At 66.5% G+C, this 56,608-nt stretch carries 54 protein-coding genes and 3 pseudogenes (2 of these 57 cut by a window edge); 32 read left to right on the top strand and 25 right to left on the bottom strand.

The window, feature by feature from the left end; genetic code table 11:
- From E3T42_RS01405 to E3T42_RS17135, 5 genes are all read left to right on the top strand, one after another.
- Nucleotides 1-1,220, top strand: partial view of an MFS transporter gene (locus tag E3T42_RS01405; protein WP_166787161.1) — the 3' portion only. 31 nt of this gene lie to the left of the window's left edge; 1,220 of the gene's 1,251 nt are visible here — the last part of the coding sequence; its start codon lies off the left edge, out of view; its stop codon occupies nt 1,218-1,220.
- A gap of 333 nt (nt 1,221-1,553) precedes the next feature.
- Nucleotides 1,554-2,399 (top strand): polyphosphate kinase 2, encoded by an 846-nt coding sequence (gene ppk2, locus E3T42_RS01395; protein WP_198416052.1) that lies wholly within the window; start codon nt 1,554-1,556, stop codon nt 2,397-2,399.
- An 83-nt stretch (nt 2,400-2,482) separates the two neighbouring features.
- Nucleotides 2,483-3,697, top strand: a complete 1,215-nt coding sequence (locus E3T42_RS17145) for an HAD-IC family P-type ATPase (RefSeq protein WP_241975754.1) — start codon at nt 2,483-2,485, stop codon at nt 3,695-3,697.
- 9 nt (nt 3,698-3,706) lie between these two features.
- A complete protein-coding gene (locus E3T42_RS17140) occupies nt 3,707-4,087 on the top strand; it encodes a hypothetical protein (RefSeq protein ID WP_241975753.1) in 381 nt (126 codons plus the stop codon).
- The gene (locus E3T42_RS17135) at nt 4,027-5,277 is read left to right on the top strand and encodes an HAD-IC family P-type ATPase (RefSeq protein ID WP_241975752.1); all 1,251 of its coding nucleotides are present in this window, start codon (nt 4,027-4,029) and stop codon (nt 5,275-5,277) included. The genes E3T42_RS17140 and E3T42_RS17135 overlap by 61 nt, the downstream gene beginning before the upstream one ends.
- A 19-nt stretch (nt 5,278-5,296) precedes the next feature.
- On the opposite strand, the gene E3T42_RS01385 is transcribed toward E3T42_RS17135, so the two are convergent.
- From E3T42_RS01385 to E3T42_RS01365, 5 genes are all read right to left on the bottom strand, one after another.
- Nucleotides 5,297-6,550 (bottom strand): MFS transporter, encoded by a 1,254-nt coding sequence (locus tag E3T42_RS01385; RefSeq protein WP_134368015.1) that lies wholly within the window; start codon nt 6,548-6,550, stop codon nt 5,297-5,299.
- Nucleotides 6,551-6,720: 170 nt separating this feature from the next.
- Nucleotides 6,721-8,094 (bottom strand): NAD-dependent succinate-semialdehyde dehydrogenase, encoded by a 1,374-nt coding sequence (locus E3T42_RS01380; protein WP_134368016.1) that lies wholly within the window; start codon nt 8,092-8,094, stop codon nt 6,721-6,723.
- Nucleotides 8,095-8,257: 163 nt separating this feature from the next.
- Nucleotides 8,258-9,643, bottom strand: coding sequence for a hypothetical protein (locus tag E3T42_RS01375; protein WP_160141111.1), 1,386 nt, complete (start codon nt 9,641-9,643; stop codon nt 8,258-8,260).
- A gap of 46 nt (nt 9,644-9,689) precedes the next feature.
- Nucleotides 9,690-10,370 carry a CoA pyrophosphatase gene (locus E3T42_RS01370; protein WP_134368098.1) on the bottom strand — a complete coding sequence of 227 codons (681 nt, stop codon included), beginning with the start codon at nt 10,368-10,370 and terminating at the stop codon, nt 9,690-9,692.
- Between the two features lie 130 nt (nt 10,371-10,500).
- Nucleotides 10,501-13,467, bottom strand: coding sequence for an aminotransferase (locus E3T42_RS01365; RefSeq protein ID WP_134368018.1), 2,967 nt, complete (start codon nt 13,465-13,467; stop codon nt 10,501-10,503).
- A 150-nt stretch (nt 13,468-13,617) separates the two neighbouring features.
- Here E3T42_RS01365 and E3T42_RS01360 point away from each other — a divergent pair, with 150 nt between their 5' ends.
- The gene (locus E3T42_RS01360; RefSeq protein WP_134402334.1) at nt 13,618-14,892 is read left to right on the top strand and encodes a saccharopine dehydrogenase family protein; all 1,275 of its coding nucleotides are present in this window, start codon (nt 13,618-13,620) and stop codon (nt 14,890-14,892) included.
- A gap of 10 nt (nt 14,893-14,902) precedes the next feature.
- On the opposite strand, the gene E3T42_RS01355 is transcribed toward E3T42_RS01360, so the two are convergent.
- A complete protein-coding gene (locus tag E3T42_RS01355; RefSeq protein ID WP_134402333.1) occupies nt 14,903-15,934 on the bottom strand; it encodes a LacI family DNA-binding transcriptional regulator in 1,032 nt (343 codons plus the stop codon).
- A gap of 134 nt (nt 15,935-16,068) precedes the next feature.
- Here E3T42_RS01355 and E3T42_RS01350 point away from each other — a divergent pair, with 134 nt between their 5' ends.
- From E3T42_RS01350 to E3T42_RS01315, 8 genes are all read left to right on the top strand, one after another.
- A complete protein-coding gene (locus E3T42_RS01350) occupies nt 16,069-17,703 on the top strand; it encodes an ABC transporter substrate-binding protein (protein ID WP_134402332.1) in 1,635 nt (544 codons plus the stop codon).
- Nucleotides 17,704-17,741: 38 nt separating this feature from the next.
- The gene (locus tag E3T42_RS01345; protein WP_241975751.1) at nt 17,742-18,674 is read left to right on the top strand and encodes an ABC transporter permease; all 933 of its coding nucleotides are present in this window, start codon (nt 17,742-17,744) and stop codon (nt 18,672-18,674) included.
- A complete protein-coding gene (locus E3T42_RS01340) occupies nt 18,671-19,498 on the top strand; it encodes an ABC transporter permease (RefSeq protein ID WP_134402331.1) in 828 nt (275 codons plus the stop codon). The genes E3T42_RS01345 and E3T42_RS01340 overlap by 4 nt, the downstream gene beginning before the upstream one ends.
- Nucleotides 19,498-20,304 (top strand): ABC transporter ATP-binding protein, encoded by an 807-nt coding sequence (locus tag E3T42_RS01335; RefSeq protein WP_134402330.1) that lies wholly within the window; start codon nt 19,498-19,500, stop codon nt 20,302-20,304. The genes E3T42_RS01340 and E3T42_RS01335 overlap by 1 nt, the downstream gene beginning before the upstream one ends.
- A complete protein-coding gene (locus tag E3T42_RS01330; protein WP_134368025.1) occupies nt 20,301-21,131 on the top strand; it encodes an ABC transporter ATP-binding protein in 831 nt (276 codons plus the stop codon). The genes E3T42_RS01335 and E3T42_RS01330 overlap by 4 nt, the downstream gene beginning before the upstream one ends.
- Entirely contained in the window at nt 21,059-22,222 is a 1,164-nt protein-coding gene (locus E3T42_RS01325) for a C45 family peptidase (protein WP_134368026.1), read from the top strand. Before E3T42_RS01330 ends, E3T42_RS01325 begins: the two co-directional genes overlap by 73 nt.
- 109 nt (nt 22,223-22,331) lie before the next feature.
- Nucleotides 22,332-23,177, top strand: coding sequence for a Cof-type HAD-IIB family hydrolase (locus tag E3T42_RS01320; protein ID WP_241975750.1), 846 nt, complete (start codon nt 22,332-22,334; stop codon nt 23,175-23,177).
- A gap of 164 nt (nt 23,178-23,341) precedes the next feature.
- Nucleotides 23,342-25,225 carry an FAD-binding monooxygenase gene (locus tag E3T42_RS01315; protein ID WP_134368028.1) on the top strand — a complete coding sequence of 628 codons (1,884 nt, stop codon included), beginning with the start codon at nt 23,342-23,344 and terminating at the stop codon, nt 25,223-25,225.
- Nucleotides 25,226-25,264: 39 nt separating this feature from the next.
- Here the strand turns inward: E3T42_RS01315 and arfB are convergent, their stop codons facing one another.
- Nucleotides 25,265-25,687, bottom strand: a complete 423-nt coding sequence (arfB, locus tag E3T42_RS01310) for an alternative ribosome rescue aminoacyl-tRNA hydrolase ArfB (protein WP_134368029.1) — start codon at nt 25,685-25,687, stop codon at nt 25,265-25,267.
- 140 nt (nt 25,688-25,827) lie between these two features.
- Between arfB and E3T42_RS01305 the strand changes: the two genes are divergently transcribed.
- Entirely contained in the window at nt 25,828-26,682 is an 855-nt protein-coding gene (locus tag E3T42_RS01305; RefSeq protein ID WP_134368030.1) for a hypothetical protein, read from the top strand.
- A 196-nt stretch (nt 26,683-26,878) separates the two neighbouring features.
- On the top strand, nt 26,879-27,364 hold the full coding sequence (locus E3T42_RS01300) for a class F sortase (protein ID WP_166789036.1): 486 nt from the start codon (nt 26,879-26,881) through the stop codon (nt 27,362-27,364).
- On the opposite strand, the gene E3T42_RS01295 is transcribed toward E3T42_RS01300, so the two are convergent.
- Nucleotides 27,365-28,321 carry a pseudouridine synthase gene (locus E3T42_RS01295; protein WP_134402327.1) on the bottom strand — a complete coding sequence of 319 codons (957 nt, stop codon included), beginning with the start codon at nt 28,319-28,321 and terminating at the stop codon, nt 27,365-27,367.
- A gap of 198 nt (nt 28,322-28,519) precedes the next feature.
- Between E3T42_RS01295 and nrdD the strand changes: the two genes are divergently transcribed.
- Entirely contained in the window at nt 28,520-30,757 is a 2,238-nt protein-coding gene (gene nrdD / locus E3T42_RS01290) for an anaerobic ribonucleoside-triphosphate reductase (RefSeq protein ID WP_134368033.1), read from the top strand.
- Nucleotides 30,750-31,352, top strand: coding sequence for an anaerobic ribonucleoside-triphosphate reductase activating protein (gene nrdG / locus E3T42_RS01285; protein ID WP_134368034.1), 603 nt, complete (start codon nt 30,750-30,752; stop codon nt 31,350-31,352). Before nrdD ends, nrdG begins: the two co-directional genes overlap by 8 nt.
- Nucleotides 31,353-31,364: 12 nt before the next feature.
- Here nrdG and E3T42_RS01280 read toward each other — a convergent pair whose 3' ends face one another.
- From E3T42_RS01280 to E3T42_RS01270, 3 genes are read right to left on the bottom strand one after another with little or no spacing between them, the layout of a single operon-like run.
- Entirely contained in the window at nt 31,365-32,129 is a 765-nt protein-coding gene (locus E3T42_RS01280) for an SCO1664 family protein (RefSeq protein WP_134368035.1), read from the bottom strand.
- A gap of 2 nt (nt 32,130-32,131) precedes the next feature.
- A complete protein-coding gene (locus E3T42_RS01275; RefSeq protein ID WP_134402326.1) occupies nt 32,132-32,686 on the bottom strand; it encodes a DUF3090 family protein in 555 nt (184 codons plus the stop codon).
- Between the two features lie 9 nt (nt 32,687-32,695).
- Nucleotides 32,696-33,457 (bottom strand): histidine phosphatase family protein, encoded by a 762-nt coding sequence (locus E3T42_RS01270; RefSeq protein WP_134368037.1) that lies wholly within the window; start codon nt 33,455-33,457, stop codon nt 32,696-32,698.
- 274 nt (nt 33,458-33,731) lie between these two features.
- Here E3T42_RS01270 and E3T42_RS17130 point away from each other — a divergent pair, with 274 nt between their 5' ends.
- The gene (locus E3T42_RS17130) at nt 33,732-35,195 is read left to right on the top strand and encodes a phosphatase PAP2 family protein (RefSeq protein WP_241975749.1); all 1,464 of its coding nucleotides are present in this window, start codon (nt 33,732-33,734) and stop codon (nt 35,193-35,195) included.
- Here E3T42_RS17130 and E3T42_RS01255 read toward each other — a convergent pair.
- The 3 genes from E3T42_RS01255 to E3T42_RS01245 all read right to left on the bottom strand — a co-directional run bounded on the left by E3T42_RS01255 (nt 35,192) and on the right by E3T42_RS01245 (nt 38,079).
- Entirely contained in the window at nt 35,192-36,001 is an 810-nt protein-coding gene (locus tag E3T42_RS01255) for a DUF1206 domain-containing protein (protein WP_134368038.1), read from the bottom strand. The genes E3T42_RS17130 and E3T42_RS01255 overlap by 4 nt on opposite strands.
- Nucleotides 36,002-36,060: 59 nt before the next feature.
- Nucleotides 36,061-36,273, bottom strand: a complete 213-nt coding sequence (locus E3T42_RS17125) for a three-helix bundle dimerization domain-containing protein (RefSeq protein ID WP_134368039.1) — start codon at nt 36,271-36,273, stop codon at nt 36,061-36,063.
- Between the two features lie 78 nt (nt 36,274-36,351).
- Nucleotides 36,352-38,079, bottom strand: a complete 1,728-nt coding sequence (locus E3T42_RS01245; protein ID WP_134368040.1) for a bifunctional diguanylate cyclase/phosphodiesterase — start codon at nt 38,077-38,079, stop codon at nt 36,352-36,354.
- A gap of 181 nt (nt 38,080-38,260) precedes the next feature.
- On the opposite strand from E3T42_RS01245, the gene E3T42_RS01240 reads away from it, so the two are divergent.
- The gene (locus E3T42_RS01240) at nt 38,261-38,626 is read left to right on the top strand and encodes a metalloregulator ArsR/SmtB family transcription factor (protein WP_166787164.1); all 366 of its coding nucleotides are present in this window, start codon (nt 38,261-38,263) and stop codon (nt 38,624-38,626) included.
- Here E3T42_RS01240 and E3T42_RS17120 read toward each other — a convergent pair.
- Complete coding sequence (locus E3T42_RS17120) at nt 38,596-38,760, bottom strand: hypothetical protein (RefSeq protein ID WP_241975748.1); 165 nt, start codon at nt 38,758-38,760, stop codon at nt 38,596-38,598. The genes E3T42_RS01240 and E3T42_RS17120 overlap by 31 nt on opposite strands.
- A 36-nt stretch (nt 38,761-38,796) precedes the next feature.
- Between E3T42_RS17120 and E3T42_RS01235 the strand changes: the two genes are divergently transcribed.
- On the top strand, nt 38,797-39,714 hold the full coding sequence (locus E3T42_RS01235; protein WP_241975747.1) for a cation diffusion facilitator family transporter: 918 nt from the start codon (nt 38,797-38,799) through the stop codon (nt 39,712-39,714).
- Between the two features lie 59 nt (nt 39,715-39,773).
- Here the strand turns inward: E3T42_RS01235 and E3T42_RS01230 are convergent, their stop codons facing one another.
- From E3T42_RS01230 to E3T42_RS01220, 3 genes are all read right to left on the bottom strand, one after another.
- Nucleotides 39,774-40,157: a hypothetical protein gene (locus E3T42_RS01230; RefSeq protein WP_134368042.1), complete on the bottom strand. Its 384-nt coding sequence runs from the start codon at nt 40,155-40,157 to the stop codon at nt 39,774-39,776.
- Nucleotides 40,158-40,247: 90 nt separating this feature from the next.
- Nucleotides 40,248-41,966 (bottom strand): AarF/ABC1/UbiB kinase family protein, encoded by a 1,719-nt coding sequence (locus E3T42_RS01225; protein WP_134368043.1) that lies wholly within the window; start codon nt 41,964-41,966, stop codon nt 40,248-40,250.
- 37 nt (nt 41,967-42,003) lie between these two features.
- Nucleotides 42,004-42,570, bottom strand: a complete 567-nt coding sequence (locus E3T42_RS01220; protein WP_134368044.1) for a PadR family transcriptional regulator — start codon at nt 42,568-42,570, stop codon at nt 42,004-42,006.
- Nucleotides 42,571-42,791: 221 nt separating this feature from the next.
- Between E3T42_RS01220 and E3T42_RS01215 the strand changes: the two are divergent.
- The 3 genes and pseudogenes from E3T42_RS01215 to E3T42_RS01205 all read left to right on the top strand — a co-directional run bounded on the left by E3T42_RS01215 (nt 42,792) and on the right by E3T42_RS01205 (nt 45,141).
- A pseudogene (locus tag E3T42_RS01215) lies at nt 42,792-43,487 on the top strand (DNA alkylation repair protein).
- A 31-nt stretch (nt 43,488-43,518) separates the two neighbouring features.
- Nucleotides 43,519-44,142, top strand: coding sequence for a LysE family transporter (locus tag E3T42_RS01210; RefSeq protein WP_134368045.1), 624 nt, complete (start codon nt 43,519-43,521; stop codon nt 44,140-44,142).
- Between the two features lie 69 nt (nt 44,143-44,211).
- Nucleotides 44,212-45,141 (top strand): DMT family transporter, encoded by a 930-nt coding sequence (locus tag E3T42_RS01205; protein ID WP_134402324.1) that lies wholly within the window; start codon nt 44,212-44,214, stop codon nt 45,139-45,141.
- Here E3T42_RS01205 and E3T42_RS01200 read toward each other — a convergent pair.
- The 4 genes and pseudogenes from E3T42_RS01200 to E3T42_RS01185 form a co-directional block, all read right to left on the bottom strand.
- Nucleotides 45,118-45,834, bottom strand: coding sequence for a hypothetical protein (locus E3T42_RS01200; RefSeq protein ID WP_134368047.1), 717 nt, complete (start codon nt 45,832-45,834; stop codon nt 45,118-45,120). The genes E3T42_RS01205 and E3T42_RS01200 overlap by 24 nt on opposite strands.
- A gap of 60 nt (nt 45,835-45,894) precedes the next feature.
- Nucleotides 45,895-46,926, bottom strand: coding sequence for a glycine betaine ABC transporter substrate-binding protein (locus tag E3T42_RS01195; protein WP_241975746.1), 1,032 nt, complete (start codon nt 46,924-46,926; stop codon nt 45,895-45,897).
- Nucleotides 46,927-46,933: 7 nt separating this feature from the next.
- A pseudogene (locus tag E3T42_RS01190) lies at nt 46,934-47,653 on the bottom strand (ABC transporter permease); the annotation flags it as partial.
- A 104-nt stretch (nt 47,654-47,757) separates the two neighbouring features.
- Nucleotides 47,758-48,684 (bottom strand): annotated as a pseudogene (locus E3T42_RS01185) (ATP-binding cassette domain-containing protein); the annotation flags it as partial.
- 67 nt (nt 48,685-48,751) lie between these two features.
- Between E3T42_RS01185 and E3T42_RS16585 the strand changes: the two are divergent.
- The gene (locus tag E3T42_RS16585; RefSeq protein ID WP_166805293.1) at nt 48,752-49,411 is read left to right on the top strand and encodes a DUF4190 domain-containing protein; all 660 of its coding nucleotides are present in this window, start codon (nt 48,752-48,754) and stop codon (nt 49,409-49,411) included.
- Between the two features lie 113 nt (nt 49,412-49,524).
- Here the strand turns inward: E3T42_RS16585 and E3T42_RS01170 are convergent, their stop codons facing one another.
- A complete protein-coding gene (locus E3T42_RS01170; RefSeq protein ID WP_198416902.1) occupies nt 49,525-50,004 on the bottom strand; it encodes a hypothetical protein in 480 nt (159 codons plus the stop codon).
- Nucleotides 50,005-50,238: 234 nt separating this feature from the next.
- Here E3T42_RS01170 and E3T42_RS01165 point away from each other — a divergent pair, with 234 nt between their 5' ends.
- Nucleotides 50,239-50,766, top strand: a complete 528-nt coding sequence (locus tag E3T42_RS01165; RefSeq protein ID WP_134402321.1) for a hypothetical protein — start codon at nt 50,239-50,241, stop codon at nt 50,764-50,766.
- 29 nt (nt 50,767-50,795) lie between these two features.
- Nucleotides 50,796-51,485: a DUF4386 domain-containing protein gene (locus tag E3T42_RS01160; protein ID WP_160141108.1), complete on the top strand. Its 690-nt coding sequence runs from the start codon at nt 50,796-50,798 to the stop codon at nt 51,483-51,485.
- Nucleotides 51,486-51,791: 306 nt separating this feature from the next.
- Here E3T42_RS01160 and E3T42_RS01155 read toward each other — a convergent pair whose 3' ends face one another.
- Complete coding sequence (locus E3T42_RS01155; protein WP_134368053.1) at nt 51,792-52,196, bottom strand: hypothetical protein; 405 nt, start codon at nt 52,194-52,196, stop codon at nt 51,792-51,794.
- 245 nt (nt 52,197-52,441) lie between these two features.
- On the opposite strand from E3T42_RS01155, the gene E3T42_RS01150 reads away from it, so the two are divergent.
- The 5 genes from E3T42_RS01150 to E3T42_RS01130 all read left to right on the top strand — a co-directional run bounded on the left by E3T42_RS01150 (nt 52,442) and on the right by E3T42_RS01130 (nt 56,572).
- Complete coding sequence (locus tag E3T42_RS01150) at nt 52,442-53,815, top strand: serine hydrolase (RefSeq protein ID WP_134368054.1); 1,374 nt, start codon at nt 52,442-52,444, stop codon at nt 53,813-53,815.
- A gap of 244 nt (nt 53,816-54,059) precedes the next feature.
- Nucleotides 54,060-54,812, top strand: coding sequence for a hypothetical protein (locus E3T42_RS16580; RefSeq protein ID WP_160141107.1), 753 nt, complete (start codon nt 54,060-54,062; stop codon nt 54,810-54,812).
- Entirely contained in the window at nt 54,809-55,225 is a 417-nt protein-coding gene (locus E3T42_RS01140; protein ID WP_134402319.1) for a phage holin family protein, read from the top strand. Before E3T42_RS16580 ends, E3T42_RS01140 begins: the two co-directional genes overlap by 4 nt.
- On the top strand, nt 55,222-55,818 hold the full coding sequence (locus E3T42_RS01135; RefSeq protein ID WP_134402318.1) for a DUF3618 domain-containing protein: 597 nt from the start codon (nt 55,222-55,224) through the stop codon (nt 55,816-55,818). Before E3T42_RS01140 ends, E3T42_RS01135 begins: the two co-directional genes overlap by 4 nt.
- A gap of 103 nt (nt 55,819-55,921) precedes the next feature.
- Nucleotides 55,922-56,572 carry a hypothetical protein gene (locus E3T42_RS01130; RefSeq protein ID WP_134368057.1) on the top strand — a complete coding sequence of 217 codons (651 nt, stop codon included), beginning with the start codon at nt 55,922-55,924 and terminating at the stop codon, nt 56,570-56,572.
- Here E3T42_RS01130 and E3T42_RS01125 read toward each other — a convergent pair.
- Nucleotides 56,544-56,608 carry the 3' end of an aldo/keto reductase family oxidoreductase gene (locus E3T42_RS01125; protein WP_134402317.1) on the bottom strand. The gene runs 862 nt beyond the window's last position, so the window shows 65 of its 927 coding nt (coding positions 863-927); its start codon lies off the right edge, out of view; the stop codon is at nt 56,544-56,546. The two genes, E3T42_RS01130 and E3T42_RS01125, sit on opposite strands and share 29 nt — an antisense overlap.

Raw genomic sequence — 56,608 nt, 5'->3', positions numbered from 1 at the left:
AGAACCTGCCCCAATTCATGCTGCTGGTGGCCGTCAACGCCCTCGTCGGCGGCACCCTCGGCCAGGAACGCACGGTCCTGCCGCTCCTGGCGGACCAGGTCTTCCACCTCGACCGCTACACGAGCGCGCTGACCTACATCGTCGCGTTCGGCCTGGCCAAGGCCGGCACCAACTACTTCGCCGGCACCCTCTCCGACCGGTTCGGGCGCAAGCCCGTGCTCGTCGCCGGCTGGTTGATTGCGCTGCCCGTGCCGTTGCTGCTGATCTTCGGCCCGACCTGGGGCTGGATCGTGGCCGCCAACGTCATCCTCGGCATCAGCCAGGGACTGACCTGGTCCACCACGGTGATGATGAAGATGGACCTCGTCGGCCCGAACCGGCGAGGCCTGGCCATGGGGTTCAACGAGGCGGCCGGCTACCTGGGCCTGGCCAGCACGGCCCTGGCCACCGGGTACATCGCCGCCGAGTACGGGCTGCGTCCCGGCCCCTTCCTGCTCGGCGCCGTCTACATCGCCCTGGGCACCGGGCTCTCGGTGGTCTTCGTGCGCGAAACACACCAGCACGCGAAAGCGGAGGCGGCCGGCCATGTGTCCGTGCACGCCCATGCCGGCGGCGACCTGAGCAACCGGCAGGTGTTCACCCTCACCAGTTTCCGGGACCGGTCGCTGTCCTCGGTCAGCCAGGCCGGCCTGGTCAACAATCTCAACGACGGCCTGGCCTGGGGGTTGTTCCCGATCCTGTTCGCCGCAGGCGGCCTGAGCATCGCGCGCATCGGCATCCTGGCGGCCGTCTACCCGGCCGTCTGGGGAGCCGGCCAGCTCATCACCGGCGGCCTGTCCGACCGGATCGGCCGCAAGTGGTTGATCGTCGGCGGGATGATCGTGCAGGCACTCGCCCTCGGCCTGGTCGCCGGCGGCCACAGCTTCGAGATCTGGCTGGTCGCCGCCGTGCTGCTCGGCGCCGGAACGGCCATGGTCTACCCGACCCTGCTGGCCGCGATCGGGGACGTCGCCCACCCGGAGTGGCGAGCCCGATCCGTGGGCATCTACCGCCTGTGGCGTGACGGCGGATTCGCCGTGGGCGCGCTGCTCTCCGGCCTGCTGGCCGACGCCTTCGGAATCCCCGCCGCGGTCGCCGTCGTCGCGGTCCTCACCGCCGCCTCTGGGCTGATCGTCGCCGTCCGAATGCGCGGCAGCGACCACGTCCCACGGACCGCCTGAATAGGTGACCGTATACCCCATGGGGTATCTTGGTTTTAACGAGTTCAACGAACAGGAGAAACATATGTGCCGAGCGGTTACGTGCAAGAAGTGCGGGAAAACGACATGGGCGGGGTGCGGTCAGCACGTCGACCAGGTGATGCGCGGCGTCCCCGGCGCCGAGCGGTGCCGCGGACACGAGAATGACGCCCCGACCAAGGGCTTCTTCGCCCGGCTGTTCTCCGGCAGCTGATCAGTTCAAAGAAAGACAGAAGTCGCCCCTGAGTATCCTCAGGGGCGATTTTTTTGATTGCCCTGTCGCCGACCCCGGGCAACACTGGGGAACGCGGTCTGTTGCTCTTCACTTCCGACAAGGAGGCCGGTTATGGGCAAGAAGAAGAAGAAAAATTCCGACCGCAGGACGGGGCGAAGCTCCGCCGCAAGCAGTACGAGGCAGAACTGGCCCCGCTGCAGGGCGAGTTGGTCGCCATGCAGGAGTGGGTGAAATCCACCGGGGCCAAGATCTGCATCGTCTTCGAGGGACGCGACACGGCCGGCAAGGGCGGCACGATCAAGCGCATCGTCGAGCGGGTCAGCCCCCGGGTGTTCCGGGTGGTGGCGCTCCCCACCCCGACCGAGCGGGAAAAGTCCCAGATGCACATCCAGCGCTACATGGAGCACTTCCCGGCCGCGGGCGAGGTGGTCATCTTCGACCGCAGCTGGTACAACCGCGCGGGCGTCGAGCCCGTGATGGGCTTCTGCACGCCGGAACAGACCGAGCATTTCCTGAGCATGACGCCGCTGGTCGAGAAGGCGATGGAAGACTCCGGGATCATCCTGCTCACGTACTGGCTGGAGGTCAGCGCGGACGAGCAGACCCGGCGACTCGAGAGCCGCATCAACGATCCCCGCAAGACCTGGAAACTCTCGCCGATGGACCTCAAGTCCTACGGCCGCTGGTACGACTACTCGCGCGCCAGGGACGCCATGTTCGAGGCGACCGACACCGCCTGGGCGCCCTGGTACGTCGCACACACCGACGACAAGAAGCGCGGCCGGCCCAATATTATCAGCCACCTGCTCAGCCAGGTGCCGTACGAACCGTTCCCCGGGCTCGACGTCGAGCTGCCGAAACGGCAGAAGGCCGGCCACTACCGCGAACCGACACTGATGATGCGGCAGATCCCAACCCCGTACTGAGCGATGCCCCGCGTTGGACAGCGGTGCCCGAAGAAGTCACTGCTGGGAGAAAACACGGGGGAACAGGTGATCAGGAGAAGCTCATGAAGCACAGTTACGAAGTCCCCGCAGGGCCCGCGGCTGCCGCCTCGGCGGCGAGCTGGTACGCACTCACACCCGAGGAGGTGGCGAGCCGGCTGGGGGTGGACCCGGCCACGGGGCTGAGCGCCGACACGGCCCGGCAGCGGATGCAGGAGAAGGGCCCGAACGCGCTGGTCGCCGCCAAGCCGGAGCCGGTCTGGAAGCGGTTCTTCAAGCACTATCGCGACTACATGCAGATCGTGCTCGTCGCCGCCGTGCTGGTCAGCCTGCTGATCAATGAGTACGGGACCGCTGTGGGGCTGGCCGTGCTGACGCTGTTCAACGCCTGGCTGGGATACCACCAGGAGGGCAAGGCTGAAGCGGCCGCGGCCTCCCTGGGGAAGATGATGAAGTCGGTGGCCAAGGTGCGCCGCGACGGCGACATCGCCGAGATCCCCGCCGACCAGATCGTGCCGGGCGACATCGTGGTCGTCGATGCGGGCGACCGCGTGCCCGCCGACGGCCGCGTGATCCTGGCGGCGACCCTGCAGGTGGAGGAAGGCGCCCTGACCGGCGAGAGCGTGGCGGTCGAGAAGAACACCGAGGCCATCGGGCGTTCCGACGTGCCGCTCGGCGACCGCCTCAACATGGCGTTCATGAACACCAACGTGACCCGCGGCCACGGTGAAATCCTCGTCACCACGACGGGCATGGGCTCAGAGGTCGGCCACATCGCCAACATGCTGGCCAGCCAGAAGGTGGAGAAGAGCCCGCTCACCAGGCAGGTGGACCGGCTCACCATCTTCATCATCATCGCGGCACTCTTCGCCTTCGTGGCGATCGTGGTGATGGGCCTGATCCAGGGCGAATCCTTCACGGTGCTCTTCGGCATCGGCGTGGCCCTGGCCGTCGGCTCCATCCCCGACGCGCTGCCTGCCGTCGTGACGACGATCCTGTCCGTGGGCTCGGTCAACATGGCCCGGAAGAACGCCATCATGAAGGTCCTGCCCGCGGCCCCGACGCTGGGCTCCACGTCGGCCATCAACTCCGACAAGGCCGGAACCCTGACACTGAACCAGATGACGGCGCGAGAGATCACAACCGTGCAGCACCACTACACCGTGAGTGGGGAGGGCTACAGCTTCGACGGTCAGGTGCAGCGCACGACCGGCGACGCCGAGCGCAACCTGGACTACGTGATGTTCTCGTGCGCACTGTGCAACGACTCCGACATCTAGGACGGCCAGGTGGTCGGTGACCCCACCGAGGGTGCCCTGTACGTGCTCGCCCAGAAGGGCGGCATGGACGTGCGGGAGTTCCGCCGGAGTCATCCGCGCGTGGCGTCGGTGCCGTTCGACTCCGACTACAAGTTCATGGCCACCTTCCACCTGATGACCGGGGCCGACGGCCGGCCGGTGATCCGGGCCTATGTGAAGGGCGCCCCCGACGTGCTCCTCTCCCGGTCTTCGTCGGGACGGATGCCGGGCGGCCGAGCGGAACCCCTCAGCGCGGAGACGCGCAAGAAGGTGCTGGCCGAGAACGACCGGATCGCGGCCAGGGTCGACGGGTGCTCGCCCTGGCCCAGCGCGAGTTCGACCCGTCGACGTTCGACCCGGCCGGCGGCCTGATGGCGTTGATGCAGGATCTGGAACTGTCGGCGCTGATCGGCGAGGTCGACCCGCCGCGCGCCGAGGCGGTGGCCGCGATCGCCACGGCGAAGCGGGCCGGCATCCGGGTGCGGATGATCACCGGCGACCAAGCCGTCACCGCGGCCGCGATTGCGGCGGAGCTGGGCATCGAGGGCCGCGCGGTGACCGGTGCGGAGTTCGCAGCCATGAGCGACGCGGAGGCCGACAGCCAGGTGGACGAGATCGGCGTGATCGCCCGGGTAGCCCCGGAGCACAAGGTCAGGCTCGTGCAGGTGCTCAAACGCAAGGGCCACATCGTCGCGATGACCGGCGACGGCGTGAACGACGCGCCGGCCATCGCTGCGACCGACATCGGGATCGCGATGGGCATCACGGGCACCGACGTCGCCAAGCAAGCGGCCAAGATGATCCTGGCCGACGACAACTTCGCCACCATCGTGGCCGCGGTCGAGCAGGGCCGGCTGGTCTATGACAACCTGCAGAAGTTCATTCGCGTCCAGGTTGCCAACCTGTTCATGTTCATCCTGGCGTTCCTCGGCTCGTCGGCCTTCGCCATCGCGGGGACGGCGCTGCTCGACCCGGCCCAGGTGCTCTGGATCCACATGGCGATCGTCGCACCCATCGGCGCCGTGATGGGCCTGGACCTGTCGACGCCGGGCATCATGGACCGAAGGCCCCGGCCGTTCAACGAACCGATCATCGTGCGCGCGATGATGATCCGGCTGCTCCTGGTGGGGCTGTTCATGGCCGCCGCGACGCTGGTCCTCGTGCAGATCGGCAAGACCAGCTATGACTCGCTCGAGGTCGAACAGACCATGGCCATCGTCGGCCTCGGGTTGATGAACATCAGCGTCGCGCTCAACCTGCGCTACCCCACCGAGAGCGCCTTCGGGCCGTCCACGTTGTCCAACTCGAGACTGCTCTGGGCCTTCGCCCGGGCCGTCATCGGCTCGATGCTGATCACGCAGATCCGGCTGCTGCAGGACGTGTTCGGCACCGTTCCCCTCACCGGCGCCCAGTGGGCGATCTGCCTGGTGCCGGCCGTGGCACTGCTGCTGCTCGGCGAGCTGGGCAAGTTCTTCATCCGGGCCCGGACCCGGACCCGATACGCCGAGCCGGCCACGGCCCAGGTGGCTCTGCCCGTGGCCGCCGACCGGGTGGACTTGTAGTCAGAACAGACCGCGGCGTTCAGGGGCGCGGAGGCCGCGCCCCGGTCGTGTCGGCGGGATCGCGCTGTCGTCGGCTGGCGAACAGAATCGGGATCCCGATGAGTTCCACGAGGCCGCCGATCACCAGCGAGGTCCCGTATCCCCAGAGGTCGGCGGAGCGACCGAGGCCCGGCTGGATGAATACCCCACCGAAGCTTCCGAACAGCGAGTCGAAGGACAGCACGGTCGCGCGCTGCTTCGACGGGATCATGTCGTTGAGGTAACCCTGCCGCACCGGTGCGGCGACGGCGACCACGAACCCCCAGACCGCCAGGAATACGACCGCGAGGGAGAACAGACTGTTCAGGCCGAGCACGACGAGCGCGGCGACGCTGGTGAGGGAAGCCCCGATCACCATGGTGGTGCGCCGGGCGAACAGGCCGCGGATCCGGGGCGCAAGAATGCCGCCGGCCACCTGCGCCACGGAGAGGATCGCAGCGGCCAGCCCGGCGATGGAATACGCCGACGGGTCGCCGTAGAGGTCGAGCAGGTAGGGCTGCAGCGCATAGAAGGCATAGATCCCGACTCCGGAGGCGAACGGCGCGGACAGAATCACGTAGCGCACGGAGCGCTTCCCGAGCCCGTGCTCGATCGACTGGGTCAGCACGTTCCGGGTCGCCTTGAGCGGACCCGTCCCGCGATCAGGGGTGAAACCGAGGTCCTTCATCACGACGGACGCGAACAGGAACATCAGGATCAGCACCCCGGCGCGCAGCAGGAACGGAACCCCGAGATCGGTCGCCTGCGCGATCACGCCGCCGAGCACCGAGCCGGCGAACATCGCGATGCCCGTCACTGCGAGCCCGCGGCCGAACACGGCCTCCCAGCTGCCGGTGTACCCGGTCCACGTCAGCGCGTCGAACAGCCAGGCGTCCACCGCGCCGGAAAAGAAGGTGAAGCCGAGCCCCAGCAACACGGACACGACCGCCCACCAGACGAACGAAGCATGCCAGAGCCACAGCATCCAGTACAGCCCGGTGGTGACGGACAGGGTGACCGTCCCGAGCAGATAGGAGACCTTCCTCCCCGCCGTATCGGCGACCACCCCGGTCGGGATCTCGAAAATCACCATGCCCACGGTGAAGAACGCGTTCGCGGCGAAGGCTTCGAAGTTCGACAGCCCCGCGTCGAGCAGGAACAGGGTGTTGATGCCCCAGATGAACGACGCCGCCAGCGTGTTGCCGAGCAGCAGGACCAGGTAGATTCGCTGCACCCGCAGCGCCGCGGGGTTCACACCCCACGACCCATCGGCACGCTCCAGCCCGTCACACCTGCAATCATCGACCCGGTCGGCGTGGATGGCTACGCCTCGGAAGCCACGAAGAGCGGATGATCGCGGCCGGACGGCGACGATGACCGGCGGTCACGTCGCCGCCCGAGCGGCGCCCCGGGTAACCCCCGGCGTTACTTCAGGATGCGGATGAGCTTCTTGTTGGCGAACTCCGCGATGCCGAAGCGGCCCAGTTCCCGTCCGAAGCCGGACCGCTTCACTCCGCCGAAGGGAAGTTCCGGACCGTCGAGGAGCGAGCCGTTGATGAAGACCATCCCGGCGTCGATCTGATCGGCGATGCGCAGGGCCTGCTCCGGATCCGTCGTGAAGAGGTAGGACCCCAGGCCGTAGGGGATGTCGTTGGCCACCTGCACGGCCTCGGCCTCGTCCTGCACGCGGTAGACGGCCGCGACCGGGCCGAAGAACTCTTCCCGGTAGGCGTCGCTCTGCGGGGAGACTCCGGTGAGTACCGTGGGCGAGAAGAAGGCGCCGTCGCGGCGCCCGCGGGCGTGAACGGTGGCGCCCTGGGTCTCGGCGCGCTGGAGCTGCTCCTCGAGGCCCTCGGCGGCACCGAGGGACGAGAGCGGGCCCAGCGTCGTGTCCGGAGACAGGGGGTCTGCAGGGATCTTGCCGGTCATCTTCGCCGTGAAGCTCTCCACGAAGGCGTCGTACAGGCCGTCGATCACGATGAACCGCTTGGCCGCGTTGCAGGACTGGCCGGAGTTGTCCATGCGAGCCTCGACGGCGGCGTCGACGGCTTCCTCGAGGTCGTCCGTGCTGAGCAGAATGAACGGGTCGGATCCGCCGAGTTCGAGCACGACCTTCTTGAGGTTGCGGCCTGCGACCTCGGCGACGGCGGCTCCCGCCCCCTCAGAACCGGTCAGGGACACGCCGCAGACGCGGGGATCCGGGATGATGATGTCGGCGATCTGGGCGCTGGACGCGTAGAGGTTGCGGTACGCGCCCTCCGGGAAGCCGGCATCCGTGAATATCTGCTCGATGGCGGCGGCCGATTCGGGGCACTGCGAGGCGTGCTTGAGCAGGATCGTGTTGCCGAGCACCAGGTTCGGGCCGGCGAAGCGGGCGACCTGGTAGTAGGGGAAGTTCCACGGCATGATCCCGAGGAGCACGCCGAGGGAGGCGTTGCGGATGAAGGCGGAGCCTTCCCCGCCGAGGAGCTCGATCGGTTCGTCGGCGAGGAACGCCTCGCCGTGGGTCGCGTAGTAGGAGTAGATGTCGGCGGAGAAGTCGACCTCGCCGAGCGCCTGCTCGACGGGCTTGCCCATCTCGCGCACGATGAGTTCGGCGAGGTGCTCGCGGCGCTCGGTGTGCAAGTCGGCGACGCGCTGCATCAGGGCGGCACGCTCGGCCACCGACGTGCGGCGGGAGAAGTCGCTGTGGGCACGGTCCGCGGTGCCGACGGCGTCGGTCACCTCCGTGTCCGTTGCCAGGGCAAAGCTGGTTCCGCTGGCCCCGGTGGCGGGGTTCGTGACTACGTATTTGTTCATGTTTTCTCCACAGGTTTCTTCGCTGACGCCGATTGAGAATGGGCCCGTTGCTGCCGGAGCAGGCCGGGTTCGTGTCGTTACAGTCTGCCGCAATCAGAGCTTTTAGGGAGCATTTGCGCCGACCGATCTCGGGCCCGCCGGCTCTCACACCCGGCCCCGGCGCTCAACGGAGGTTGTAGTACTCCCGGTGCACGTTCGCCGCCCTGACGCCTGACCGCTGCAGGCCCTTCTGGAAGGCGTTCACCATCACCTCGGGCCCGCAGATGAACGCTGACAGTTCCCGGGGCGGGCACTCGGCCGCCCCGAGGACGCCCGCCAGGCTCAGCCGCGGCTCGGTTGAGGTGTCGATCAGGTGCAGGTGGATGGAATCGTGGCGGGCCGCCAGCTCGCGGATCTCCGCGCCGTACGGTGCGGGCCCTCGGGAACTGAAGTAGAGGTCGACGCGGGTGGGCAGAGTGCCGGGTGTGGCGTCCCGGAGCCAGCTGAGGATCGGCGCGACGCCGATGCCGCCGGCGATCCACACCTGCCGCTCGGTGCCCCGACGGTAGTCGAAGTGACCGTGCGGGCTGTTGATCACCGCCGGCATGCCCGGGGCGACCAGGTTCGCGATGTCGGAGGTGAAGTCCCCGAGCGCCCCGACCGCGACCCGCACGTTGGCGTCCGCGGGTGCGCTGGCGATGCTGAACGGATGCCGGTGCCAGCCGTCCCTGGCCTCGAGGTGCAGGATGGCGAACTGGCCGGCCCGGTACTCGAAGCGTCGGCCCAGCGGCTTCAGCGCAATCTCGACCAGCTTGTCGGAGATCGGCTGCACGGACTCCACCTGGTAGTCGTAGGTGCGGGCGAAGCGACGGGCGAGCAGTTCCCGGTAGAGGTAGAAGGCCAGCCCCGTGCCGCCGATGACGAGGTAGGTCCACCGGAGCACGGCCGAGCCGAACATGCTTCCGTCGAGCAGGCCGTGCACGAAGCCGAAGGCGACGAACACCCCGGTGAAGCGGTGGACGAAGCGCCAGAGGGCGTAACTGCGGAACGGGATGCCGGCCAGGCGCACCACTCTCGAGCCCGTCACTCTGGGGAGACTCCCCAGCACCTGCAGCCGCAGCCGTTTCGGCACGAACGAGAGCCAGCGCGGCGCGATCGCCCAGACGGTGAGCAGGGCGAGGCCGATGAGCCCGATCTGGCCGAGCTTCGGGCCGATGTCCGTTGCCTGCACGTCCGCGGTCACCAGGGCGTGCAGGGAGATCGCGACCATCCCGGCGATGTTGACCCTGCGGTGCCACAGCGCGGCGTGGTCGATCCCGTTGAACCATTGCTCGACCGAGCGGAGGGTGCTGATCAGAACCAGGCCGATGGAGAGCAGGAGCACGCCCTCGGCGCCGAGGAATTCCCCGAGAAGCTGGGGAAGACCTTCGCCGGCCGGCCGGAACACGACCCACAGCACGGCGAGGGCGCCCACGAGCGCGGCGATGCTGAGCGGCCCGATCAGCTTGGCGTCGAGCCAGGCCCTGCGATAGTGCGGTCTCTGCGGGGCAAGCTCGGTATCCGGGGTCATCGGCATACGTTACCCCGGAGCAGAGCACTTCTCCCCCGATTTCCGTTCAGCCGTCGGGTTCGACGACCCGGTCGCGGTCCCACGGCGTCGCCCAGCGGAGCTCTTCGAACATGCGCGAGAGGACGATGGCGGTGAACCCCCAAACCAGTTTGCCGTCGACGGTGAACGCCGGGGCGCGGTAGCTGCGGTTGCCGTAGGTGTGCGTCGTGCTCACCCGGTTGGCCGGGTCGAGCAGGTCCGCCACGGGCATCCGGAACACGTCGACGGTTTCGTCGTGGTCGATCGCGGCCACCTGGGACGGGCGCGTCCACCACGCCGGCACGGGCGTGACGAGATGGTTGCTCACGGGCACCGCCAGCGCCGGAAGGGTGCCGAGCGGTTCGAGCCCGTGCGGGTCGAGTCCCGTCTCCTCGACGGCCTCCCGCAGCGCCGCCGCGATCGGGCCGGCGTCGGCGGCCTCGAGTCGGCCGCCCGGGAAGGCGATCTGCCCCGGGTGACTCCCGAGGGTGGCCGCCCGCCGCAGCAGGAGCACATCCAGATCTCGTCCGACGTGCCCGTTCCCCTGCCCCGGCGTCCGCGCCGGCCCACTGGCGGGCGCACTCGCGGGCGCGGAGTCGAGAACACCGAACAGCACGAGCACGGCGGCGTGGCGGGCGCGGGACGAGTCCGGCAGCACCCGCGACAGGTCGGTGCGCCAGTCGAGACCGCGCTCGCAGAGCGCCGCCAGCTCGGCACTGGGGTGGTCGGCACTGGGGTGCTCGGCACTGGGGTGGTCGGCGCGCGGGTGGTCAGGCACGTCGGGTGGTCAGGCACGTCGGGTGGTCAGGCACGTCGGGTGGTCAGGCACGTCGGGCATGCTACCAGCCATCCTGCAGCACCTCGTCGAGCCGGTCCACGAAGAAGTCGGCGCTCTCCCGGCTCAGGCACAGGGGCGGTTTGATCTTGAGCACGTTCTGCCGCTCCGAGGTGGGCTGCACGATCACGCCGAGCTCCAGCATCCGTTCGCAGATCGCTGTCGTCTCACTGGTCGCCGGTTCCAGGGAGTCCCGATCGCGCACGAGCTCCACTCCCAGATACAGGCCCATGCCGTGCACCATCCCGATCAGAGGATGCCGCTCCGCGAGGAGCGCGAGCCGGCCCGCCAGGTGCCGGCCGACGGCATCCGCATTCTCCTGCAGGGATTCGTCCCGGATGACGTCGAGCACGGCCAGGCCCGCGACGCAGCTGACCGGGCTGCCGCCGGCCGAGGAAAAGAAGTTGCCCTCGCGGGCCAGGGATTCGGCGATGTCGCGGCGGGTGAGCACCGCGCCGAGCGGATAGCCGTTGCCCATGGCCTTGGCCACGGTGATGATGTCCGGGACGACGCCCTGCTGCGCCGAGCCCCAGAAGTGGCTGCCGAGGCGGCCGTAGCCGACCTGCACCTCGTCGGCGATGCACAGCCCGCCGTGGGCACGGATCTGTTCGTAGACGAGGCCGAGGTAGCCCTCCGGGGGCACGACGCCGCCGGCGTTGCCCAGCACGGGCTCGGAGATGAAGGCGGCCAGGTCGCCTCCGGGGCCGTCCGGGTCGGCCAGGAGGTGCGCCAGATCGGCCGCGTAGTCCGCCGCCGCCGCGGCGCCTCGGTGCCGACCCCGATAGGAGTTCGGTGCATCGATGATGTGCACCCAGTCGGGCCGCGAGGCCACGGCGTGCGGGTTGTCGAAGGCGGAGGTCGACACGGCGTCGGACGCCATCGTCCAGCCGTGGTAGCCCTCCCGGAGGGCGACGACGCCGCCCCGGCCGGTGTGGATCCGGGCCAGGCGCAGGGCCAGGTCTACGGCCTCGCTCCCGCTGTTGACCAGCAGCACGGTGTCGAGGCCGGGGTCGGGCGATTTGGCCACGATCCGCTCGCAGAGGTCGGCCAGCGCCGAGTAGAGGAACCGGGAATTCGTGTTCAGCAGCCGCAGCTGGTCGCCCACGGCCCGGCTGAACCGGGGGTGGCTGTGTCCGATCACGGCGACGTTGTTGACCATGTCGACGTAGGAGCGGCCCCGGGTGTCGATGAGCAGTTCGCGCCACCCCCGTTCGATCTGCGGCGGCTGCTCGTAGTACTTCTCCTGCGCGGCGGCCATGACGGCGGCGCGCCGGGCCAGCTCCCCCGCGGGGTCGACGACGGATGCCTGCGGCGCCATCCCGAGCCACCGCGCCGGGTCCGGGGCGAGTCGGGCCCAGGCGGCGGCGCGGGAGGGCTGCGCGAAGTGCGGGGCCGGCAGGCCCGGGCGGGTGAGCTCCTGCACGGTCACCCGGCCGGCCGGGCTCGAAACGCCCAGGGTCTCCCCCGCGGCGACCGCTGCCCCGGGTGTGAGACCCGACGTGACGCCGCCGATGCGCAGCTCGATCCCGGCCAGGGCCAGGACCAGGCTGTCCCCGTCACCCTCCTCTGTGACCTCGACGGCGGTGACCACGGCGTCCGCGGGCGCGATGAGCTCCGATCCGGCGGGCAGGAAGACCTCGGTGAACAGGGCGAACGTGTGCGGTTCCCGCCGCGACAGCGACTGGGTCCGGGTGAGCCGGAACTGGCCGTAGGGGGCGACGGCGACGCGGCGACGGGTGAGGGCTGCGCGCGCGAGCTGCCCCTCGGCATCCGTTTGCTGCCAGAGGCCGTCGGCCAGGGCCGGGCTGGTCACCGTGAAGTCGAGCAGTTCGCAGTCGCCACCGGCGAGCGCGGGGATCAGCGGCACGATCCTGTCGGGGGCGATCGTTTCGGGCTCGGCACCGGCCCGGGACGGCCGGCCCAGCGCCTGCCGGATGGCCGCCTCCGCCTCCTCCCAGCCGATCGCGCTGGCCGCGGCGAACACGTGCCATTCCGCGTCCATCCGGTGGCGGGCGTAGTCGTTGTCCTCGTCGATGCGCACCTGCTGCTCGCCGCTGGCCACCAGCACCGCCCCGCGGAGCACGATCAGCGGCCAGAGCGCTACGATCTCGTCGTCGGTCAGGGGAACCACCTCGTCGAAGGCGACGATCGCCTCGAGGGCCGCGAACGGATTGTCCGGAACGTGGTGCAGCACGGATGCGGTGGTGACCGCGAGCTCCGCGACCAGCCACCCGGTTCCGAGGTCGCCGAAGTCGATGACCCCCTCGGGCAGGTGGTGGCCGTTCGGCAGCACCCGGCAGATCACGTTGTCATCGGTGATGTCCCCGTGGATGGTCTGCAGCCGGAGGCCGGACACCACGCCCGCGAGGCGCGCGGCAGCGCTGTCGGCGATGGCGCTCAGCCGCGCCCGGGTCTCCTCCTCGGGCACCCAGTGCACCAGCAGGTCGATCACGGCTTTCGCGTTGCGCAGGTCCCACTGCAACGTGCGGTCGAGCCCGTCCGCCGCGAAGTCCCGCAGGTGCATTGCCGTCGTGCCCGAGAGCCGGCCCAGCGCCCTGACCACCGGCGGGGCCAGATAGCCCTGCGCCTCGAGCGAGGGCCCTTCGATGAACGTCAGCAGCCGCACGGGGAGGGTGGCCTCCGCGGCCGGCCAGTGCTGACGGATGCTGCCGTTCAGTCCGTGCACCGGCCGCGGCACCCGCATCCCGCGTGCGGACAGGTACTCCATCACCGCGTCCTGCGCGGCCAGCTCCGTGGCGGAGAAGGCGGGGTTGTCGACCTTGAGCACGTACCGCTGGGCGCCTGGAGCCGCGTCATGGCGCGTGATCAGGAAGTTGCGGTCCTGCTGGCTGCCGAGTTCGCGGGCCGTGCCCAGGACCCCGAAAAGCGACGCCGCCATGGACTCGGCGTCCGTCGTGGTGATGTCCGGGCGGACGAGTCCCTCGCCACTGAAGAAATCAAAATCGGACACGTCGACGCTCCTCGCAGTTCGCGCACTGAATCCCGGCCGCCTGCCTGCACGACCACGGAATGCGGATTCCGTACTTTTTGGACTTGTTTTGGTTGTTTACGTCCGTTATTTTGGGTGACAATGACGGATAGCCTAATATAGCTTCAGAGAATGAAAATTCTTCTAGTTGGAGCCGGCGGCGTCGGCGACGCTTTCGCCAAGATCATCGCTCGCCGTTCCTTCTATGAACTGATCGTGGTCAGCGACTACGACCTCCGCCGCGCGGAGCGCACCGTCGCTTCGATCTCAGCCAAGCACGGAGAAGACGTCTCCGCCCGGTTCAAGGCCGTGCAGATCGACGCATCAGACCCCGAGCGGGTGGCAGCAGTTGCCCTCGAGCACGGGGCCACCCATGTGATGAATGCCGTCGAACCGAAGTTCGTTTCCAGCATATTCGCGGGATCCCTCGCTGCCGGTGCCGACTACGTCGACATGGCGATGAGCATGTCAAAGCCGCATCCCACCGACCCGCTCGCCCAGACCGGGGTCAAACTCGGCGACGAGCAGTTCGCGCAGGCCGCCGATTGGGAGAACACCGGACGCCTGGCCCTGGTCGGGATGGGCGTGGAGCCGGGGCTCTCTGACGTGTTCGCGCGGTACGCTTCCGACCACCTGTTCAGCGAGATCGACGAACTCGGCACCCGTGATGGCGCGAACCTGATCGTCCGGGACGAGAACGGCAATGAGATCTTCGCACCGTCGTTCAGCATCTGGACCACAATCGAAGAGTGCCTCAACCCTCCGGTGATCTTCGAAAGGGACCGCGGCTGGTTCACGACGGCCCCGTTCAGCGAGCCCGAGATGTTCGACTTCCCCGAGGGGATCGGCCCGGTCGAGTGCGTGAACGTTGAGCACAAAGAGGTGCTCCTAATGCCGCGCTGGCTAGAAGCGAAGCGGGTCACCTTCAAATACGGGCTCGTTGAGGAATTCATCGGCGTTCTGAAGACCCTGCACCTGCTCGGCCTCGACAGCGTCGAACCGGTGCGAGTGCGAGCCGCGGCCGGTTCCGCGATGGTTGCTCCCCGCGACGTCGTCGCGGCCTGCCTGCCTGACCCGGCGTCAATCGGACCCCGAATGACGGGAAAGACCTGCGCCGGCGTATGGGTCACCGGCTTGGGGCTGGACGGTGCCCCCCGAGAGGTCTACCTGTACCACGTCAGCGACTACGAGTGGACGATGAAGGAATACGACGCCCAGTGCGTGGTGTGGCAGACCGCACTCAATCCGGTGATTGCGTTGGAATTGCTCGCCGGAGGCGAGTGGGGCGGCGTCGGAGTACTGGGCCCGGAAGCCTTTGATGCAAAGCCTTTCCTCGAGTTGATGCAGGCACCCGAGCCCGCCGGCTACGGCCAGTCGTGGGGTTTCCAGGACCGCTTGCGCGGCTGAATGCGAGGAATCAGACCAGAGGACGGTCGGTCGACTCGCGGGCACGCAGGACGTTCTTGACGGACGGCGGGCCGCTCCGCGAGTCACCATCGAGCCGGCTGAGCAGGAAATTGACCGCCGCTGTGGCCGTTTCCTCCGGGCTCAGGTCTACGGAGGTGATCGCCGGAGTGCTACTGCGGGTCTGCTCGGAATCAGACCCGGCAACGATCATCACGTCTCCGGGGATGGTGATGCCCGATTCCCGGAGACGTGCCTGCAGTCCGGAGGCATGCCGCCCCGTCAAACAGTAGATTCCGTCGGGTACCGGCTCCCCCGACTGCAGCATCGCCTCGGCGACGATTCGACCACCGCTCTCCCCGGAACGCTCGTCCTCCCGGTAGACGATCGCCTTCTGGCCCCGTCCGGCGCACCAGGAGCGATAGGCAATCTCGCTGTCCGCATTCCAGGCATTGGCATCCGTACCGGCGACGAGTGCGACACGCCGCGCGCCGCGGTCGAGCAGGTGGGCGAAGACCTCCGCCGCATCGGCCACGGTGCCCGTTCCGATCCAGTCAGTAAAGTCAGGCCGTTCCACGTCTCGGCCCACCGACACCAGAGGGATGCCGTTGCGCTTCAGCAATCCGATCACGGGATCGTTGCCGACCGGATCGGAAATGATGAAGCCGTCCACGGCGAGCGCGATCCCCGGCACGCTTCCGGTTGTCGGGTCACGCACCAGCATCAACCCGAACCCGCGGTCAAGCGCGGCCACGGCGGCGGCCCCGGCGAACCGCACGAAGTAGTCCACACCGACCGGCAGGTAGGAATCCAGGGTGTCGAGAGGGCGGATCACCAGCCCGAGAATGCCGAGACGATTGCTGCGGAGCCCCCGCGCGATCGCATCCGCGCTGTAGCCGAGGCTCGAGGCGGCATCGAGGACTCTCTGCCGCGTGGCCTCCGCCACCACACCCTTGCCGTTCAGGGCATGAGAAACAGTTGTGATCGAAACCCCGGCATTGCGCGCGACATCGTGAATGGTGACTCGCCGACCTGAAGTGCTCACGAGGAGCACTCTACTCCGTCAAATCAATTCACAAATCGTTTTGCATATTTCTCGACCAAAACGTTTTGTTCCGCTAGGTTCCTAAACACTGCACGGTCCGCCATCTCCCTCTCCAAGAAAATTAGGGGCTCCATATGAAGAAGAAAGCAGTCACCGCTCTGGCGGTACTCACCCTGGCTCTGACCGGCTGCGCCGGTGCGCCCCAAAGTTCCGAGGGCCCGAGCCTCGCCACCGACGATCTCCTGGTCACCACGCCAGAGGCCGCTGGCGAGCTCGACCTCGCCACCTGGAACCTACCCTTCGGCGAGCCTGCATCGCTCGACCCGATCAAGGCCTTCAACTACCCCGAGAACACTGTCGTCGCAAACCTCTGCGAAGGTCTGATGCAGCTGCAGCCCGACTACAGCATCACACCCAACCTGGCCGAGAAGGTGGAAAGCCCCGTCGCGTCGACGTACATCTACACCGTGCGTCAGGGTGTCACCTTCTGGGACGGCCAGCCGATGACCACCGAGGACGTTCTCTTCAGCCTGGGTCGTCAGCTCGACCCGAACGAGGGCAGCTACTGGGCCGGGGGCATTGTCGACAACATCGCTTCCATCAACCAGACCGGTGATTGGGAGGTCACCGTCAAGCTCAAGGCACCGGATGCGACCTTCAACTCCTACATGGTCACCCCCGTGGGCACTGTGGTGGAAAAGGCACACCGCGAAGCCGCCGGCGAAGGCTACGGAACCCCCGCCGGCCTGGTCATGTGCACGGGCCCCTTCTCCGTCGGCGCTTGGAACGAGGGCCAGTCCATCTCCCTCCAGCGCAATGACAGCTATTGGAACGAGGACAGGGCAGCCAAGACCGCGCAGGTCGACATCAATTTCATCGTCGACTCCGCAGCCATCGCCAGCGCCCTGTCCACCGGTGCCATCGACGGCTCCTACGACGTGCCGTTGGGTGCGCTGAGCACCCTTCAGGACTCCACCGAGGGCACTCTCAACCTCGGACGTTCGCTGCAGCTGGTCGCCATCATCGGCACCGGCAAGGGCGCGTTCGCTGACCCTGCCGTGCGCAAGGCCCTCATGATGGCCACCGATCGGGAAGCCATCGCATCTACGGTGTTTGAGGGAACGGCCCAGGCCTCCCGATCGCTGATCCCCGACAACGGCTGGGCTTACGGCACGACAAAGTTCGAATCCGGCCGGGCCAAGCTCGCGCCGACCGGCGTCGACATCGACGGAGCTAAGGAAGCGCTCAAGGCTGCCACGGTCGACCTGACTCAGCCGATCAAGATCGTTTACCCCTCCGAGCGCACGTACTACGCCGACATCATCTCGGAGATCGCCAACGGCGCTGCTGCCATCGGGCTGACGGTGGAGCCGGAAGGAATCCCGAGCGCCCAGTTCGGTGCGTTCTTCTCAGACCCGAAGGCACGCGAGGGCCACGACGCGTTTGTGACCAACAACTACATGGACGTGCCGGACCCGCTCGCCTTCCTCCGGACCATTATGGGCACCGGCGGATCTCAGAACTACAACGAGTACAGCAACCCGGAGGTCGACGACCTGCTCGCCGAGGCCGCCGCCACGACCGACGAAGACAAGCGCGCTGCGCTCGTGAATCAGATCCAGGACATCGCCATGACAGACCTGCCCTGGATCCCGATCGCCGACCCCTCGGTGCGACTGTTCCTCAACAAGCGGGTTACGGGCGTCCCGGCATCCTTCGTCTACCTCTACTACCCCTGGGCCGCTGACCTCGGGGCCGCGGCCAAGTAGTTGATCGGGATCGAGAAGGGGTTATCTCAGTGATGTTCATGACGCGAAGGCTGCTCGCTCTGGCCGGGGTGCTCGTTGTGTCGAGCTTCCTGGTGTTCGCCGCCATGTACGCGGCACCCGGCAGCCCGGAGAACTTCCTGGTTCAGGGGCGCACCGTTTCGCCGGACGTGTTGGCCGCGATCCGCGAACAGTACTCACTGGATGACCCCTTCTTCGTCCGCTTCTGGAACTGGCTCACCAACGTTCTACAGGGCGACTTCGGGCAGTCCCTTGCCAACCGTCAAGAAGTGGGCGATCTGCTCGCCAACCGCCTGCCCACCACGCTGATGCTCGTGCTGCTCGCAGCCATCGTGATCGTGGTGCTAGGTGTCGGACTCGGCATCGGGGCCGGCGTCCGCGATGGAATCGTCGACAAGGTCGTGCTCCTGGGTTCCAACCTGGGATTCGCTGTTCCGACCTTCTTCGCGGCTCTGCTCCTGATGAGCATCTTCAGCGTCGGCCTGGGCTGGTTCCCCGTCTTCGGTTCCGGGACGGGCCTTCTCGATCGCATCTGGCACCTCACGCTCCCGGCGCTCGCCCTTGCCCTGCCGTCCGCTGCCGTGGTCGCCCGCATCACCCGCACCGCCATTCGGGAGGAGCGAGACTCCGAGCATTCCGTCATGGCGAGTGCCCGCGGAGTTCCTGCCATGCTCGTCCTGCGCCGCCACGTCATACGCAATTCCATGCTCCCGGTGAGCACCATTGTCGGCGTTCACATCGCAGGGCTGATCGCCGGATCCTTCGTCGTGGAATACGCCTTCACCCTCGACGGGCTCGGCACTCTGCTGGTGGGAGCGGTTCAGCGAAAAGACTTCGCAGTCGTGCAGGCAATCGCGATCATCCTGGTCGCGGCATTCGGCATCATCAACCTGCTCGTCGACGTGCTGTACGCAGCCATCGACCCGCGGGTAGGAACGAGGCGCAGCAAGTGAGCAGGTTCTTTCAACGAATGGGCCCCCTCGGCTCCATCGCCGTCGGCTTCGTCGCCCTGGTTGTGCTCGGCGCCCTGCTGGCACCGATCATCGCCCCTTACGACCCGACCATCGGCTCCGTCACCCAGCGCTACCAAGGCCCCAGCATGGCCCACCTGCTCGGCACGGACCAGGCAGGTAGAGACATCTTCTCCCGGCTGCTCTGGGGAGCGCGCTCCAGCCTGACCGGCCCATTGATCGTGGTCGTCATCACGGCGGTCTTCGGCACGACGCTGGCACTGACCAGCGTCTGGTGGGGTGGAATCGTGGACTCGTTCATGAGTCGGGTGCTCGACCTTCTGTTCGCATTCCCCAACCTCCTGCTCGCGATGCTCGCCATCGCCGTCTTCGGACCCAGCCTCACCACAGCCGCGCTCGCTCTGTCGATCGCGTACATCCCGTACACGGCCCGAGTCATCCGCAGCACGGCCATGCGCGAACGTAACCTGCCCTACACACGATCGCCACAGCTGCAGGGTATCTCCGGTGTCACCATCACGGCCCGGCACCTGCTGCCCAACGTGGCTCCACTCATCGTGACCGGGGCGACGATCAACTTTGGCTTCGCGATGATCGAACTCGCCGCCCTGTCCTTCCTGGGTCTTGGTGTGCAGCCACCCCAGGCCGACTGGGGCCTCATGGTCTCCAACGGGCAGCAATCCCTGCTCAAGGGATACCCGGCCGAGAGTGTCCTTGCCGGGTTGTGCATCGTGCTGACCGTGGCCGCCCTCGGCTACATCGGCGAACGACTGGGCGGCCGCGCGGCCGCCGGAAGGAAGGCCTGATGCTGGACATTCGTGGTCTCAACCTAGCCATCGCCGGTGAGCACTCGTCGCGCCAGATCCTCAATAACGTGTCGATCACCGTCGATTCCGGCGAGGCCGTCGGGTTGGTCGGCGAATCGGGCAGTGGAAAGTCGATGACCCTGCGGTCGATTCTCCGCACTGAACCAAGAAATGCTAGGGTCACCGGCAGCATCACCCTCGACGGGATCGACGTGCTCGCGCTGCGGGGTGAGCCGCTACGCCTGATGCGCGCAAGGGACGTCTCGATGATCGCCCAAAACCCGCACGCGGTGCTCAACCCAGTGCTTCCCATCCGGCAGTACCTCGTCGAGGGCATGCACGATGCCCAGGGGCTCTCCGTTCGATCAGCCCGGCTCCGCGCCGGCGAGCTCCTCGAGCAGGTCGGCATCGACCACGTGGACCGCGTCCTCGGTTCGTACCCACACCAGCTCTCAGGGGGAATGCTCCAGCGGGTCGTGATCGCGGGGGCGATCGCCGGGAGACCGCGACTCATGCTCGCGGACGAGCCGACGACTGCCCTTGACGTCACCACCCAGGCGGAGGTAATGGCGATCCTTGACGATTGCAGGCGTGAACTCGGCATGGCCATGCTGTTCGTCACCCATGATCTCGACCTTGCCGCCGCGGTCTGCGACCGGATCAACGTCATGAAGGACGGCGTCGTAGTGGAGACCGGCGCGCCGGAACAGCTCCGCGACGATCCGCAGCATCATTACACACGGGAGTTGATGGACTCCCGCCCGGCCGGCGTGATCTGGACCCGCACAGCAGGAGGCGCCGAATGACCACGCCCGCGATTACCGTCGAGTCGCTCACCAAGACGTTTCACACCGGTCACTCCAGCGGGGCAGTGACGGCGCTCGATGCGGTCACGCTGACGGTCGAGTCCGGGTCTTGTCTGGCCGTGGTCGGCGAGTCAGGGTCAGGCAAGACCACGCTGGCACGCATCATCGTCGGGCTGGAGACCTCAGACTCGGGCACCGTCAGGGTTGCGGGCCACCCGGTCGCAGCAAAGGCGAACCGGCGCGAATTGCGCCGCCGGGCGCGTCAGATCCAGATGGTTTTCCAGGACCCGCAGAGTTCACTCAACCGCCGCCTGCCGGTGCAGACCGCCGTAGACGAGGTCCTGCGCGCCCACACCTCCCTCGATCGTGCGGCCAGACGGGCGCGCTGCATCGAGTTGTTCGCACAGGTGGGCTTGGAACCGCACCAGCTGGGAGCGCTTCCGGGCGAGCTCTCCGGCGGCCAAAGGCAGCGCGTGGCCATTGCCCGCGCCCTCGCCGCTGATCCTGCCGTCATCGTGTTGGACGAGTCTGTGGCGGCGCTCGATGTCACCGTCCAGGCACAAATCCTTGCCCTCCTGACCGAGCTGCGCCAGTCCAGGGGGCTGACCTATCTCTTCATCACACACGATTTGTCGGTCGTACAGATGATCGCCGATCAGGTCGTCGTGATGCGCCGCGGAAGCATTGTGGAGCGCGGCTCCACCGCCGAAGTATTGACCAACCCGCAGCATCCGTACACTCAACTGCTTCTCGAGTGTGCACCTCGCCCCGGCTGGAAACCCCAGCGCGGCGTTATCCGTGCCCTTCGGGAGGAAATCACCTCATGATCACTGACCCTCCGATCACAATCCAAGTCGACTCAACGGATCCCTTCGGGCGCGGTCTGCAACGCGGCCGCGCGATCCGCGATGTGCTGGCCGAGAGCCTCTCCATCTACCTCGCTCTCTTCGCCACTGCCGGCATCAGCCCGGAGACGGTGCAGTTGAACGCGGAACTCGCGCTGCGGGCCACCAGGGAATGGTGCATGGACCTGGCCTCGGAGATGGAGGGAACCGCCGAGGGTTCCGGACTCGCCGTCTGGCAGGTGGCTGCCCTAAACGCACGCACCGAAATCCTCTCTGGAGGCCTCGGTGCGAAGCCGGGTGAATGCTCGACAATCGTGAACGCGCGGAACAATCCCATCGGCGCCCAAACGTGGGACTGGCATGACGAGTTGTCGGACCACTGGCACCTGCAGGAGGTACGCGGGAACGCCCGCGACTTCGTCGGCCTGACCGAGTACGGCATCATCAGCAAAATCGGCATCAACGATGCCGGCGTCGGCATTCTGCTCAATATCCTGGGCCACCGGGCCGACCGGGCCGACGGGGTTCCCGTGCACCTGGTCGGAGCCCGGGTGCTGGCTCAGGCGTCAACCCTTGCAGAGGCGGTCGACATTCTGCTCAGCGCACCCGTCAGCACATCCAGCGCCATTACCGTCGTGAGTCCGGAAGGCGCCGTGATCGTTGAGTTGAGCCCGGTGGGTGCTGCGGTTGTCCAGCCGCAGAACGACGTGCTGCTCCACACGAACCATTTCCTCGATGACCGGCTGGCCCAGGGCGAAAAGCCGGGCCTGTACGACCCGGACTCTCAGTTGCGCCTCGCAACGCTGACAGACCGGGTACGTCTTTCGCCGCTTCCGCCTGATGCGTCAGGCCTCTTGCCGTTCCTCGTATCCCAACCCGGTGACCCGGCCCAGCTCTGCTGCGTTCCCGCGGATGGTGCCGTTCTAGGCGACCGCTGGGCAACCTTGGCAACGATAACCCTGGACTCCGCCGCGCGAGGGATGACGGTGTCGGCGGGCTCTCCTGCGGACACAATCGACACCGAGACGGTGCGATTGGTAGCTGAACACCGAACCGGCGGTGTGGGGCGCTGATCCTGGAGGTGACATCATCAGGAGAGACAGCGTCGTCGCCACCTTCCGAGGAACGCGAGCAAACACTCGGGGATTCCCAGGGAATCAACAACGACCGAAAGCCGCCGCAGTGTCCTACCCCGCAGAGCTTGCCGACATCCGTCTCATCGTCTCGGACATGGACGGCACCCTGCTCGACGACGACGGCCACGTGCCGGACGCGTTCTGGCCTCTCCTCGATGACCTCCTGCGGGCCGGAATCGTCTTCGTTCCCGCCAGCGGCCGGCAGTACCAGACCCTCCACGGCATGTTCGGCGAGCGCGACGGACTGATCTACATCGCGGAAAACGGCACCAGCGTGATGCAGGGCGGCTCCAGCCTGCACCGCGAACCCGTCGAGGACGCGGCCATCGCCCCGCTCGTGGAGTGGGTGCGCACCACCGTGGCCGACGGAGCCGACCTGGGCATCGTCGTCTGCGGCGCCCGGACCGCCTACATCGAGCGCACCGATGCGGCCTTCGTCGACCACGTCCGCCGCTATTACGCCGCCGTCGAGATCGTTGCGGACGTGCACGCCGCCTGCCTCGATGACGATGTGCTGAAGCTGGCAATCTACGACGCAGGCCGGGCCGAGACGCGCAGCGGCCCGGCCATCCGGGGCCTGGGGCTGCCGGCCGATGTCGTGGTCTCGGGCCCGAACTGGGTCGATGTGATGCACCGGGGCGCGAACAAGGGCCGGGCGCTGGTGCGGCTGCAGCGACATCTGGGGGTCAGCCGGGAGCAGACGATGGCATTCGGCGACTACCTCAACGACGCCGAGATGCTCGACGCCGCCGGGCACTCCTACGCGATGGCCAACGCGCACGCAAGCATCCGTGCGCGTGCCCGCCACACCGCGGCGTCGAACGCGGAGGCGGGCGTGGTCAGCAGCATCCGTGAGGCCCTGCCGAACCTGAAGCCGGTGCTTGTCCCCTAGCGCTTGTCTCCTGGCGCGGGCAGCCATATGATATATCATTAGTGAAGCGATAATCGAACTCTGCGTTCTATTATCGAACGCGCGCTTTACCCGCAACAGCCAGCACGCAACGACAGTGACGTCCGTTTCGCCCGCAGATCCGCCCACAAAGAAGTGAGGAAGCCGTGCAGTTCCACCACCACGGATACGTGTCCACAGACCCGCGCATTCAGGACGCCGCGGGGGTCGGCATCGATCGCCCCGACGAGCTCCCCGAGAACGTCGACGTTCTCATCGTCGGAACGGGTCCCGCCGGCATGATCACCGCCGCCCAGCTCTCCCACTTCCCCGGCATCACGACTCGCATCGTGGAGCGTCGCGGCGAGCGCCTGGCGATCGGCCAGGCCGACGGCATCCAGGCCCGCAGCGTCGAGACCTTCCAGGCGTTCGGTTTCGCGGAGCGCATCATCGCGGAGGCGTACCGCATCACCGAGATGGCCTTCTGGACGCCGGACCCCACGGATGCGTCCCGCATCGTCCGCTCCGCCCGCGCGGTCGACGACCCGGCCGGCATCAGCGAGTTTCCGCACCTCATCGTCAACCAGGCCCGCGTGCTGGACTACTTCGCAGAGGTGATGGCCAATTCGCCGACGCGGATGGAGCCGGATTACGGCTTCGACTTCCGCAGCCTGGTGAACACCGACGAGGGCGACTACCCCGTGACGGTGACGCTGGTGCACACCGACGGTGAACGGGCGGGCCAGGAGCGCATCGTCCATGCCAGGTACGTTGTCGGCGCGGACGGCGCCCGCAGCGCCGTGCGCGATTCCATCGGCTGCACGCTCGCCGGCGACCAGGCGTTCCACGCCTGGGGAGTGATGGACGTTCTCGCGGTCACCGACTTCCCGGACATCCGGATGAAGTGCGCGATCCAGTCCGGGACCGGCGGCAACATCCTGCTCATCCCTCGTGAGGGCGGCTATCTGTTCCGCATGTACGTCGACCTGGGCGAGGTGTCCGCCGACGACAACGGAGCGGTGCGCAAGACGACGATCGACGAGATCATCGCGAAGGCCAACGCCATCATCCACCCCTACACGCTGGACGTGAAGAACGTCGCCTGGCACAGCGTCTACGAGGTCGCCCACCGTCTCACCGACCGATTCGACGACGTGCTGCCGGCCGAGGTCGGCACCCGCACACCGCGGGTCTTCATCACCGGCGACGCCTGCCACACGCACAGTGCGAAGGCCGGTCAGGGCATGAACGTGTCGATGCAGGACGGCTTCAACCTGGCCTGGAAGCTCGCCTATGTACTCGAAGGCCGCAGCCCAGAATCCCTGCTCGGCACGTACTCGGCCGAGCGTCAGGTCATCGCCAGGAACCTGATCGACTTCGACAAGCAGTGGTCGACCCTGATGGCGACCAGGCCGGAGGACCTCGAGGTGCCGCTGGAGGACTTCTACACTCGGACGGCGGAGTTCCCGTCCGGGTTCATGACGGAATACCCGCCGTCGATGCTGATCGGTGCGGCGGCCGACCAGCCGCTGGCCGCAGGGTTCCCGCTCGGCAAGCGCTTCAAGTCCGCCTCGGTGGTGCGCGTCGGAGACGCCAACCCCGTGCAGCTCGGACACCACCACCGAGCGGATGGCCGCTGGCGTCTGTACGCGTTCGCGGATGCCGCGGCATCCGGTGAGGCCTCGGCGCTCTCGGACTGGGCCGAATGGTTGCAGACGTCGCCGGAGTCCCCGCTGATCCTGCACACTCCCGGCGGGACCGACATCGACAGTGTCTTCGACGTCAAAGTGATCTACCAGCAGGACCACACCGGCGTGGACATCGGCAGCGTTCCGGCCGCGTTCCTGCCGAAGATCGGCCCGTTCGAGCTGATCGACTACGAGAAGGTGTACTCCACCGACCCGGAGCACGACATCTTCGAACTTCGCGGGATCGACCGCGGCGGCGCCGTCGTGGTGGTTCGACCGGACCAGTACGTGGCGAACGTGCTGCCCCTGGCCGAGACCGAGGAACTGGCGGCGTTCTTCCGGCAGGTGCTGCTCGTTCGGTAGACGCCCCCGCGGGGCGCCCCCTTTGGGGCGCCCCCGCGGCTACTCGGCGGTCGGCCGCTGGCGTTGACGTTTGGTTGCCGACCGCTGCTGCTTCGCGGCGAGGTGCCGACGGCCCGAACCCCGGGTGGGTTTCGTCGGCCGGCGGGGCGCCGCGGCGGGAGCCAGGCATCCGGCCACGAGGTCGGCGAGCTTGGCCCGGGCGATTTCTCGATTGCGCAACTGGGAGCGCCGCTCCGACGCTGTCACGGTGATCACCCCGTCGACGAGACGTTTGGCGAGGCGGGAGAGCAGCAGCATCCGCTGTTCATCGGAGAGCGCCGCCGACTCGGCGACGTTCCAGAAAAGCTCGACCCGGCTGTCGGACGTGTTGACGTGCTGACCGCCCGGACCGGAGGACCGCGAGAACCGCCAGCCGAGTTCGCGCTCGGGAACGGTCAACGCGGGCGTTACCTCCAGGTCCATGCACCCAGCGTCGCACGATCTGCGGCATTCGGCCTGAGGGGAGGCCGCATGGTAGCCTTTCCCCCTATTTGAGGAGTGCTGTGAACACGGCTTTGACTAACCCCGCGCCCATCGGCGCTTCTCGTTTCAGCACGCCGATGATGAGAGTTTCCGTCCTCGCCGCGGCGCTCCTCCTCTCGGTTCTGGGCCTGACGTTCGCCCCCTCCGGCGGACCCGCGTCGGCTGCGGAGACGATCGCCCAGTGCAACAATGTGGACAACACCCCCGGTCTGGGCCTGAACTGCGACGTGACCGTGGTCAACAACCTCAATGTCGCCACCGGAGTGGCCAATTCCACCGTCACCGTCAAGGAATGCCACGGCCCCGCGAACACGGAGCCGACCTGCACGACCTCGACGAAGAGCTATGACGCGCTCACCACATCGGTCAGCCAGTGCAACTATGCCGCGAACGGCGGCGGCGCCAGCGTCATCTGCAACGTAGACGTCACCAACAACATCACCGGGGCGGCGTCCACGGGCGTCACCGGCGCAACCGTCAACCAGTGCAACGGATCCGGGGCGGAAGGCACCGCGCCGACCCTGAACTGCGACCCGTTCCCCGCCAACGTATCCGGCGCGACGATCACCCAGTGCAACGGATCAGTGAACGGCGGCGGCGCTTCCGATCGCGTCACCTGCACGGTGACCCCCTCGACCATGAGCGCGCAGCTGCCGGTCTCGATCAACCAGTGCAACAACACGGCCAACGGCGGCGGATCCGTCGTCACCTGCGCCGCCTCGCTGAAGAACATCAGCCTTGCCTCCTCGACGACGCCCACACCGAAGGCGTCGCCGGTCGCCAAGAACAAACTGCACGACTCCAAGACCGACGGCTTCACGCACGTCTCAGCCGGCGGTAACGACTCCCCCGTCTTCCTCGGGGCCGGAGCGCTGCTGCTGGCCGGGCTGCTGACCGCAGCCTTCGCCGCACGCCGGATTGGTGCCCGTCGCTAAACCGGCGCTGCTCGGCGGAGTAGCGGCGCTTCTCTTAGTGATGTCGGTCGGGTGGATCCTTCTCCACCCGACCGGCCCGGAGACAGCCCCGACGGCCCTGCCGACACCCTCGATTCACCGCGTCACACCGGCGACACCGGCCGCGCCCCTGCCCGTTGCCCCGGACGTTCCCTCGGCTACACCTGCGCCTGATGTCGTGATCAACGCATCCGTGCCGCTGCGTCTCACGCTCCCCTCGATCGGGATCGACGGAGCCGTCTCCAAATACACGCAGTCGATGATCGACAGCCGTGGCGGCTTCGATCCGACCGAACTCACCACCATCGCCTGGGACACGACCATTGCCGGCGGTCTGGCCGGCACGGACTCGACCAATACGGTCTACCTGTACGGACACTCCTGGGTTGACACCGCGGTCTTCAACGACCTGAAGGATCTGCGTCCCGGAGCCGTCGCGAGCATCGACACGGCAAACGGGAGGCTATGCTACGTCGAGCAGAAGTCCCTCAAGCTGGACAAAGCGCAGTACAAGAACAACGACGAACTCACCGACGCCATCCCCAACCGTCTGGTTCTCGTCAGCTGCTACCGCCCCGTGGGCTACGACCCGAACTCCGCCACCGTGCAGAACATCGTCGCGGTGCTGCAACTGGACCAGGACAAGACAAACGTCGGTTGCTGATCACTCGGCCCGCGCGGCCTCGGCAGGCAACGGAAGTGTTCGCACGCTCTCGAACCGGCGCAGCTCCCCGTCGATGGGATCGGTGAACGTCACCTCACTCGCCAGGAGCTGCAGCGGCCGGGTGAAATCGTCGATCGCGACATCCTGAACGACGGGGTACACCGGGTCATCGATGATCGGGATCCCCAGGCCCAGCATGTGCATCCGCAGCTGATGGGTGCGGCCGGTGCGCGGCGTCAGCCGATAGACGCCGATGTCCTGCACGCCGTACTGCACACCGCCCTGCAGGACGGTCTCCAGCTCGATCAGCGACTCGGCGTTGGCCGGATCGTCGGTCACCTCGGCCTGCCAGTGGCCTCGCCTGGTGGCGAGGTGGTTGCGGACGGTGACGGGGAGATCAAGTTCCGGCCGCAGGGGGGCCAGCGCACGATACGTCTTGCCGACCTCGCCGCGTTGGAACATCGTTTGATACGCCCCGCGCCACCGTCGCTCGGTCGCAAGGACCAGAAGGCCCGACGTCACCCGGTCCAGGCGATGCAACGGCGAGAGCTCGGGCAGCCCCAACTCGGCGCGCAGGCGCACCACCACACTCTGCAGGACGTGCCGACCACGCGGAATCGTCGACAGAAAGGCCGGCTTGTCGATCACGACGAGTCGGGCGTCCCGATGGACTACGTGGATGATACCGGGCACGAAGGCCTCATCGGCGAGGTCGCGATGAAACCAGACGAAGGTATGGGGCTGGTAGGGGTCGCTCCCGACGACCGGCTCGCCCGACTGATAGGCGAAGCGCTCCCCGGCCAGAAAAGCGGCGACATCGACGAACTCGGCGAGACGCTCGAGCAACCAGGCGCCCATGGTCGGCCACGGATGCGGCCGGGCGCGGTCCCGATCGGGCGTGCTCACCCAGGCGGCATCGAGCCCGTGGCGTTGCGGCAACGGTGAGGGCGGGGGCATTCACTGATCGTACGTCGCCCGGTATCCGTCTCACCAACTCGGTGGCGGCCGCGGCGAGCCGAAGCGAATCGCCGCCAACCCCTACAGGTAGTATGGATATCACACCCCAACCACTACATATGGTTCCTTCGCCCGGCTCAACCCCCCGCCCGATTGTCGTGGGTGCTGACCCCAAGGAGATGGCACAGAGTGTTGAAAATGGAAAACCCCGGCGCAGGAACCGTCCCGACGGGGAACACTCCGAGCACGCTCATGGTGGCCAAACGGGATGGACGCCGGCTCGCCTTCGATGACGCCCGCATCTACGCGGCACTCGCCAAGAGCTTCACGGAGGTCAACGGTGAGCTGACCCCGCTCACGCACCGCACCATCCGTGATCTGGTCGCTCGCGTCAATCGCGAGATAGCCTCCCGCTTCGCGGTGGACATAAAAATCTACGAGGTGCAGAACATCGTGGAACATGCCCTGCTGGACAGCAAGGAATACGACGCAGCCGAGGCATACATTAATTACCGCATCCAGCGGGACTTCGCACGCAGCAAAGCCACCGACATCAACCACTCGATCGTCAAACTGATCAGCAAAGACCAATCGGTCGTCAACGAGAACGCCAACAAGGACAGCGACGTCTTCAACACCCAGCGCGACCTGACCGCCGGAGCCGTGGGCAAGGCCATCGGCCTGAAAATGCTGCCCCCGCACGTCGCGAACGCCCACCAGAAGGGCGACCTGCACTACCACGACCTCGACTACCACCCCTATGCGCCGATGACGAACTGCTGCCTCATCGACTTCAAGACCATGCTGAGTCAGGGCTTCCGGATCGGCAACGCCGACGTCGATCCGCCCCGGTCGGTTCAGACGGCCACGGCCCAAATCTCCCAGATCATCGCTAACGTCTCATCGACCCAGTACGGCGGATGCTCCGGCAACCGCATCGACGAGGTGCTCGCCCCCTACGCCGAGAAGAACCTCGAGAAGCACCTGGCCGACGCCCGGAAGTGGATAACGGACGAGTCGCAGCACCAGCCGTACGCCGAGGAGAAGACCCTCAAGGACATCTACGACGCGATGCAGAGCCTCGAGTACGAGATCAACACCCTGTTCACCTCGAACGGGCAGACACCGTTCACTTCCCTCGGCTTCGGCCTCGGCACCAGCTGGTTCGAGCGCGAGATCCAGAAGGCGATCCTGCAGATCCGGATCGAGGGGCTGGGCAGCGAAAAGCGCACGGCGATCTTCCCGAAGCTGATCTTCACCGTCAAGCGGGGCCTCAACCTCGAACCGGCCGACCCGAACTACGACATCAAGCAGCTGGCGCTGGAGTGTTCCACCAAGCGCATGTACCCGGACATCCTCAACTACGACAAGATCGTCGAACTCACCGGCAGCTTCAAGGTGCCGATGGGCTGCCGCTCGTTCCTGCAGGGCTGGACCGACGAGGACGGCAACGACGTCTCCGAAGGCCGGATGAACCTCGGAGTCGTGACGCTCAATCTGCCCCGGATCGCCCTTGAGGCCGCCGGCGACAAGGGAAAGTTCTGGAGCATTCTCGCCGAGCGGGTGAGCACGGCGCGCGACGCTCTGCTCTTTCGAATCGAGCGGTGCAAGGAAGCGACCCCGCAGAACGCCCCGATTCTTTACGTCTACGGCGCCTTCGGCCAGCACCTGTCGGCCGGCCAGCCGGTCGACACCCTCTTCAAGAACAAGCGGGCCACGGTGTCCCTCGGCTACATCGGCCTCTACGAGGTGGCCGCGTCCTTCTACGGCGGCGACTGGGAAACCAACACCGAAGCCCGTGACTTCACCATCGACATCCTGCGCACGCTGCACGAGCGCACCACTGCGTGGAGCAACGAGTACGGCTACCAGTTCAGTGTGTACTCGACGCCGAGCGAGAGTCTGACCGACCGGTTCTGCCGACTCGACACCGAGAAATTCGGCTCCGTGCCGAACATCACCGACAAGGACTACTACACCAACAGCTTCCACTACGACGTGCGCAAGAACCCGACGCCGTTCGAGAAGCTGGACTTCGAGAAGATCTACCCGACGTATTCCTCCGGCGGGTTCATCCACTACTGCGAGTACCCGATCCTGCAGCAGAACCCCAAGGCACTCGAGGCCGTGTGGGACTACTCCTACGATCGGGTCGGCTACCTGGGCACCAACACCCCGATCGACCACTGTTACGCCTGTGGTTTCTCGGGCGACTTCGACGCCACCGAGCGCGGATTCGAATGCCCCGAGTGCGGAAACGCCGACCCGATGACCTGCGACGTCGTCAAGCGCACCTGCGGCTACCTCGGCAACCCGCAGGCCCGCCCGATGGTGCACGGCCGGCACACGGAGATCACCTCCCGGGTCAAGCACATGGCCGGCGCCACCGGCATCCGTGGGGCGGATGCCGCCGCATCCGTGGCCGCGGATGCGTAACCCCCAGCCCGGCGAGTGGCTGTCGGAGAAGCTGAGCCAGCAGCACGTCGGCGACTACAAACCCTTCGTCTTCGTCGACGGCGAGGGGGTGCGGTGCAGCCTGTACCTGTCCGGGTGCCTGTTCGCCTGTGAGGGCTGCTTCAACGAGGCCACCTGGAGTTTTCGCTACGGACAGCCGTACACCGGTGAACTCGAGGACCAGATCCTGGCAGACCTCGGCCAGGAGTATGTGCAGGGCCTCACCCTGCTCGGCGGCGAGCCGTTCCTCAACACCGGGGTGTGCCTGTCGCTCCTCGACCGGGTTCGCCGGGAACTCGGCTCGTCGAAGGACGTGTGGTGCTGGACCGGCTACACGTTCGAAGAGCTGCTGCTGGAAAGTGCGGACAAGCTCGCCCTGCTCGGCGCGATCGACGTTCTGGTCGACGGCCGGTTCGAACTGGGCAAGCGCGACCCGGGCCTGCAGTTCCGGGGCAGCAGCAACCAGCGGATCATCGACGTCAAGGCTTCCCTCGCCAGTGGCCAGGTGACGCTGTGGGGCGAACTAAAGGATGCGACCAGCAGCTATGAACAGATCGAGAAACGCAACCTGATCTAGAAGTTCTGGAAGTCAGAACAGTGGCCAGGGCACCGCGGGCATGTCGCCCCGCGGTGCCGGGAACCGGCCCTCAGTGCGGAGCCGATCGCAGCGCGCGGCCAGGGCGGCGATCTCGACGTCGCTGAGCAGCTCGGCGAGGGTGTCGCCGAGCTCGCCGGTCAGCCGGGACGTGACCCGGTCGATGCCGGCGAGTTCGTCGGCGCTGAGCTCTTCGCCCAGCCAGCCCCAGAGCACGGTGCGCAGCTTGTGGTCGGCGTGGAACGTGAGTCCGTGGTCGACGCCGTGCCGGTGCCCGCCCGGCATGGCGAGGATGTGGTCTCCCTTGCGATCGGCGTTGTTCACGACGATGTCGAACACGGCCATCCGTCGCAGCGCGGCCGAGTCTTCATGGATCAGCGTCACCGCCCGATTGTGCTCGTCCCGGCCGTCGAAGACCCGGCGCCAGCCCGGGGCCGGGGCGGCTTCCCACGGGACCAGATCGACGGCATCCTGTTCGGGATCCGGCTCCTGCCACAGCTGCACCATCCCGGGGCCCATCGGGCCGCCCCGCAGCCAGGTGCGGGGCACGACGTTCCAGTCGAAGGCCTGCGAGACCCGGTAGGCCGCGACCTCCCGGCCGGCCAGGTTGCCGTCCGGGAAATCCCACAGGGGATGCTCCCCGGCGATCGGCTTGTAGACCACTACCACGCCGCCGATGCTGCCGAGAAAGGTCGCGTTCGAGGCCGTCGTGATGCGGCCGGTGAGTTCGAGCTCGCCGTCGGCGAAGTCGGCAGCCATCGTCAGGGGCCGTCGGGGAAGGTGCAGACGTGCCCGTCCGGGTCGATGGGGCTGCCGCAGAGCGGGCAGAGGGGACGACCGGCCCCGACCACCTCGTGCGTGCGCTTCGCGAATGCCCGGGCGGTGCCGACAGGCATCCGTACCAACAGCAATCCCTGCGGCTCCTTGGGGCCGGTCAGGATTTCGGCGAAGCTCTCGATCTCACCCGGGGCCTGGTGCGCCTCGATCACGATCTGCACGGTGGAGGGGTCCCAGACCAGGCTCATCGCGCCGGTTGTGAATTCTTCCGTGAGGGGCTGCTCCAGCGGCTCGTTGTCGACGAGCTCGATCGGAGTGTCGGTCGGGATGCCGAACGGATTGCCCTCGCGGGCCCGCAACTCGTCGAGCATCTCATCGACGGCATCCGCGAGCACAGCCGCGTGTTGCTTGTCCAGGCCGATGCTGATCAGGTGAGCCCCGGTGCGCGCCTGCAGGTAGAACCTGCGTGACCCGGGGAGGCCGACGGTGCCGACGACGACCCGATCCGGCCAGGCGAACTCATGGACGATAGTTGGCATGTGGGTATTTTAGGGGCCGGATGTGTGCGGCGCCTGACCGGCTCCGCCACCGACCTGCGCGTCGGCCGAGGGGGTGGCTGCGCCGAGCCAGGAGAGGTCGCCGGCGTCGGTGTTGATGGCGTGCACACTCGGGCGATTGACGCCGTATCGAACGATCGACACGGATGCCGGACCGACGTTGATGCGCTGGAACAGGTCAAGATGCATGCCGAGGGCGTCGGCCAGAACGGACTTGATGATGTCGCCGTGGCTCACCGCCACCCACACCGCACCCGGGCCGTGCTGAGCCTCGAACGCCGCGTCGTGACGGCGGATCGTGGCGACCGACCTGGCCTGCATGGCGGCCAGCGACTCGCCGCCGGGGAACACGGCGGCGGACGGCTGGGTCTGCACCACCGACCACAGCGCCTCCTTGGCGAGATCGCCGAGGGCCCGGCCCTGCCATTCTCCGTAGTCGCACTCGGTGATGCCCTCCTCCTCCACCAGGGTGCCCGGCGAGCGAGGCGAGCCCTCCGAGCCCGGCGTTGCCGACGTGATGGGCCCCACCAGCGAGCCGGCCTGGTGGTCGAGGATCAGTTGCGAGGTCTGCCGGCAGCGCTCGAGGGGGCTGGAGACCACGCCGACCAGGTTCACCGCCGCCAGGCGCTGGCCCGTGAGGGCTGCCTGTTCCTGCCCGATCTGGTCGAGCCTGACGCCGGGGGCGCGTCCGGCTAACATTCCGTCGGCATTCGCGGTGGTGCGTCCGTGCCGCACGAGGATGACTGTGGCCATGGGTACAGCCTAGGCATTGGTTCAGGGCAGACTCCCTCTCAGCCACTGGGCCAGTCCGACGCCCGGGGCCCGGCCTCCACCCGTCTGCGACAGCTCCTGTCCCAAGCGCGTCGAACCAATTCGACGGAACCAATTCGACGGAGATTTTGCGGAAAAACGCCCGTTCAGGCCTGTTGCAGCCCGTTTTGGGCAAAATCTCCGTCGAATTGGTTAGGGCACGGATCGCCCTGCACCGCTCGTCTTTCGATCGCGCCGGACCCTCTAGCATTGCCTGATGGACGCGCAGATGAACCCAGAAGTTGCAGCGAAGCCGCGCGCCAAGCGCGTCACGCACTGGTGGCCGCTGGTGAGCGGGCTGATGGCCCTCGGACTGGCCTTCATCCTCGGCGCTCTCATCGTGGTGCGCGACCAGGGCCTGCCCCTCTCCATCGACACCGAGTGGATGAAAGAGCTGATCGAGAATCGGGCGCCCATCTGGCAAACCCTCGCCCTGGCGATGGACACCCTGGGCGGCGGACTGGTCGCGATCATCATCCTGCCCGTTGTGATCGCCGTCGCCCTGCTGCTGGCGAAACGCCCCTGGGCCGCCGGTTACTTTCTCGCCGCAACGGTGGTGACCGGTGGAGTCGTGCAGCTGCTCAAGAATCTCTTCGGTCGGGCCCGCCCGGAGAACCTGATGACGAACCTCGATTTCGGATCGTTCCCCTCCGGGCACGTCGCCAACGCCGCGACCATGGCCGTGGTTCTGGGCATCCTCTTTCCGCGGGTCTGGGTCTGGGTGGCCGGTTCGGTATACACGATCGTCATGATGATGAGCCGCACCTACCTGGGTGCGCACTGGCTCACCGACACCATCGGTGCGCTGCTGCTCGGAATCGGCGTCGCCGTCGTCATCTGGGCGCCACTGGCCGCGAAACTCGACGGTGAGCACGAGCTCGCCAGAAGCCGGCCACCCGGACGGTTCTCCTGGTCGGTCCTTCACGACAAGCTCATGGTCGAACCACGGATGCTCGAAGCCGCCTCCCGCCGCCGGCTCTACCTGACCTCGATCGTACTGGCCGGCCTCGGTGCCGTGTTCTTCACGGTCATCCTCCTGTCCGTGCTGAACAAAAACGGCTTGACCGTCATCGACGAACCAGTGCAGGCGTGGCTGGCCACGTGGCGCTCGCCCGCTCTGACGTCGGTCATGATCGGTCTGGCCATTCTCTTCGGGCCCATCGCGCTACCGATCACCCTGCTCGTCCTGACGCTCGCCTGGGGTGTCATCGGCAAGCACGCGCGGCGACCCGTGATCCTGGCTGCGGCCATGCTGGTCGGCGTCGTGCTGGGCCAGATCATCGGGCATTCGGTCAACCGCCACCGTCCGCCGACGGAACTCATGCTCTTCGGCCCCGATCCCTCGTTCTCCTTCCCGTCCGGGCACGTCCTCGGCGCGACAGACTTCGTGCTGCTCACGGCCTACCTCGTCTTCTCACGTCGCGCGAGCATCCGTGGAACGGTCGCCGGGTTCGGCTTCGCCGTGGTCTGCATCGTTGCCGCGGCCGTCAGCCGCGTCTATCTGGGTTACCACTGGGCCACGGATGCGCTGGCATCCGTTTCGCTGTCCCTGATCATTGTCGGCGGCGTGATCGCCTTCGACACCTGGCGCACCGCGCGCGTTCCCGAGGAGACGCGAGGTCTCGAGGGCACGAAAGAGGAGACTAAAGAGGAGACGAAAGAGGAGACGAGGGGCGTCTAGTAGAGCCGGGCGCGCCACGCCCGACCGAAACAGTACGCCCCGTAGGCGATGAGCCCGATGGCGATCGCCGTCAGGATGATCTCGCCGGACGGCAGCGCGGCCAGGCTTTTCAGCGCCCCGTCGAGGCCGGTCGACTTGCTCGGGTCCAGCGTGAGCGCGGCGACACCGATCAGAACCGCCATCACACCCAGCGCGATGCCCTTGGCGATGTAGCCCACCATCCCCAGAGCGATGATGGCCGATCCGGCGGGGCCGCTCGGCACCGAGATGTCCGCGGTGAATTTCTTGAGCGCACCCTTGCGCACGAAGTAGCCGCCGATGGCGAGCACGACCAGAGCCACAGCCAGCAGCACGAACACACCGCCCGGGGCCGACATGAGACGGGCACTGGTGTCACGGGTGCTGCCGGCCGAATTCGTCGTTCCTCCGAGCGCGAACGTGGCAGCCGTCCCCGCGAGAACGAGGTAAACCGTCGCCTTACTCGTTTCGACCACTCGGTGCGACCATTTGCGCTTGGGATCGGCTCCCTGAATCAGGAACGCGCCCAGGAGCAGCCACAACCCGAGGGCGAACAGGCCGACCACGACGGCCCACAGCACAAAGACCCCGCCCGGGCTCGCCGCCAGCTGCCCGAACGCACCGGACTGATCGGCGGTGCCACCTCCGCCGACCGCAATGGCGATGGCGAGCCCGGCGATGAGAAGGTGCAACAAACCGTTCACGGCGAAGCCCAGCCGGGCCAGGATCTGCAGACTGTCGCTGCGCTTGGCCGTACGGGCGACTTTGGCCGCTGAATCACTGATCATGGGCTCAGCTTAGGACAGACCTCCGTCACTCCCCCGGAGCAGGTCGTGGGCGCTTGATTCTATGACGTCGTTGCCGCGCCGTGACCACGCAGGCGCCCCTTGGCACCACGTTCAACCAGCACAGGAACATACTCTCTGACCGGCCGCCCATCCAGGGCTTTGTGCTCTTCGAGGACCGCTCGCTCGATGCTCGACCGTGGAATGTGAGGGAATCTCTCGGCCAGTCGATCGACCACCTTCGCGATGGCCCTCAGTTCCTCATCAGTGCTCACGAGGCCATAGTCCTGCCGAACGGCCCGATCGTCAATCCGCTGCGCCGCGGGTGGCCGGCCCGATTGTTCCAGCCGCGGTTACGAAAGATCCTTCGGGGCGACAGGCCGGGAAATGAGGTAGCCCTGCACCGTGTCACAACCCAGATCCCGCAGGAGCCGGCGTTGGCTTTCCCGTTCGACACCTTCCGCAGTGACCTTGAGGCCGAGGGCGTGGGCGGTGTCGATGATCCCGCCCACGAGCAGGGCGTCGGAGGGCGCCGAATCGATGTTGTCGATAAAGGTCTTGTCGATCTTGACCGTGGTCAGGGGCAGGCTGCGCAGCAGGGACAGGGAGGAGAAGCCGGTGCCATAGTCGTCCAGGGCAATGCTGATCCCCGCATCCCGGAGCTGTTGGAGTTGACCGACCGCCCGCGGCAGGTCGGTGATCGCCGCGCCCTCTGTGATTTCGACCTGGATGAGGTACGCGGGAACGCCGTGCCTGTGGAGTGCCTCGACCAGTTCAGGGACGATGGTTCGGGCCGCGAGTTGGAGCGGAGACACGTTGACGGCGATACGGCGCGGGGTTCCCGAATCCAGCCAGCGCCTGGCCTGGGCGCACACCTCGTTGATGACCCTTTCTCCGATCCGGTGGATGTCGCCGGACAGTTCCATGATCGGAATGAATTCCGCGGGCGACACCGCGCCCAGAACCGGGTCGGTCCAGCGCAGCAGCGCCTCCACCGCCGAGCAGTCGCCACTGGCCAGATCCATCTGCGGCTGGTAGCGCAAACTGAACGCGCGGGTCTCGAACGCCTCCGGCAGTCGCCTTCGGATGAGGGCATTCCGCACGATCGGCGCGGCCTCACCGTGCCCGTCAAGACGGGCAACCTGGCGTTTGCCGGACTGCTTGGCCTTGAGCATGGCCCCGTCCGCGTGGCGGAGCAGCGCGTCAAGCTGGGTCAGCTCTCGTTCCGCTGCGACATCGCCGGCCATCGCGACGCCGACGGACGCGGTCACGTGCAGAAGATGGCCGTCGCAGACGAACGGGACCGACGCGCCGAGCACGACCAGATCCGCGATGGCGAGGAGCTCTCCTTCATCCACGTCGATCAACAACACCGCGAATTCGTCGCCGCCCTGGCGGGCCAGGACATCGGTGGGGCGGACAATGTGGCGCAGCCGTTCAGCGAAACCGATCAGGATCTCATCCCCGGCCTGGTGACCGAATGTGTCGTTGATGGCCTTGAAACCGTCGAGGTCGATATAGAGAACCGCAACGCGGGCCATATCCCCGGTACCCCCGATCGCCGCGGCACCACTCTCTTCCAAGTGCCGACGGTTGGGCAGACCGGTCAGGGAATCGTGCAGCGACGCGTAGCGAAAATCCGCGGATAGCCGTTCGAAAATCTGTGACACCGACACGACTCGTGGACCGTCGTCGGTCAGGACGAGCACGTCCCGGTACCGGTTGCCCTCGGGCAGCTCCAGGATGCGCTGGGCCGCGTTCGCCAGGATCATCCGACCGGGAAGCGCGAAGGAATTCTCAGACACCATCTGGATGGCCGTCGAGCGGGCATGCAGGCCGCGACCGTACCCCAGCCGTCCGGTCAGGGTGAACTCCACCTGTTCACGTGTCAACAGGAAGTATGCTCCGCCTTCCTGCACAACGAGCGAACGAAGCTGCTGGTCCGCTCGAAATACCCGGTCGATCTCCGTCATCGGCGTTGTGGCGGACACCTGTTCGACGCTGGTGGCCAGGTCCGCCAAACACACGACCCGGTCGACCCGGCCCGCAGGGTCGAGAACGGCGTCAAGAATGGTGCTCATCCTTCATCAGTATCCGATCGCGACCTCCGGCCCAACTCAACCCGCCGAAGTTTGCCGGCTGTTCAGCCGCCTGTCATCTCTCGTCACAGCCGACAGCAGAACCGGAAGTCTGAACGTCTCCGGGACCCCAGGCCGCGCCGCCACAAGGAGTTCGGCAAACCGTCTGTGCAATAATCTGCGTATGGATGCAGATTCTCACGTGTGTGGCCGCACACCCGACAGCCAGTTCGTCGAGCTGGCCGTTGAAGTGTTCGGCATGCTGGCCGATGCGAGCAGGGTGCGGATCATTCTTGCCCTGCGAGACGGGGAGCTATCCGTGAATCAGCTGGCGGAGGCAGTCGACAAGTCACCGGCGGCCGTCTCCCAACACCTGGCCAAGCTGCGTCTGGCTCGCATGGTGACCACGCGCCATGAAGGGACCCGGGTGTTCTACCGCCTGGAAAACGAGCATGCGAGTCAACTCGTGTCGGATGCGATCTTTCAGGCGGAGCACTCCCTCGGCGGCACTCCGCGCCATCACCACACCCGGAATGAGGCCAGCGCATGAGCGCCCCACACGTGCACTCCCCCGCAGACGGTCTTCCCGGCCACGCCCACACGCACGATCACGAGCACGAGCACGAGCACGATCATGGACGCGATCACGATCACGATCATGGCGACGGCCATTCCCACGCGCACCCGACCGGGGTCAAGGGGTTCTTCTATGGCCTGTTCGTGCCGCACAGCCACGATGCCGCCGACTCGATCGATGACGCGTTGGAGGCCAGCACCCAGGGCATCCGTGCGGTCAAAATCAGCCTGCTGATCCTCCTCGCAACCACCATCCTGCAGTTCGCGGTCGTACTCGTCAGCGGCTCGGTGGCCCTGCTCGCCGATACCATCCACAATTTCTCCGACGCCCTGACCGCGATTCCCCTGTGGATCGCGTTCATCCTCGGCCGGCGCATCGCGACCCGCCGGTACACCTACGGTTATGGGCGGGCCGAGGACCTCGCCGGGCTCTTCATCGTCGGTGTCGTCGCCCTGTCTGCCGTCGTGGCGGCCTGGCAGTCGATTGACCGGTTCTTCAACCCTCAGCCGCTGCACAACCTGGGCTGGGTGATCGCCGCCGGCCTGATCGGTTTCGCCGGCAACGAGCTGGTGGCGATCTATCGAATCCGGGTCGGCCAGAAAATCGGATCGGCGGCCCTCGTCGCTGACGGCGTTCACGCACGGATGGACGGCTTCACTTCGCTTGCAGTGGTCGCCGGCGCGGTCGGCGTCATGCTGGGATTCCCGTTGGCCGACCCGCTCGTCGGTCTCCTGATCTCCGCGGCGATCATCGTTTTGCTGTGGGGAACGGTGCGGAGCATCGGTCGGCGCCTCATGGACGGGATCGAACCGGAGCTCGTGGACCGGGCGCGGTCGGCGCTGGCCCACAGCCCGGGGGTCCTGGACGTTTCCACCGTCCGGTTGAGATGGGTCGGGCACCGACTTCGCGGTGAGGCACGAATCGTCGTCGCCGACACTTCACTGTCCGTGGCAGAACTGGTGGCCGCCGACGCCGAGCGTCAGGTTCAGCGGGCATTGCCGAATCTCGATCACTTTACGATCCAAACCGTCGCCCCGGAGCCGCCGACGTTGGGACGGTAGGCCATCCGGTCGATTTCCGCTCACTGACGTCCTCGGGAGCGCCTGGCAGCACCCGTGGGCTACGGGATCTTCGCGAGGACCGCGTTGACGACCGCAGCGCCCTCGGCGGCGGCGGCCGCGGCGTCCAGGGTCGGGGCGCTGTCGCCGGACACGTCCTGCGTGTAGATCACGTCGATGCCACCCTTGCTGCCCCCGACCCAAACCTTGTCGGCCCGAGGCTCGGTGTCGCTCAGTTGCGAGACGGAGAAGGACTGCGGGGAATCGACGACGTTGGGCAATTGGGCGACCACTGTGCCTGAGCCCGCCCTCCTGCCGGCATACACGCGGATTTCCTGGACCGAGTCGCAGGATGCGTAGGCCGCGAGCCTCTGCTGGAACTCCGTCTTCGCGGTCGCTCCCTGCGACGCCTGAACAACGCTGATATTCCGATAGTGACGAGACATCGCGTGCTCCATGCCCGCGCGGCCCGGGCGGGACCCGGCCACTGTGCCTGGATCGTAGCGCAGCGTGGCATCCGTGGCGGGCGAAGATTCCTAGGGCAGAGGGCCGCGCCGCGCCAGCATCCCTGCGAAGAGGGCGTGCAGCAGCGGGAGCAAGGAAACGGCCATCAGCACCGTTCCGAACACGACATCGTCGGCACGGAGCAGGACGCCGCCGATCAGCAGGGCGGCGAAGAGGACAGCCGAGATGATCTGCCGTCCGGTTCGCTCGAGACTGCCCAGGCGACGCTCGATCCGAGGGGTCTGCACCGAGACGGTGCCCTCCTCGAACCGCGTCGCGAGGGTGTCGAGCCGCTGGGGCAACCGAGCAATGGTGCCCGCAACCGACATCGCCTGCTTCGCGACCCCCTGCACCAGGTTTCCGCCCTCGGCCCGGATCAGCTGGGCTGAATACGGCTCGACCGAGTTCCAGATATTGAAGGCGGGGTCGAGCGAACTGCACATTCCCGAGGTCAGCGACATCGCCCGCACGATGAGGAGAAAGTTCTCCGGAAGCTGAAACGGCAGCGAGCGCACCACATCACCGAACTCGAGGGCGAAGGCGCGAAACTCGCGCGGGTCGACGTCCTGCAGCTCGGCGAAACCCATCCCGCCGAACCGGGCGAACAGCTTCGTCATCGCCCGTTCGAGTTCGGCGGTGTCGGCGGAGGGCAGGAGTACACCCACCCCACGGATGCCGTCCACCATCCCCTTGCCGTCGCGTGACGCGGCGGCGATCAGCAGCTTGCGCAGACCCTGACGCAGGGCATCGGGCACATCCCCCATCATCCCGAAGTCGATGAAGGTGAACTTCCACGCCCGGCGGCCGTCCGCTGCCCCCGCTCCCCCGACACCTGCGCCGACCAGCGGCGTGACGAAGATGTTGCCGGGGTGCGGGTCGGCGTGGAAGTAGCCGTGCACGAAGAGCTGGTCAAACATGACGGCCGCGAAGTCGGTGGCGACTTCGGACGGGTCGATGCCGGCCGCCCTCAACCCGTCGACATCGTTGATTTTGATGGCGGTCACATCCTGCAGGGTCAGCACGCGCCGGGTGGTGCGCTCCCACACCAGGTCGGGAACGCTGACCCGGGCATCCTCCGCGAAGTCCTGAGCAAACCGCTCGGCGCTCGCGGCCTCGTGCAGATAGTCGATCTCCTCGAGGCTCGTGAACGCGAACTCCTCGACCAGGGCCGGCATGTCGACGCGGTCGGAGACGAGACGGATGTGGCTGAGCCAGCGGGCGACCCGGCGGAGAGCACTGAGGTCGACATCGACGATCGTGCCGATGCCGGGCCGCTGAATCTTGACGACGACGTCGAGCAGGCCTGTGTCGGCCGCATCCAATTGCGACAGCCGGGCGCGGTGCACCTGGCCGAGAGATGCCGCGGCCAGCGGGGTCGGATCGATGAAGGAGAACGCCCGCTCGAGCGTCACACCCAGCTCGGCTTCGGCGAGGGCCCGGATCGCCGGGAACGGCACCGGCGGAACCTCGTCCTGCAGGCCCTCCAGCTCTTTGGTGATCTCCGGCGGGAGCACGTCGAGGCGGGACGACATGAACTGGCCGACCTTGATCATGAGGCCGCCCAGGTCGACGGCGAGCACGTGGAAGCGCTGCGCAATGCGCTGAAGGCGGGCCGACCTGTTGCGGGCGGCTACCCGCGCGAGTCCGACCCGTGGGAGGAACAATTCGTACCACCAGGTCTGCACCAGATAGCGGGCGGCGAAAATCAGGATCCGGCGGGTGCGGGCGCGCATGTTCCCGACGTCGGTCATCTAATCTCCTTGATGCCGACGTGCTGTGGGCACTCGGTCAGTCCTGGGCGAGGATCAGGTAGAGCTTACGACGCGCTTCTTCCAGAACGGCGACGGCCTGCTTCACGTGCTCCGGGTTGCCGGAGCGCCCGACCTGGGCGGCGGCCTGAGCGAGGTCGATGCCGGCCTTGGGCAGTGCGCCCGCCCGACCGCTATCCCGAGCACCCTGGGTTTCCCAGGGCGCCGGCTGATCGGCCGCGGCATCCGCTACCCCTCGCCCCTCGTCCGTGAGCGAGTACGTCTTGCGACCGTTGGACTCCTCCGCGCCGATGAGCCCCTCGTCGGCCAGCAGCTGAAGCGTGGGATACACCGAGCCGGGGCTCGGCTTCCAGGCCCCGTTGCTGCGTTCATCGATCTCGTGGATGATCTGGTAGCCGTGCATCGGCTGCTCGGCGAGCAGCGCCAGCACCGCCGCACGCACGTCGCCGCGCCCCATCCTGGGCCCGACCTTGCGGTCGAACTGTCCGCGAAGTTGCTCCATCGCTTCCCACACGCCGGTCGGCCAGCCCTCGCCGCTGCCGCCGCGGCGCCCCTTGAACCCGTCGCCCATAAATGAACCGCTCATGATGTCCTCCTCAGCGCCGACGCCATCCGGCTCGACGATACCTAACGATATATCGCCCAGACAGATGACGAAACAATGTTCCCATATTCATTCGATCGTCTGGGAAGCTCCTGTGCCCTCATTCACCCGACACACTGGGGGGGGTCATTTTTTGACCAGCCTGCCGCAGGCCGCATCCGCGTCATAGGCTGAATCACACATGCGATGGACGGGAGACTGAGTTGGCCCAGACGACGACAGCCGGGACGACGGTGGCCGAGGTACTGGCCGAGCTGGCAGCGTTGGAGGACCCGCGGTCTCGCGAGGTGAGCGCCAGGCACGGCGACGACCACGGGGTGAACCGCAGCAAGCTGCGCGCGCTAGCCAAACGGCTGAGGACCCAACAGGAGCTTGCCTGCCAACTGTGGGAGACCTCGGACACGGCAGCCCGACTGTTGGCGATCCTGATTTGCCGTCCGGTGGCGTTCGAGCGGGATGAGTTGACCGTAATGTCGCGGCAGTCGAGCACTCCCAAGGTGCAGGACTGGCTCGTGAACTATGTGGTGAAGAAGAACCCGCACGCCGAGGAACTGCGCGTGACCTGATTCGCCGATCCGGACCCGACGGTCGCGAGTGCCGGCTGGGCCCTGACCACCGATCGGGTGGCGAAGAAGCCCGAGGGCCTCGACCTTGCGGGGCTGCTCGACCACATCGAGACGGAGATGAAGGATGCCCCGGGTCGCCTGCAGTGGGCGATGAACCATTGCCTGGCCCAGATAGGAATCGAGCATGCCGGGTATCGAGCTCGTGCCATCGATATCGGCCAGCGCCTGGAGGTGCTGAAGGACTACCCGACTCCCCCGAACTGCACTTCTCCGTTCGCACCCATCTGGATCACCGAGATGGTGAGCCGACAGCGCGATCAACGGCAGGGCTGAGGAGCAAACGGAACGAAACTAGGATGGTCCGATGCAGTTCTCTCTGTGGTTGGCCCTTGTCGGCGCGGGCACCCTGATCAGTTTCACGCCGGGCGCGGGGGCGATAAACACCATGAGCAACGCCCTGAACGCCGGCTTCCGCCGCTCGATCTGGGGAATCCTCGGCCAGCAGGCCGCGCTGCTCATCCACATCGTGATCGTGGCACTCGGTGTCGGCCTGCTCGTGGCCAGTTCCCCGGTCGCCTTCAACGTCATTCGCTACGCCGGGGCCGCCTACCTCGTCTACCTCGGCATCCGTCAGTTCCTGGCCAAACCGGAACTCGATGCCGGGCGTGCCAGTGCCCTCCGCGACGAGCCCCGCTGGTCGATGTTCCAGCGCGGACTGTGGGTGAACATTCTGAACCCCAAGGCGATTGTGTTCTTCCTGGCGTTCCTGCCCCAGTTCATCCGGGTCGACCGGCCGATGCCGACCCAGTATCTGATCGTCGCCGCCACCGTCGTCGCGATCGACGTTCTGGTGATGTGGTTCTTCTTCGCCGGCACAGCGCGTTCGTTCCAGCGATTCACCCGCGACGCTCACGGTCAGCGCGTGCTGAACCGCACCTTCGGCGTGCTCTTCGTGGGCGTCGGAGTGCTGCTCGCGGTCATCCGCTGAGGGCCTGGGACTCATCACCGACCGAAGGAACGAGGTCGGTGATGACGCCCGGCGAGTAGGTTTAGGAGCATGGAAAGCGGATTCGTCACGTTGTCGCCGCTTCAGGCGCTTGGCATCCCCGTTGCGCTCGTCGGCTCCGTGTTCCTGGCGTTCGGTGCAGAGTTCCAGCACCGCGGCGTGAACAAAGTCGACGCTGCCAGCCACTACAGTGCGAAGACCGGCCTCGGCATCGGGCAGCTGCTGGCCCTGGCCCGCCGCCCCTCCTGGTTGCTCGGAACCCTGATGCTGGGCATCGCGATTGTCCTGCAGCTCATCAGTCTGTTTCTTGCCCCGCTGACTGTCGTGCAGCCGCTGGGCGCCCTGGCACTCGTCATCACCGCCGTCCTCAACGCCCGGTTGACCCGGACCCGACTCACCCGGAGGGCGATCCGAGCGATCTTGTTGTGCGTCGGCGGGATCGCGGTGTTCGTCGGGGTGGCCGCCGTGACGACAACATCCGTGCCCATCCAGACAGAGCAGCTGGTCATCGTGCTGATCATCCTGGCCTTCGTGCTCGCGATCCTTGCCGTTGGCTTCGTCTTCCTCCGGAAGCGGTCGCCGACGGTGTTCTACATCCTCGCCGGCGGCGTTCTCTTCGGTTTCGTCGCGACCCTGGCCAAGGTCGTCATCGCCCGCGTCCAAACCATCGTCTTGCACGGGTTCCAACTCGAGCCGGGAGACGGACTCACGATCGTCGCCCTCGTCGGGATCATTGTCACGGCGTTGGCCGGCACGTACCTCGTGCAGACCGCCTACTCGAGCGGACCGCCGGAGCTGGTCGTCGCCGGCCTGACCGTGATCGACCCGATGGTCGGAGTCACCATCGGCATCGTCGTTCTCGGTGAAGCCACCGCCGCCCCCTGGTGGGCCGGCGTCGTCTTCGTTCTCGCGGGAGCGGTTGCTGTCTTCGGGGTGTTCCAGCTGTCCCGCCGGAGCTCAGCTCCCGGAGGGGCCGTCTGAGGGTGCTTCTGCCGCGACCCGGGCTGCGAACTCCTCCATGCCCGTGGCGATGCTTTCCTGCCGCAGGTCGTCATCTTCGGGGTCCTCGGGTGCTTCGTACGACCAGGACATGTACACGTTGGGGTCGATCATGAGGAACGCGGACAGCGAGCTGCGCGGGATCGCTTCATAGTCGCGCACCTGATCGTCCGAGTCGTCCATGCCCATCCACGCGATGCCCGTGTTCTCTGGCAGGACAACCCAGCCTTGACCTCGGAACACGTCGGCGAGGTCCGGCGGGACGCTGGCATGCACCTGAGCGAAACCACGGGTGGTGAGGGCCGGCGCGAGAGTGTTGAGAAGCTCCCGGCACACCTCCGCGGATCCACCGGTGATCAGCAGCTCGACGACGGCGGTGCCGTGGTCGAGCACTATCGCATCGTCAATGTCCTCGTCGGTGGAGTCTTCGTCGAGCTGGTCTTCGTCAACATAGCTGTCGGGTTCGGTGACGATGGCGCCGAGAAGCCGGCCGTCATCGGTTTCGGCGACCAGGGCGAATGCCTCGGACACACCCTGAAGCTCGACAGTGTCGTCGAAGTAGATCTCGGGTGCGTCATCGATGTCGGCCTGCGGGTGCTCAACGAGCAACGCGACAAACGCTGCCCGATGCTGCTTCCCCAGACGTCGGACTCGGAAGCTCGGTTGCTCGCTCATGCTTGAGCCTTTCGACGATGTTCTGCGTGCTGTCACGCTCCGGTTCCGGAACACTCGAGCCTACTCGGTCGGGTCGGTGAAGAAACCCTCCTCGACCATCCAGGCGTAGGCCACATCGGCGGGTTCCGCGCCGTCGACGTCGATCTGTCGGTTCAGGCCGCGCAGCACCTCGTCGGTGAGCCGGGGTGAAATCTCGGCGAAGATCTCCTCCAGGCCGGGGTTGGCCTCGATCGTCTCAGTGAAGAAGACCGGCGCCACGTTGTATGCAGGGAAAAACGCGAGGTCGTCGGTCAGAACGACGAGGTCGAGTGCGTCGAGGCGGCCGTCCGTCGTGAAGACCTCGCCGAAGTTGCAGGCTCCGTCGTCGTCGTCGGTCGCGCTGTAGATCGCACCGGTGTCATAGATGCCGATGTTGCCGTCGGGCACGCCGTCGGCGGCCCCGCGTTCCAGTCCGTAGCGCTTGAGAATGGGATTCATTCCGTCCGGCCGGGAGTTGAATTCGGACTCGACGCAGAACGTGCGGTCTTCGACCGGCAACGCCGCCAGTTGGGACATGGTCGTGATACCGCCCAGCTCGGCGACCGCCTCACTGCGCACAGCCAGGGCGAAAGTGTTGTTCATGGGTGCCGGCGTGCCCCAGGTGAGGCCGTTCTCGATGTCCCGGTCGTGCACGGCCTGCCACATTTCGCCCTGATCGGCGATCGCCTCGGCCTGACCGAGGTAGGTCAGCCACGCGGTCCCGGTGTATTCCCAGAGCACGTCGGCCTGACCGGAGAGGATTAGTTCGCGGGTCGGCTGGCTGCCGGGCAGATTGCTCAGGTCGGTGACGTCGAATCCCGCCGCGGTCCCGGCGAGCACCGCAATCTTGCCGAGCAGCAGCTGCTCCGTGAAGCTCTTGGACGTGACCGTGAGTTCGACGCCCTCGGCACCGTCGAGCGGGGTGATCGATCCGGGACCAACCGCGGGCACGTACGAGGTCGACGGTTTCAGGCCGCAGCCGGTCAGGGCGACGGCGGACAGGGCGAGCACACCGGCTGCCAGACCCCAGCGGCCGAGGGGCATGCGGCGGGCGCGAGGAGAGGAACGGTACATCTAGAGTCCCCTTCGGGCGGGCAACGTGTTCGACAACGCGGCCGACCCAGTCGATGAGCAGGGCGAGGAGAGCCACGAGCAGGGCTCCGGTGACGAGCACGGGGGTGAGGCTGAGATTGACGCCCGTGATGATGAGGATGCCGAGCCCACCGCCGTTGACGAACGTGGCCAGGGCTGCGGTGCCCACCAACAGAACGAGGGCGGTGCGCACTCCCGACAGCATGACCGGAACGGCGAGCGGGAGTTCCACGCGAAACAGCACGGCTGCGGAGCTCATGCCCATGCCACGTCCGGCCTCGACCAGGCGGGCATCGACCTGCTGCAGCCCGACCATGGTGTTGCGCAGCACGGGGAGCACCGCGTAGAGCACGAGGCTCAACGTCGCGGCCCAGAAGCCGAAACCGACCCAGAACGCGAGCAGCACGACGACTCCGATCGCGGGGGCGGCCTGCCCGACGTTGGCGATCGCGAGCACCGGAGCGGTCAGAAACCGCAGGGGCCTGCGGGTCAGGGCGATCCCCAGAGGAATCGCGATGACCAACACGATCACCGCGGCGAGCAGGGTGAGCTGGATGTGCCCCACGGTGTAGACCCAGAGCGCGGCCGGGGCGAGGGTGGTGAGCTCGATCGGCGAGAGGTTGGCCGTCAGCAGCCAGATCAGGAGCGTGAGGAACGCGAGCAGGATGCCGGCCAGCTGGTAGACCAGTCCCCGCCAGGAATGCCACACGGCGCGGGCACGGCTGACCGGTGCAGCCTGCGCGGACGCGTCGTCGGGCGTGACGGCGAAGTCGTCGCCGACACTGTCGGCATCCGTCTTCAGGGTTGTGGTACTCACTGAGCGGCCCGCGCGTCAGCGCCGCTGCTTTCGGAATCGCTGCTGTCGGTCTCGCTCAGGTCGGCCTCCGCGGCAGCCGCCTGCGCCTGGAACAGTCCCGTGTTCAGGCCGATGGGCGCCTGATCTGACTCGAGCACCGCAGCGGTCTGTGACCGGGTGATGGCGTCCATCACGGTCTGCACGTCGATAACGCCCTTGAACATCTCGCGGCGGCCGGTGACGAGCGCGGCCCCGGCGCTGGAGACGAGCATCGTGTCGAGCGCGTCATTGAGCGTGGCACGGTAGCCGACGACCGGGAGTTTCGGGTCGGGAACGTTGCCGATGACCTCGAGGCGGCCGAGCTTGCGCCGGGAGAGCCTTTGGACGGGACGGCGACGCTCATCGACGATGACCGCGTGCCCCTGGCCGGCCTCGACGACGCGGGTCAGGACATCCGCTGCCCGTTCGCCGGGAGTTCCCACGACGGCGTCGCTGAGGCCGACCTCCGCCACCCGGGTCAGGGTGAGCTGTTTGAGGCCGGCGCCAGACCCGATGAAGTTTTCGACGAACTCGTTGGCCGGGTCACCGAGGATGCGTTCCGGGGTGTCGTACTGCTCCAGCTGGGCGCCCTCGTTGAAGGTGGCGATCCAGTCGCCGAGCTTGACGGCCTCGTCAAAGTCGTGGGTGACGCAGACGATGGTCTTCTGCAGTTCTTCCTGGATGTTGATCAGCTCGTCCTGCAGGCGAAGGCGGGTGATCGGGTCGACGGCGCCGAAGGGCTCGTCCATGAGGAGCACGGGCGGGTCTGCCGCGAGGGCGCGCGCCACGCCGACGCGTTGCTGCTGGCCACCGGAGAGCTCCTTGGGGTACCGGTCGCGGTAGAGCGCGGGGTCGAGGGAGACGAGCTCGAGGAGTTCGTCGACGCGGGCCGTCATCGGCGCCTTCATCCCCTTCATCAACTACGGCTCGGGCCTCCTCGCGCTCGTCGGCGCTGTCCTCGGCCTCGTCGCTGTGCTTCAGAAGCGCGCGCGGACCACCGCGATCGCCGGGCTCGTCATTTCCGTCGTCGCCATCATCCTTTCTGTCATCATGGCCGTCGTGTACATCGCCGGGTTCGCGGCCGCGGTCGCGGACTCCGTCAGCACCAAACCGGTCGCCGAGGCGCCCGCCGCGGACGCGCCCGCTGCGGACGCGCCCGCTGCGGACGCGCCCGCTGCCGACAGCGCGGCGGTCGGCACCCGGGAGAACCCGGCACCCCTTGGCACAACGGTTGTCGTCAAGAACGCGGGCGTCCCCGCATGGGAGGTGACGTTGAACGCGTCGACCCTCGACGCGAACGCGGCGATGGCAGCGGAGAACCAGTTTAACGACGCGCCTGCCGCCGGTAGCCAGTGGGCGATGGTCCCGGTCACCGTCAAATACGTCGGCACGGAGACCGGCAACCCGGCCTTCGACCTCACATTCAGCTTCGTCAGCGCCGCGGGCACGACCCACCAGGTGTTCGACCACATTGCTATGGGCCCGAACGAGCTGAGCGCGACCAACGACCTGTACCCGGGAGCCACGGCCACCGGCAACGTCGTCATCGAGGTCCCGTCCGCCGATGTGGCGATAGGCACATGGACGGTGAAGCCGATCTTCGGCGAGGACTTCTTCTACGCCGCCCAGTAAGAACCGAGCACGATTGAACGCCGTTCACACCGTCGTGTGGGCGGCGTTCCTCATTTCTGCTTGCGCTCCCCGCCGAGCGCGGCTCGTGCAGCTCGTCCGTGGCACAGCCCGAATTATTTGCGTTCGAGTGTGACTGTCTTGGTTACGCCCATCGCTGAGACGTCGTAGCTGATGACCTTGTCGTTATACGAGAACGTTTTGATCGGGTCGCTTGAGGCGAGCATCGCGCCCGAAGTCTTCTCTGTGTCATTCTGCGAGTCCCAGGAGTAAACACCTGACTCGGTCGGAGCCTCGTAACTGCCAGCCCAATAGAGGGCCTTTGTATTGCCACCGTCGCTGACCCAGTTGATTTTGATCGAGCCCGAATCAATCGTGGCGGACTGATAGCTGTCCTCGGACCCTGAATTGGTCGACATCCACTCGCCGGTGAGGTCGGCAGGCATCTCCGGAGCAGGAGCTTCCGAGACCTTTGGCGACTGTGAAGAGCTGGCGGCCTCTGAGTCAGGAACTGCAGCGCACCCGGCAAGGCTGCCTCCGAGGAGCGCAAGAGCTGCTGCAGCTGTGAACAGGACTTTTGCCTGGGTTCGGTTCAATGCGATCTCTTTCGTTGCTGAGCGACCCAACCATATCAGCGCGACTCCGACACGATCGCGGCAGCTCTCCGCTGCCGATCTAGCGCCACCGAAGGGAAGCCCACAACTCTGCGGGCGGCCCAGTCCACACGCCCAATCCCGGGGAGGTGCTCGAAACCAGTCAACGTGGCTAATGTGAAAACGAGTTCGGCAGGTCAGAGCAGCGCATCGGAGTTTTGAAACGAGAGGAAGGCGATGACCCGACCAGTGCGAACCTGGAGGAGGGCGTCGATCCCGGCGGTCGCTGGAGGCCTGGCATTCTGGGCCGCCAACTTCGCGATCTCGCTGACCCCCATCGCCGCGGAGTACAGGGCCGCGCTTTCGATTGCCTACGTGCCGATGCTGCTGGAAGCCATGTTCGGTGGCATGGTTCTGGGATTCGGTGTCAGCTATTCCCTGGTTCGCTTCTACGACCGGCTGCCCACGCAGAGTCCTGTTCTCAAATCGTTGCTGCTGAGCCTCACCGCCCTGGTCGCCGTCACCGCACTCGTCGAAGTCCCCGCCAAGCTACTCACCCCGACGCCTGACGCCTGGCGGTACTTCCTGATCGCGGCGCTGTTCAACGTGATCAGGATCGCGGCTCTCGGAGTTGTCATCGGCCTTCTCTACGGCAGGCTCTACGGGCCCCGCGAGGGAGTGACCTCGAGTTCTTCCGGTTCCCCAGCAGAGGGACGGCTGCTACCCTGCCGATCAGCAACGCGACTCGGTCGAAACAGGAGATGAGTGGGATGCCAGCGGGAAAAGTCAATGACATGGCGCCGCGCACCGTAGCCCGCCTCACGGGTGCCTTCTACCTGGCGTTCGTGCTGGCCTCGCTGCTTGCCGGGTTGGTCGGCCACATCGGCATGGGCGGGGCCGAGCAGGTCAACGAGTCGATCGCCACGAACCCCTTGTCCTTTCGGCTCGCCCTTGTCATCGCGTATTTGTCGGCCGTCTTCTTCCTCGCGGCCGCCTGGGGCTTGTACGTTCTGCTCCGACCTGTCAACGGGCATCTGGCGCTGCTCTTCCTCCTGCTCAACGCGGTGGGCGTCGGCATCCAATGCGCCAGCATGATTCCACTCATTTCCGCTCTCCTGCAGCAGGATGGGGCCGGTCACCTTCAGGCCTACTCAGCTGCGCAACTGGAGGCGTCGGCGTATTTGTCGATCGACGTCTACAAGACGGCCTTCGCTACGGCCCAGCTGTTCTTCGGCACATGGCTGTTCCCGCTTGGCTATCTCGTGTTCAAGTCGGGGTTCCTTCCGAAATTCCTCGGGGTCATTCTGATCGTCGATGGGGTCGGTGTCATCATCTGGTTCCTTCAGGCACTGCTGCTGCCGGACTACCCCGCGATCAGCTACCCGTCGTTCGCCGTGGGGTTCATCGCCGAGGTCGGACTGGCGCTGTGGCTGCTCATCATGGCCGTGAAGGTCGTCGACGCCGAGGAGGATCTGCCCGACTGACGATGCAGGACGACGACGACGGATGGCCTGCGGCTCACACCGTCGTTCCTTGGTCGCATTCCTTGTCGCTGCGTTGCTGCGCGATATCGTCAGCCTCGTCGACAGTGACCGCGCCTCAGCGCAGGATGATCGGTATCAGCATGTCGATCTGCGTGAACGGTGATAGCCGTGACCCAGCCGCTGAGAAGTTCCGCCCAGAAGCGCAAATCTCTACTCACCGGCACGAGGACAACATGGAAGAGGGAATTGGGTTGTCGCCCGGCTCGTGTCACCGCCGGCTGAAGTGGTGATTGATTCCCAAGAGCTTCAAACGCTGGCGGGGCGTTCGTTGCTTATATGAGCTACTAACGCGAATCCCGCGGTGAGGAATGCAAACCAAATGAATGGGTTCCGCGGACCGCGGCTAAGCAGGTACAGCTGGTATGGGTCTCCGAGGGTGTACGTCTCCGGGTTGCCGAAAAGAAGCCCGAGCCCCACGAGAAAACATGCCATCATTCCGATCGTCACTCCAACGGCGAAGGCACGCGGAAGCATCAGACCGCCCAGAAGTAGGACACCAAATACGAGGATCGTAAGGGCCATTCGCGGCAGCACGCTGAGCAGCGCGGCTCCGGAGAACAGTCCCGCCCACCCTCCTTCCGAGAAACCAAGTAGCGCGTAGAAGAGAGCACCCGAGAGGATGCCGGCGACAGACAACACAACGGTTTTCATCGCACGCCGTGGGACGCGTGCGAGAGTCGTTCCGTACGTTCGGACACCATCGTCCTCCTTACGCGCAAGTCACCGCCTGGTCGCTCAACGGCGTGAACGGACACTACCGACTTCGGTTCACCTCCACAAGGGTTGAAGGGTGACCCAGTACCCCTGACGGCGGTAGCGTGTGAGGCACGGACGCACCGGCGCGCAGGCCCGGCAGGGTGCTCGCTCACATCACCTGGACCCGGCAGAATTGAACCATGACCCCGCTCCCCCGCAGCACCCCTGAAGCCGAGGGAATGTCTTCCCAGGCCATTCTCGATTTCGTCGCCGCGGCGGAGCAGCTCGAGAGCCTGCACAGCCTCATGGTCGTTCGACACGGCCGCGTCGTGGCCGAGGGCTGGTGGCATCCCTACGCGGCGCAGCATCCGCACCTTATGTTCTCGGTGAGCAAGAGCTTCACCTCGACCGCCATCGGGCTCGCCATCGGCGAGGGCCGGCTGACGCTCGACGACCTCGTCGTCGACCTGCTCCCCGATGACCTGCCCGCGCAGATCGACCCGCACCTGGCCGCGCTGAGCGTGCGCCACCTGCTCACCATGACCACGGGGCATCCGACCGACACTGTGTCGCTCGCCGACGACTCTCACGGCGACAACTGGGCCCGCACCATCCTCACCCAGCCCCTCGAGTTCGCGCCGGGCAGCCACTACGTCTACAACAGCGGGGCGAGCTACCTGCTCTCGGCGATCCTCCAGCGACTCACCGGTGAGCGCCTGTTCGACTACCTCACCCCTCGGTTGTTCGACCCGCTCGGCATCGTCAGCGCCACCTGGCAGACCTGCCCGCGCGGAATCGACGCCGGCGGTTGGGGGCTCTCCATCACGACCGAGCAGCTCGCGACCTTCGGCCAGCTGCTTCTGCAGCGAGGCGAGTGGAACGGCACGCGACTCGTCGCGGCGGAGTGGATCGACGAGGCCACCTCCACGCAGGTGGACACGTCGGGCACCGAGCACGATGTCGACGGACGGGAGGGCTACGGCTACCAGTTCTGGCGGAACCGGCCGACGGGCTACCGCGCCGACGGGGCCTTCGGCCAGTTCTGCCTCGTGCTTCCAGAAACGGATGCCGTGATCACGCTGACCTCGGCGCTCCCGACCGCGCAACGCGCCCTCGATCTCGTCTGGGAACACCTGCTGCCCGCCTTCACCGACCACCCGATCCCCGAACTGAAGACCGGTCTCGCCGGAACGCTGGCGTCCCTCACCCTGCCGACCGTCATCGGGGAGCGCACGTCACCGACGGCTGCCCGGGTGGCGGGCATCCGCTTCAACTTCGATGATGCGGAAGTGACCGCGGCCACTCTCGAGCCGGGTCTGCTCACGATCATCCGTGGCGGCACGGCGCGACCGATAGCGTTCGGTCACGGCGAGTGGGTGGCATCCGGTGATGCCCGGGTGCTGGCCAGCGGCGCGTGGGTCTCCCCCAAAACCCTGGTCGTGCGGGCGCACAACGTGGGCACACCGTTCTCGCGCACGTACACACTCGACTTCGGGACTGACGCGTTAACCCTCGACATCGAACAGAACGTTGCGTTCGGGGACCTGCCCCACACTCGCCTGGTCAGCCGCTAGCCGATTGCTGGGCCGCAGCCTCCCGACGCGGAGCTAGCGCTGGGCCTCTTGCGGGCGCTTTCCGACGGTGCTGGAAGACAATCTTTAATGACGGGATTTCTCCCATTTCGTCACGCATTCTGGCAAGATTCGCGAGTTTTCTCAGCTTGCTTGCGCTGCCTCCCGGCGCCGAATCATGATGAATGCCACCCGGGAATGCCGTCGGTCATCGTCGACGGGCCCGTCCACATTTCGAAGGAGAGCCATGTCCAACGCCGATCCAACATTTGCCCCCGGTGCCGCCGGATTTGACTTCAACACGGCCAGAGAGAGCACCTTCAACACGGACACCGTAGAGTCCAGCCGCCTCGACAGCAACGTCGCCCCCGTCACAGCGGACCAGAGCCCCACCGTCGGAGACCGGGCCGCCGATGTCAAGGACACATCGGTCGCCGCCGGTCAGCACGTCGCCGGCGTCACCAAGGAAGAGATTCATAAGGTCGGCTCTGAGACCAAGAAGCAGGCCAAGGACCTCTACCGCGAAACCCAGTCGGAACTCGCCGACCAGGCCGCAGCCCAGCAGAAGCGGGTAGCCTCAGGCATCCGTTCACTCGGCGACGAGTTCGGCGCGATGGCCGGGAAATCCGAAACCCAGGGAGTGGCCAGCGACCTCGCCCAGCAGGCCGCCACGCGAGCCGCCGGGATCGCAGACTGGCTGGACCAGCGCGACCCGGGCTCCCTCCTCGGCGAGGTGAAGAACTACGCCCGGCGCAAGCCCGGAACCTTTATTGCCATCGCCGCCGTAGCGGGTGTCCTCGCCGGACGGCTGACGCGCGGGGTGATCGAGGAGTCCAAGGACTCTGCCGAGGAGCCCACCCGCGAGTCCAAGGTCACGCCCGGTTACGCCGCCGCGACCCCCGGATACGCCGTCACCAACCCCGACTACACCGCCACTCCCGCGTACGGATCCAACTCCGAGTACTCCACCAACCCCGACCTCGGTGGGATGCCGCGATGACCGACCTGCACACCCCGTCCGAGGTCAAGGCCGCCGAAACCTCCCTGGGTGACCTGCTCACCGAGGTCACCCGTGACGTGTCCACACTCATGCGCCAGGAGGTCGCGCTCGCGAAGGCGGAAGTGCGCCAGTCCGCCACCCGCGCGGGCAAGGGAGCCGGCCTGCTCGGGGGCGCGGGCTATGCCGGCCATCTCACCGTTCTCTTCCTCTCGCTCGCGGCCTGGTGGGGACTCGGCCAGGTCATGGACATCGCCTGGGCGGCGTTCATCGTCGCCCTGGTCTGGGGAATCGTGGCCGCCGTGCTATGTGTCCTGGGCCGCAAAGAACTCAATACCGTTCAGGGCGCGCCACGCACCGTCGATTCTTTGAAGCACATTCCAGACGCACTCAAACGAAATGAGGAAAACCGATGAGCACCGACATTTCTCCCAGCACCAGCACCAGCACCAGCACCGACCCGGACGTCCTCCGCGCCGAGATCGAAATCACGCGCCGCGAACTCGGCAGCGACGTCGACGCCCTGGCCGACAAGGTCACGCCGGGCAAAATCATGCAACGCCAGACCGACAAAGTGAAAGGAGCCGTGGGCTCTGTGAAAGACAAGTTGATGGGTTCCGCCTCCGACGCGGGCGATTCGCTGAGCGGCCTCGCCGACGACGCCTCCGACGCAGCACACCACGCCGCACAGAAAGCGAAGGGCAACCCCCTGGCCATCGGCCTGATCGCCTTCGGGGTCGGCTGGCTGGCGTCGTCGATGGTCCCCGCGAGCACCACGGAGAAGCGAATCGCCGGCAAGGTCACCGAAGCCGCTGAGCCGCTGGTGCAGGAAGTGACCGACGCCGCAAAGCAGGTCGGCGAGCACCTCAAGCAGCCGCTCACCGATGCCGCGGATGCCGTGAAGGACACGGCCACGGATGCGGCAGCCACCGTCAAATCCGAGACCACCGACGCCGTCAGCGAGGTGCGCGACGAAGCAAAGCACGCGGGGCAGACCCCGGGCCATTAGCGCCGGCTCCCGGCGGCACGGTCGACCCGCTCACGCAGTTGGGTCTGACCGGCCGCCGGGTTTCACCTCGTTTGCACCTCGTGCTGTCCCTGGAAAGGAACCGATGACCCCCTCTCTCCTGGCCACGACGCTCACTCGGCAGGACGGCGACGCCGACGTCAACGACCGCCACGACCTGATGCACCGTAACCTGATGGCCACAATGCTGTTCTCGGCGGGCCTGCCCATGATCCTCGGCGGCGACGAACCAGGCCGCAGCCAGGGCGACGACAACAACGACTGCTGCCAGGACAACGAAATCTCCTGGTTCGACTGGGATGCGGTCGACCACGAGATGCTTGCCTTCACGCGTGACCTCCTCACGCTGCGCCAAGAAAATCCGGCCCTGCGCCCCAACTGGTTCCGGCAGTCCCCCGATGCCGGCACGGGCGACACAGTGCGGGTCTTGCGAGCGGATGCCGAAAAGTTCAGTGACGCGGATTGGGATGACGTGGACGCCCAGGCGATGGCCTTCATTCTGGAGCACGTCGGCGCGGACGCGTTTGCGTCCCTGCTTAACGCCGGCCCGAAGGAGGTGGAGTTCACCATTCCCTCCTCTCCCAACCAGGAATGGGAACTCGCCACCTCCAGCGATCCAGGTCAGAGGGTGTCATCCTCCGGGAGCACGCTCCCCGTGAGAGATGGGTCCTTCACCCTGCTTCGTTCCCGGGCCTGGAGATCGGGCCTTACGGGAGGGCGTGTCCCGCGGCCGTGAAGAGGCGGTACCACTCCTCACGGCTGAGCGGGATAT

This window comes from Cryobacterium sp. TMT4-10 (assembly GCF_004403275.1).
Classification (GTDB): Bacteria; Actinomycetota; Actinomycetes; order Actinomycetales; family Microbacteriaceae; genus Cryobacterium; species Cryobacterium shii.
This window is presented reverse-complemented; position numbering and strand designations above follow the sequence as displayed.

Excerpts from the sequence above, each read along its gene's own strand:
- E3T42_RS17145 (WP_241975754.1), top strand. The coding sequence starts at position 2,483 with ATGAAGCACAGTTACGAAGTCCCCGCAGGGCCCGCGGCTGCCGCCTCG.
- E3T42_RS01380 (WP_134368016.1), bottom strand. The coding sequence starts at position 8,094 with ATGAACAAATACGTAGTCACGAACCCCGCCACCGGGGCCAGCGGAACC.
- E3T42_RS01375 (WP_160141111.1), bottom strand. The coding sequence starts at position 9,643 with ATGACCCCGGATACCGAGCTTGCCCCGCAGAGACCGCACTATCGCAGG.
- E3T42_RS01360 (WP_134402334.1), top strand. The coding sequence starts at position 13,618 with ATGAAAATTCTTCTAGTTGGAGCCGGCGGCGTCGGCGACGCTTTCGCC.
- E3T42_RS01350 (WP_134402332.1), top strand. The coding sequence starts at position 16,069 with ATGAAGAAGAAAGCAGTCACCGCTCTGGCGGTACTCACCCTGGCTCTG.
- E3T42_RS01345 (WP_241975751.1), top strand. The coding sequence starts at position 17,742 with ATGACGCGAAGGCTGCTCGCTCTGGCCGGGGTGCTCGTTGTGTCGAGC.
- E3T42_RS01335 (WP_134402330.1), top strand. The coding sequence starts at position 19,498 with ATGCTGGACATTCGTGGTCTCAACCTAGCCATCGCCGGTGAGCACTCG.
- E3T42_RS01330 (WP_134368025.1), top strand. The coding sequence starts at position 20,301 with ATGACCACGCCCGCGATTACCGTCGAGTCGCTCACCAAGACGTTTCAC.
- arfB (WP_134368029.1), bottom strand. The coding sequence starts at position 25,687 with ATGGACCTGGAGGTAACGCCCGCGTTGACCGTTCCCGAGCGCGAACTC.
- E3T42_RS01305 (WP_134368030.1), top strand. The coding sequence starts at position 25,828 with ATGAGAGTTTCCGTCCTCGCCGCGGCGCTCCTCCTCTCGGTTCTGGGC.
- E3T42_RS01295 (WP_134402327.1), bottom strand. The coding sequence starts at position 28,321 with ATGCCCCCGCCCTCACCGTTGCCGCAACGCCACGGGCTCGATGCCGCC.
- nrdD (WP_134368033.1), top strand. The coding sequence starts at position 28,520 with ATGGAAAACCCCGGCGCAGGAACCGTCCCGACGGGGAACACTCCGAGC.
- nrdG (WP_134368034.1), top strand. The coding sequence starts at position 30,750 with ATGCGTAACCCCCAGCCCGGCGAGTGGCTGTCGGAGAAGCTGAGCCAG.
- E3T42_RS01280 (WP_134368035.1), bottom strand. The coding sequence starts at position 32,129 with ATGGCTGCCGACTTCGCCGACGGCGAGCTCGAACTCACCGGCCGCATC.
- E3T42_RS01275 (WP_134402326.1), bottom strand. The coding sequence starts at position 32,686 with ATGCCAACTATCGTCCATGAGTTCGCCTGGCCGGATCGGGTCGTCGTC.
- E3T42_RS01270 (WP_134368037.1), bottom strand. The coding sequence starts at position 33,457 with ATGGCCACAGTCATCCTCGTGCGGCACGGACGCACCACCGCGAATGCC.
- E3T42_RS17130 (WP_241975749.1), top strand. The coding sequence starts at position 33,732 with ATGGACGCGCAGATGAACCCAGAAGTTGCAGCGAAGCCGCGCGCCAAG.
- E3T42_RS01255 (WP_134368038.1), bottom strand. The coding sequence starts at position 36,001 with ATGATCAGTGATTCAGCGGCCAAAGTCGCCCGTACGGCCAAGCGCAGC.
- E3T42_RS01245 (WP_134368040.1), bottom strand. The coding sequence starts at position 38,079 with ATGAGCACCATTCTTGACGCCGTTCTCGACCCTGCGGGCCGGGTCGAC.
- E3T42_RS01240 (WP_166787164.1), top strand. The coding sequence starts at position 38,261 with ATGGATGCAGATTCTCACGTGTGTGGCCGCACACCCGACAGCCAGTTC.
- E3T42_RS01230 (WP_134368042.1), bottom strand. The coding sequence starts at position 40,157 with ATGTCTCGTCACTATCGGAATATCAGCGTTGTTCAGGCGTCGCAGGGA.
- E3T42_RS01225 (WP_134368043.1), bottom strand. The coding sequence starts at position 41,966 with ATGACCGACGTCGGGAACATGCGCGCCCGCACCCGCCGGATCCTGATT.
- E3T42_RS01220 (WP_134368044.1), bottom strand. The coding sequence starts at position 42,570 with ATGAGCGGTTCATTTATGGGCGACGGGTTCAAGGGGCGCCGCGGCGGC.
- E3T42_RS01210 (WP_134368045.1), top strand. The coding sequence starts at position 43,519 with ATGCAGTTCTCTCTGTGGTTGGCCCTTGTCGGCGCGGGCACCCTGATC.
- E3T42_RS01205 (WP_134402324.1), top strand. The coding sequence starts at position 44,212 with ATGGAAAGCGGATTCGTCACGTTGTCGCCGCTTCAGGCGCTTGGCATC.
- E3T42_RS01200 (WP_134368047.1), bottom strand. The coding sequence starts at position 45,834 with ATGAGCGAGCAACCGAGCTTCCGAGTCCGACGTCTGGGGAAGCAGCAT.
- E3T42_RS01195 (WP_241975746.1), bottom strand. The coding sequence starts at position 46,926 with ATGTACCGTTCCTCTCCTCGCGCCCGCCGCATGCCCCTCGGCCGCTGG.
- E3T42_RS01165 (WP_134402321.1), top strand. The coding sequence starts at position 50,239 with ATGACCCGACCAGTGCGAACCTGGAGGAGGGCGTCGATCCCGGCGGTC.
- E3T42_RS01160 (WP_160141108.1), top strand. The coding sequence starts at position 50,796 with ATGGCGCCGCGCACCGTAGCCCGCCTCACGGGTGCCTTCTACCTGGCG.
- E3T42_RS01155 (WP_134368053.1), bottom strand. The coding sequence starts at position 52,196 with ATGAAAACCGTTGTGTTGTCTGTCGCCGGCATCCTCTCGGGTGCTCTC.
- E3T42_RS01150 (WP_134368054.1), top strand. The coding sequence starts at position 52,442 with ATGACCCCGCTCCCCCGCAGCACCCCTGAAGCCGAGGGAATGTCTTCC.
- E3T42_RS16580 (WP_160141107.1), top strand. The coding sequence starts at position 54,060 with ATGTCCAACGCCGATCCAACATTTGCCCCCGGTGCCGCCGGATTTGAC.
- E3T42_RS01140 (WP_134402319.1), top strand. The coding sequence starts at position 54,809 with ATGACCGACCTGCACACCCCGTCCGAGGTCAAGGCCGCCGAAACCTCC.
- E3T42_RS01135 (WP_134402318.1), top strand. The coding sequence starts at position 55,222 with ATGAGCACCGACATTTCTCCCAGCACCAGCACCAGCACCAGCACCGAC.
- E3T42_RS01130 (WP_134368057.1), top strand. The coding sequence starts at position 55,922 with ATGACCCCCTCTCTCCTGGCCACGACGCTCACTCGGCAGGACGGCGAC.